The organism is Paenibacillus sp. FSL H8-0175, from assembly GCF_045040615.1.
Classification (GTDB): domain Bacteria; phylum Bacillota; class Bacilli; order Paenibacillales; family Paenibacillaceae; genus Paenibacillus_AQ; species Paenibacillus_AQ odorifer.
The window spans coordinates 4,381,640-4,439,310 of the sequence record NZ_CP150299.1 but is presented as its reverse complement, the minus strand read 5'-3'; the positions used below and the strand labels follow the sequence as shown (position 1 = coordinate 4,439,310).

The window sequence follows — 57,671 nt, the reverse complement described above, 5'->3', positions numbered from 1 at the left end:
ATGGTTGATCTGAAGGCTAGTAATTTTAAGCTCGTAGATCGCTCGATTCGTATCATCATGAACACGACTGGTGTAGATACATCAACCGCCGCAGAAACACTTGAAAAAGCATCTATGAACTGTAAGCTGGCAATTATGATGATTAAATCGGGGTTAGATGCAAAAGAAGCAGAACAAGTACTTAACGCAAACGGAGGACGCTTGAAACAGGCAATCGCATCATTGGTTTAGGTGTGAAAAGTGGAATAACAGGATGGATGCTATTAATAATTGAGGGGGCTGTTTTCGATGAAAAAAAGATCACGTGGATTAACTCTGTTTTTGTCAGGAATCATGATGGTATCACTCTTATCGGCTTGCGGTGGAAACGGAAATAACGCTACAACTTCTACAGATTCCGGTAATACAGGAACTAGTAACGGTGGTTCTGAGCCTAAAAAGGATACGATTACAGCACTTTTACCTCCGATATCAGCGAACTATCAAACACGTTTTGCTGATATGGAAAAAGAATTTAATACACTACATCCTAACTTGACTTTGAAAATCGAACCAGCGAGCTGGGAAGATATGACGCAAAAACTTGATACTCAAGTAAATGCAGGTTCTCCTCCAGATATTGCTTTTATCGGTGCTTCAGGAATTTCGAAATATGCAGCACTTAATGTACTAATCGACCTTAACGGTGCCCTTTCTGATGAAGCCAAGGCCGATTATGACGAAGTTCCATTGAAATATTTCCAACTAGGTGACGCTCAATACGGCCTACCAGCATATATGGAAATCCACACTATCGGTGGTAACAAACAATTCCTTGAAGAAGCCGGAATTGATTGGAAAAGCATTCAACAAAACGGTTGGACTTATGAAGAGTTCCGTAATGCAATTTCTAAAGGCGTAGTGAAAAATGATAAAGGTGAAACTACTCGTTATGGTTTCGTGTTTGCAACATCTGGTGTAGCATCTAAAGACTATCTAGCTATTCTTGCTAAAACTGCAGGTTTACCAGATTACTTCGATAAAGATCTTAAATATACGTATACAAGCAAAAACTTCTTGGGGCTACTTACATCTATTCGCGAAATGATCAACGATGGTTCTATGCCTAAAGAGCTAAGCTCTATCGATGCTGGCAAACGGTGGAACATGTTCCTAACGGGCCAAACGATGATCACAGGTAAAGGTTTATCTGCATTTGAAAACTCTGCTCGTCTAAACAATGAGAAGATTAAAGCGAACGATGGTTCAGCTGTTGCAGATTCTATTGAAGTTGATTATATTTCACTTCCAGTCCCAACATTCAACGGTGCCGATTATGTCCCTACTTCAATCGTTGATGGTTATATCGCACTTCGTGGTAAAAAAGCTCCATCTGAAGAGCACATCAAAAATATTGCCCTAGCAACGAATTTCTTGTCTTCTGGTTCAATTGCTGCTAACTACAGTAATGAGCTGTTCTTATCACCAATTACTGAATCTGCACGTAATGCAGAAGTACTTGAAAAATTCCCTCGTAACGAAGATAACGTTGCTGCAGGTAAAGCTATGATGGCAAAAGCGCTTCCGGCTCGTACAGATATTCCTACTGATCTGGCTGCTGAAGCATTAAAAATTGAAACAGAAGTTATTATTCCTAAACTACAAGCCTTACTTGCAAATGAGATTGCTCCACAAGAAATGTATGATGCAGTTAAAGCGGCTGCAATTAAATCTTTCGGTAAAGATGGTATTGTAGTTGACTAGTCTGTCGTAGGCTGACATGTGAAAGCTGTGCGTAGCTAGAACGTACAGCTTTCCTTCTAAATTAGCTAGAGCTTGTACTGTTTTTAGAAGAGAGGTGCGACCCAATGAATCAAACGTTGACTAAAAGAAAAAAATTGAAGCTCGAAAGTGACTCAGGTTGGGGATACGCGTTTATCGCAGTAGCACTTATTGCGTTTTCTTTATTTACCGCATATCCAGTCATCAATGCTTTTATTATCAGCTTACAAAAATATGGTCCATTAGGATCCACTTTTGTCGGCATGGATAACTTCGTTAACTCGTTTTCAGATGAACTTTTCTGGAAAGCGCTGAAAAACACGTTAGTATATACGCTATTAACTGTTCCGTTTAATATTCTTCTGTCATTTTTAATTTCAATTTTGATTATTCCTTTCAAGAAAAAAACACAAACGATCTTTAAAGCACTATATTACTTGCCAGCCGTAGCATCTGGTGTAGCGCTTTCTGTTGTGTGGCTGTGGATCTTCGATCCTTTAAAATCAGGTATTGCCAATAAGCTCGTGAGTTTTTTAGGTATTGAAAATCAAAACTGGCTTGGTTCCAGTGCAACTGCAATGTTCTCACTTGTGTTAATGTCATGGTTATCAAGTCATGGTACAGCAATTATTATTTATATAGCCGCATTACTCGCTATTGATAACAGCTATTATGAAGCAGCTGAAATTGATGGCGCGTCTTTCCTGCAAAAGCTTTGGTTTATCGTTGTCCCTTTCCTTAAGCCAACAACGCTATTCCTACTTGTTACGGGTGTTATCGGTTCCTTCCAAGTATTCCAAAACGCTTATCTTATGACAGGCGGTGGACCAGACCATGCAACAACAATGGTAGGTTTGTTAATCTTTAACAATGCGTTCACATATTTTGAGTTTGGTGAGGCAGCGGCACAATCATTAGTTCTAGCAGCGATTATTGGATTTATCTCATTCCTTCAATTCAAGTTTATAGGTAAAGATGTAGAATACTAGGAAAAGGAGCAGAATACTATGGGTTTGTACAACAATAGCTTAAGAAGCAAAGGGTATCTGTTTATACGTAATGGTGCAAACATTACGTTCCTTATCCTATTCGCCGCAGCTACCATATTCCCGATATACTTTATGGTCATTTCCTCGTTCGGTGATCCGGTAGAAGCTGGTGCAATGAGCTATTCTATCCTACCAAAGAAGATTTCATTTGAATCTTATAAATTCTTTTTTAACTTTAGCCCACATACATGGGACTGGTTATTGAACTCTTTTATAGTGGCAGCGTGTATCACGGTATCTAACGTATTTTTTGCTACTCTTGCTGGATATGCTTTTGCAAAAATGAAATTTAAAGGGAAAAACATTTTGTTCGCTATTTTGCTGGGATCTATGATGATTCCTGTTCAAGTTACTCAGGTTCCACTATATATTTTGATCGTAAATATTTTTGAATTACAAAATACGTACACTGCGTTGATTATGCCGAGCATAGTAACGGTATACAATATCTTCTTGGTTAAGCAGTTCATGTCCTCCATTCCAGGCGAAATTATTGAATCTGCTAAAATCGAAGGTTGTTCCCAGCCTAAAATCTTCTGGTATATCATTATGCCTCTATCTAAAACAATTATGGCAGTACTAGCAATCCTAACATTCATGGCGGCATGGAATGACTTTTTCTGGCCGTTCCTAGTAACGAATACGATGGATATGCAAACCATTCAGGTCGGCTTGAAAAACTTTCGCTTTGCGAATACAACTTACTTTGCACCGATGATGGCGGGGGCAACCATTTCAGCAGTTCCAATGTTTATTTTGTTCTTCAGTTTACAAAAATACTTCCTTGAAGGGGTAACAGTTGGAGCGGTGAAAGGTTAATGGACAAACAATCAAAAGTGGATGCAACATACTTTGTTGGCTTGATGTCAGGTACATCAGTAGATGGTATTGATGCAGCAGTAGTTAAGCTTTTCCCATCAGCCGAAAAAGAGCATGGAGTAGAGATTGAATTACTGGCTTTTGAAAACACTCCTTTTGAGGTGCAAGTTAGAAACTCCATATTTGAGCTTTTTGATCCCGCTAGCGCTACGATTGATAAGGTTGGCGCAATGAATATGTGGCTTGGCGAATTATACGCCCAAGCCACATTATCCGTTATAGGGAAATGCGGCCTTTCGCCTTCGCAAATATTCGCAGTAGGATCGCATGGTCAAACAATCTATCATGCTCCGGAAGAGAATGTTATGGGCGGCTATAATCTGCATTGTACCGTTCAGATTGGGGATGGTGCAGTTATCGCCAATCGCACAGGAATTCCTTGCGTATCAGACTTTCGAGTTGCTGACATGGCAATGGGTGGACAAGGAGCTCCGTTAGTACCATTTACCGAATACTTATTGTTTAACAATCCAAAGAAAACACTTCTGATGCAAAATATTGGCGGAATAGGCAATGTGACTGTTTTGCCTGTAAATGCCTCACCAGATGAGGTATTTGCTTTTGATACGGGTCCTGGAAATATGATTATCGATGGCCTTGTATCGCAATTATTTATACCAATGACAATGGATGTTAATGGCGAAATTGGTGCGGGCGGTCAAGTGATTGATGAGCTATTGAAATGGATGCAGCAGGATAAATATTATACGATGCCGTTACCAAAATCGACAGGCAGAGAACGGTTTGGTCAACAATACGTGGCACAAATCATTGAATTGATGAAGGTTAAGCACTGGAAAGCAGAAGATGTTGTTGCAACAGCTACGTACTTAACTGCCTGGAGCATCGTCGATAGCTATGAACGGTATATTGCACCGCAGCACCAGGCTGAGCAATTGTTAATTGGCGGCGGTGGAAGCTATAACAAGACGCTTTTGCGTGATTTGCAGCACTTATTTGCACCGCATAACGTGCAGGTGCTGACGCAGGAGGATATCGGTGGTAATAGTGATGCTAAGGAAGCAATTGCTTTTGCTCTGCTAGCGTATTACACGATGGAGCGCTTACCAAACAATATCCCGCTAGTAACTGGAGCATCACAGCCAGTAGTAATGGGCAAAATTTCCTGGCCCTATATTGGACGTTCACAGGAGGCTTAAATGTTGCAAATCAGACCCTTTTCAATTGAAGATCACTCTGCAGTTGTAGAGCTTTGGAATCGTGAGGCTACAAAATATGATTATAAGCCATTTACAGAGCGAGAGTTTCAAGATACATTCATCGACCATCCTTATTTTGACGCTGACTGTATATGGGTAGGCTGTGACGAAAAAGGGATTGTTGGTTTTGCAGCTGGCTGCTGCGGCTCTGATCTCCCTCTTGGAGATGTGGCCGGTTATATTACGAGTGTTATTATAGATACCCATGTGGCTTCTCTGGAGCTTTACGATGCTTTTCTATTGCGTTTAGAAAAAAGATTCCAAGAACTTGGGAAAAGACAAGCGGATGTATTGTTTTTCAACCCTGTTAAGCTGAAGTGGAGTATACCAAGTGCACCTCAGCATGAGCATAATAATGCCCCGGGCATCAGTAAGAATCAGCCATTATATGAAGCTTTAATGGCTAGAGGCTACGAAGATCGAGCGACGCAATGCTGCATGTATTTAAAACTCGGAAGCTTTATAGTTCCCGAAGATATTTTAGATAAGGAAACCAATGCAAATAGCAAGGACTATTACATTACGTCCTATGTCCCTGATTTACATACAGGGCTTGAAGCAACGCTTGCTGCCCTGCAAAATCCGCAGTGGAAGAAGGATATTGTTACTTATGTGAAGGTTGGCGCACCACTTGTAGTAGCTGTGTACGGCAACGAGGTTGTGGGCTTTTCAGGTCCAATTATTTCGCAGCCTGATGGAAGAGCATTTTTTTGCGGTATCGGAGTGCACCCAGAGCATGAGGGTCATGGTCTTGGCAGTGTATTATTTTTCCGAATGGTTGAAGCTTTTCAAAAAGTGGGCTGTCAATATATCTCTCTATTCACTGGAAATAATAATCCGGCTCTTCGAATCTATCAAAAAGCGGGCTTTACTATTGAAAAACAATTTTCTATATTGCGGAGGGAACTTTAAAGATGAGCGAAAAATTCACAGTATTAGCAATTGGAGCGCATGTTGGTGATGTGGAGCTAGCTTCTGGTGGTGTGCTCGCTAGTCATAGTTTAAAGGGAGATCGCATTGTGACATTAGCGTTAACTGCGGGTGAACGAGGGGTCCCGGCAGGACAGGATATGAAGGAATATCGTCAGCAAAAAGTGAAAGAGGCACAGGTTTTTGCGGATATGCTAGGTGGTGAAGCCATTGTATTCGATGATTATTGTGACGGAGAGTTGCCTGACAATCAAGAAATTCGTATGGAGGTTTGTGATGTAATTCGTCGCGTGAAGCCTAACATTATTATTACACACTGGAAAAACAGTATGCATAAGGACCATGCGCTAACGCATCATATCGTAAATGATGCCCGTTTCTTCGCAAGTCTATCATCCTTTGAACGAGCGCTCCCCGCGCACTTTGCAGCAAGATTATATTACTCCGAAAACTGGGAGGATGCGGTTGATTATGTCCCTTACGTATATGTGGATTTCGATCAAGCGGCATTTGATCTATGGATAGATGCTTTAAGCAAGCATTGGTTTGTGACGAATAGCAAATCTTTCAAATACATGGATTACTATAAAGCACTAGCAGTTGTTCGCGGCTGTGAAGCAAGAAAGACATATGCAGAAGCATTTATGGTGCCAGCTGAAACGGTGAAGGTTAGGCAGTCTAGTCTTTGGTAACTATTCAACTAGCTAAGAGGGAGTGTTTCTATGTATTGCAGGAAACATTCCCTTGTTCTATCCATTTATGCGAAAAAGCAGCTAGGAGGCAGCTTCATATGGTGTTAAATGGGATTGATTCTATAACGAATTATCGTTATTTGTTCGAAGGTAAGCGCGTAGGATTGATTACAGCGCCGACAGGTCTTACGAAGGATTTTGCATCAACGATTACTATTTTACATGAAAATTTTAATCTTGCTGCGATGTTTTCACCTGAGCATGGCGTTCGCGGAGATTTGGATGCAGGGGCAGTAGTAGACACTTACATGGATCCTTTTACGAATGTTCCAGTCTATAGCTTGTACCGTAAAGACTCCAAGCGTTTAACAAAAGAAATGCTGAATGAAGTAGACATCATTGTATACGATATTCAAGATGTTGGTGTACGCTATTACACATTTATTTATACGATGCTGTATGCACTTGAAGATTGTGCAAATGCAGGTGTGGAATTTGTTGTTCTTGATCGTGTTAATCCGCTTAACGGGGTAACGGTAGAAGGGAATGTCTTGAAGCCCGGCTTCAAATCATTTGTTGGAAATTACGAGCTAGCCGTGCGATACGGCTTAACAGCAGGTGAGGTAGCAACGATGGCAAATGATCAAATGAATTGGAATGCATCGCTGCATGTCGTTCGTTTGGAAGGCTGGGAACGGAGCATGTCCTTCCCGGATACAGGATTAACTTGGGTTCATCCTTCACTTGGAATACCACGATATGAAACGGCGTTATTATATACAGGAACATGTTTATTTGAAGGCACAAACTGCTCCGAAGGACGTGGAACAACGTTCCCTTTTGAAATGATTGGTGCTCCGTTCATTCAAGCGCAGCAATTGGCAGATGAGATGAATGCAAAAGGTATCCCGGGTGTGCTTTTTCGTCCAGTTCATTTCAAGCCAACGTCATCTAAACATTGTGGCGAGCTATGCGGCGGGGTACAAATTTACATTACAGATCTCCAAGTGCTGAGGCCTTTAGAAGTTGGGGTAACCTTATTATTTACGATAAGAGATTTGTACGAGCAATTTTCATTCCTGCCTCCTGTGAACGAGGGCTCTCGTCCATTTATCGATTTGCTGGGGGGAGACAACATGTATCGTACGGACAATATTCAAGCCAAGCAGCTGCTTGAACAGTTTGCAGCGGAAAGCAAGCAATTTGCAGAAATAACACAGCAGTATCATTTATATCGCTAGAGGAAGGTGAATAATTGATGAGAACAATAGAACATATGAGCCTGCGCGAAAAGATTGGACAAATGTTCGTAACAGGCTTCCCTTCAACCGAGATCACTCCTGAGCTGAAGGAAGTTATTGAGCATTATAAAGTCGGCAATATTATTTTATTCTCACATAATATCGACAATAAATATCAATTAGGCGAGCTAGTTACTGAGCTGCAGCAATGGTACACGACACATACTGGTATCCCGGGCTTTATTACGATCGACCAAGAAGGCGGTCGAGTCACTCGTATGCCTAAAGACGCGACCAATGTTGCTGGAGCCATGGCAATTGCTTCTTCAGGACGACCTGAAAATGCGTATGCAGCAGGCAGAATGACTGCCAGAGAATTGAAAGCATTAGGTATTAATTTTAATCTAGCTCCAGTTATGGACGTTAACAATAATGCATTGAATCCAGTCATAAATGTTCGTTCCTATGGTGATTCTGTTGCAACAGTATCCCAGTATGGAATTCAAATGATGAAGGGATTGCTCGATGGAGGCGTCATGTCCTCACTTAAGCATTTTCCAGGTCATGGTGATACAAATGTCGATTCACATATTGGCTTGCCTACCATTGAAAAAACACTTGAGGAATTAGAGCAGCTTGAGCTGCTGCCGTTTAAGGCCGCAATTGAGCAAGGCGCTCAAGCGATTATGAGTGCACATATTTTATTTCCGAAAATTGAAAAATCCGGTGTGCCCGGAACTATGTCTCATACCATTATTACAGAGATATTAAAAGGAAAATTAGGATATAAAGGGTTAGTTGTATCAGATTGTTTAGAAATGGACGCGATCAAACGATACTATGGTACGGCAAAAGGAGCGTTAGGAGCTGTTAAAGCAGGTATTGATTTGGTATTCATTAGTCATACTCCTGAGACAGTGAAGGAAGCGATTCATTTGATCGAAGAAGCTGTAGCCACCGGTGATTTGGATGAAGCGCTGATTGATGCAGCTGTTACAAAAATTTTAGCTTATAAAGCACAATATGCGACGATTGAGGAGCTAGATTATGAACTAGTTGGCTGCGATGTACATCGCCGAGCAAATGAGCTAATGCGTACGGAAACGATCTGCCTCATGAAAGGTGAGCTCCAGCCCATTCATACCGGTGACGAGCAAGTGTTATTTATGGGTTCCTATTCATACCGCACCGATCTTGCGTCCAGCAGCTTGAATCAAGCTCTTAGCTTTCCGCAATATATGGGGGAGCATTTTAATACAGCTTATGAGATTATCGACATTGACCCGAGCGAGGAGCAAATCAACGCTGCGCTGCCAAAGGTACAAGGCTACAAGCATATTGTTATCGGCTTGTTCAATGCGCGTGAAAACAAAGGTCAGCTTGCGCTTGTTCAGAAGCTGCTGGCAGCAGGCTGCAAAGTAACGGCCATTACATTAGGTCGCCCGTATGATTTACCGTTAATCGAAGGCGAGTTCTGCGGAATTGCGGCATTTGAGTATACACTTGATGCATTCAAATCACTCCTTCCAATCCTAAATGGTGAGGTTGTACCCACCGCCAAGATTACGATACAGATGTAGAAATAAGTACAACAAGGGGACATAGGTATGGCATTTATCGTTGGAATTGATGGGGGTGGCACGAAAACAGCTGTCACCATTACGCATGACCAGGAAGACTCTTTATTCACCTTTACTGTAGGGCCTATTAATTATAACGGTGGTGATGCTGATGCTATTGCCGCCTCCTTTGAGGAAATTTTTATTCAAACGAAGCTCTACTGCGGTAATTTACAAGAAGTTGCTCATATATGTATAGGTGCGGCAGGAATAAGTAATCCGCTGGTCATCAATTTTTTGGAGCAGCATGTGAGAAATAACGGTTATATCGGGCCATTAACGATTACAGGCGATCAAGAAACCGCATTATACGGGGCACAAAATGCGATGCAAGGCATCATTCTCATTGCCGGTACAGGATCGATTTGCTTCGGGGTGAATGAAAAAGGAGAGCAGCATCGCACAGGAGGCTTTGGTCATTTGATTGATGACGAGGGAAGCGGTTATAGCATTGGGCGCGATCTATTATCCGCATTAGTTCAAGTGGAGGACGGAAGAATAACCGATACGGTCATCCCAGCGATGGTATATGAGCAGCTTGCTTTAAGCACTGTGAAAGAGATTATTGGCTTTGTTTATGATAAAAATACTACGAAAAAAGATATTGCGCAGCTCGCACCGATTATGACGACCGCATGCGAGAAGGGCGATGCACATGCAATAGCGTTAGCGGAGAAATGTGCAGCCAATCTATATGAACTTGTTGTGCCTGTTATTGAACGGCTTAAGCTATATGAAAGTCCGATTGCGATTGCAGGAAGTGTGCTGCAAAAGTCTCGCTTTGTGAAAGAAGCCTTGGAGCGAAAGCTCGCACAGAGCTACCCGCAAACAAAGCTGATTTTGCCGATTAAGGATGCAGCCTACGGTGCTGTCCTGTTAGGAAGATCAAAAATGAACAACGACTAGTTTTTATCGCTATGGAAAAATAAGGGTGTGTCATAAGTCCGAGCAGTTGGACTTGCGACACACCCTTATTTTAAAATGGTAGGAATCAAAAATGGCTTAAAATTTATCGGTCAAATAAAACACGGCTTGTTGTTTCGGAAATAGAGCTTGAAGGATGTTAGCGTGCTCCGTACTGTCCTTTGCTGCGCCTGCTTCATTATAGCCGAACATGATATAAGTCATTAGCTCGCGTTCATCTACTTCTATTGAAGTATAGGGATTGGTATGATTACTAGCATCGGAAACAGAAAGCTGCTTTTGCTTATAATCCAAGTAGATACAGTCCTCATTGCTGCGAAGTGCAATATGCAGCTCCTGGCCTGCAATTAGGTTGCTACGGTTTAGGCGATCTTCTAATTCAGGCTGAAGCTTATGGAAAGTTGAACTGAGATTGATCATTTTCCACATCGCCATATTGATTTGAATTGAATTTGCTTGATGCTGTTGGTAATAGGAATATAGCTTATGGTCCTCTGGGAGCATCGCTAATATTTGCTTTGCATTTTGGCGCAGCTGACATAAGGCATGAAACAAAGCTTCAACACCGTTTTCGGCTTCGTTCAAATACAATAATTCATTAATAAATACTTGTTCAGTATCTTTCTTTTCAATGATGCCATAAGCGACGATTTTTCCATTTCTGCGAAGGAGCAAGCAGTCAACTTTCTTCCATTCCGGCCAGGTCAATAAATCATTCCAATACGTTTTACTTCGGATCACGGTGTAGGTACGATTCTTATTAAATTGTTCATAGATGAAACGGATATCATCGAGATAACAGGCTTCAAAAGGAATGATTTCATCACTGCTTTGCTGCTGCTCCAAACTTGCTGGTTTTTCAATTGCGAAAGCAGTCTCGGGAATAAGTCTCCAGCCAGCTTTTTCATAAAACGCATGCTTACTAGCCAAAAGCAAGCTTATATCATAATCGGTTTCTTTCATATAGTTGGTCTGCGCATGAAGAATTTTGTGTGCAAGCCCCAGCCCGCGGTAATTTAGATCTGTACCGACACTCCCCATTGCACCCGTTTTCAAGATCGCTTGACCGACTCTAATATGAAACGGAAAAATTTGTACATTAGATGCAATCTTATCGTCAACCATCGCAAACCATGTTGTATCTGGATCATATGTGGTGTCTAGGTCTAATCTTTCTTGGAAATAAGCTCGGCCTACGGAAAAGCATTCATCTAAAATATCGTAAATCTTTTCAAGCTGCTCTCTAGTTGGACGGTTCATTACGATGATGTTTGGTGTCGTCGTCATCTTCATTTCCTCCTGCGCCGTAATGTTGGGATAAATTTAATAAATGAAAAAAACGATTTTTTGGAATTTAATTTCTTATTTATAGTTTAATATTGAAAGAAAAATTCGTCAATAAAAGGAACGTGTGGAATCATAGAAGTGATACAAAATTTAGATTGCTCAATATAGTCAAATGAGTATTAGGAAAATAGCGACTTCGGCTGAGCAATTACAAGCACAAAGTGCACAAATGAAGGGGCAGCTTAAAAAGAAGAATGATAAACCGTTCAAGAACTTTTTGCGAAAAATCGGAATTATTTTCATACCAATGATTCCTGCATGGACGGACTTATTTATACTCTGACGCAGTGATCCGCACCATTGCAGATACGAGGCGAGTCCTTTACCTACACAGAATTTCAAACAGATGTACTTGCCATAATTCAGTTTTCAGATGAGTAGCTTTGCGCAGCAAAAAAACTGGATAAATTGTTAATTTCACCCCTACAGTCACTAAAATCGATTATAATAAAATTTATGTTCAAGTCGATCACCTATCCTAAGTTAATAGGATCATCATACGCAAAAAGGCATAGCGCTGAATCGCCTATGCTATAAGGGTTATAGAGTTTTTAAATACACACTTATGTATAAGAGGAGGCGAATGATATGACGATAATGCCTGTTATAGTAATGATCTTTGTATTTGTACCTGCCATTGTACTCATGCTAAGCATGCCTTATTTAACAAGAGAGACGATTAGTTTTGGGGTCACCGTCAGCCCTGTACAATTCCATAGTGAGCCTCTGCGCCAGATGCGGAAGTCATATGCTAGGATTAGTGCTACCGTGCATACCATCCTATTCATTGTTTGTATCCTCTGTCTAATATACGGTGATGAACATTCCAAGCAACAAAGTTGGATCATTGTCACTTATTCACTCGCCATGGTCGTAATCTCCCTAGTCATAAACATTAGCTATCATTTCAAAATGAAAAGTTTACTACCTATGCTGCCTATTGCTCTGGAACCATCGATCATGACAGTGGACACTGGATTTCGGAAAAGAAACATTGGCTTATCTAATAATTGGTTCCTCATTCATGTTTTAATTACTGTTGTTAGTATTGTAACTGTGCTGCGCAACTACGATCTGATTCCTGATCAGATTCCGATCCATTACAACAGCAGTTGGAACGTAGACCGCTATGCAGCTAAATCTTTTAGTTCTGTGTTTATGCCTACGATCATGCAAGTGTTCATAACACTTTTGTTCATATTTGAGAATTGGAGTATTCGCAGAGTAAAGCAGCAGGTTCAACCCAATGATCCTAACCGTTCCATCAGACAAGACGCAGCTTACCGCCGTACTTGGTCATATTTTATGCTTACAGCAAGCTTCTTAATAGTTATCCTGTTTTCCGTCGTGCAACTAAACATGATATCTCTGCTTAACATGAGTTTCGCTATCCCTATTATCCTAATCATAATAGCCCTTGTCATCCTATACGCCTTGGCCTTAACGTTCTGGGCTGGTCAGGGCGAAAGCCGCTTGGAGCGATCTGCCGATAGCTCCAATGTCAGACCTGTCCATGACGATGATAAATGGCGATTAGGTATGATTTATTTCAATCGCAAAGATCCAAACCTAATCGTCAAGAAAAGGCTCGGAGTCGGCTGGGGATTAAATTTCGGTCACCCAGTAAGCTGGCTGTTTTGGCTCGGAATTATTGTACTGTTAGTTGTGGTGCGGTAACAAGGCTTGGAGGTTAATACTCACCGGAGTATAGGCGAAGTTAGAGTTTCGAAACAGAATATGTACCGAAAAAAACGCCTAAAGGGCGTTTTTTATTATCTTTAAGGATCTCAGTAATATTTTTTTTGAATTAAACCGTATATTAAAGAGTATTTCTCGTATTAATAGCTCTTTGTTACAATCAGATTGTTATCTAAAGGAGGGTATAAAATGAACTATCGTAAATTAGGAACGAGCGGCTTACATCTAAGTGAGATTGCTTATGGTAATTGGATTACACATGGTGCTCAAGTGGACAATGATACTGCCCATGCTTGTGTTCGCGCTGCATTGGAAGTAGGGATCACAACATTTGATACTGCAGATGTATATTCCGATACGAAAGCTGAGATGGTGCTGGGCCAAGCATTAAAAGGAGTGCACAGAGCTGATATCGAATTGTGTACCAAGGTGTGCCATCCCACAGGGACGGGACGTAACGCAAGAGGTCTGTCTCGCAAGCATATTATGGAGGCGTGCCATGCTTCACTGAACAGATTACAGACCGATTATATTGATATCTATTATGCGCATCGCTTTGACGCATCAGTATCCCTTGAAGAGACCTTTTTGGCTTTTTCGGATCTGGTGCGTCAAGGTAAGGTTCTCTATGTCGGGATAAGTGAGTGGACGGCGGATCAGATAGCAGAAGGTGCTATTTTGGCGAGGGAATTGAAGGTGCCATTGGTGGCTAGTCAACCTCAATATTCGATGTTATGGCGCGTGATGGAGACGGAGGTAGTTCAAGCTTGTGAGCGGGAAGGGATTGGACAGGTGGTCTGGTCGCCGCTTGCTCAAGGGATTCTGTCAGGCAAATATATGCCAGGTCAACCATTGCCAGAGGGTTCTCGTGCTTCAACAGCTGCGGGCTCACCATTTATGAATAAATTGGCGGGTCAGTGGCTTCGGACTGTGGTGCTTGAGGCGGTCTCGAATCTCTCTTCCATCGCCAGTGAAGTTGGGTTGACGCTTCCGCAGTTGGCTATAGCATGGGTGTTGCAAAATCCACAAGTCTCATCTGCAATTATTGGGGCATCCAAACCTGAGCAGGTTATAGAAAATGCCAAAGCTGCGGGAGTTCGTCTGGATAGGGAAGTGATGTTGGAAATCGATAGGGTGCTAGAAGGACTCGTTGAACGTGATCCTAGAAAAACGGGCTGAATATTATATTATTCACCATTAATAGCTTCTGAACTCATTTGTCCTATGATCTCTAGTAACGCGGATAAGGAGGCACGATCGCAATCGGTTCTCCAAGCGGCATAAAGGGGAATCGATGGTGTGCTTTCTTCAAAGGGACGAAATGCGACACCTTCACGCTGAAAAATAGCAACTGATGAGGGCACAATGGAAACTCCAAGATTAGCAGCTACCAAGTTTACAATGGTGTACATCTGAATGGCTTCCTGTACAACATTCGGATACATGTCGTGTTGGGCGCAGAAGCTCATAATGAGGTCATGAAAAGGAGCTCCTAAATGACGTGGGAACGATATAAATGGCTCTAAAGCTAAAGAGCGAATGGATAACACCGGTAAATGAGCTAGGTGATGCTGCTCTGGCAAAACGGCAATAAGCGATTCATTGACTAAGGGACGATGCTCGATATGTTTGCCCGACTCTGTATAACGTACAAATCCAATGTGAATCGTTCCTTCATGTAAAGCCTGCCACTGCTGAGCAGACGTCATCTCATGTAATGTGAGTTGGACTTGAGGATAACGTTCCCGAAACATTTTTAACATATCAACCAGTACTCCACCAGCTGCAGAATCTATAAATCCAATGTTCAAATGTCCGATAATTCCTTGATCGACTAATTGTGTTGTTTTAATAGAGCGTTCCAGTTGAGATAAAATGGATTTAGCCTCCTCTAGAAATACCGCCCCCGCTGACGTGAGACGAACTTGTCTTTTATTCCGTTCTAATAGTTTCACACCAATCTCATTCTCCAGAGCTTGAATTTGCTGGCTTAAGGGAGGCTGCGTCATATTTAGCTTCTCAGCTGCACGGTTAAAATGCAGTTCCTCTGCTACTGCGATAAAGTATTGTAATTTTTTTATGTCCATATTTTTCATTCTCCCTTGAAATGCTTCTCCAAGCAAGTATAAGGATCTTTGAACGAAAATGAAAGGAATGACATGTCGTCTCCTCACTTAAACTCTACCTCCCATCTTACTTTTAGACAAAAAAACATTTTTGCAGTCAAAGACATGATGTCTAAAAACGCATACATTTAAATAGAAAGTTTGAGGATCATGGGAGGTAATGAGGATGAAAAATAGAAAGATAATGTTTATGAGCCCACACCATGTGGAAACGGTTGAAGAGGAGCTTGTACTTAAGGCTTTAGGTGACCATGAGGTACTCGTAAAATTGATTTATTCGCTGATTAGTCCGGGAACGGAGATGGCAATGTTATCTGGCAAAGAGGATTGGGCAAAACTCCCGCTGTGTCCAGGTTATGCAAGCGTCAGTCGTATCGTAGAATGTGGTAAAGGTGTTCAGGAATTTCAAGCGGGCGATGTGGTTTTTCATTACGGAACTCATTGCGAATATCAAGTGGTTGAAGCTAGGGATGTTTTCATTCGAGTGCCGGATGCGCTAGACTTGAAATGGGTACCGTTTACCCGGATGGCTACGGTAGCTTTTACATCGATACGTGTGTCGGATATCGAACTTGGAGACAAAGTGAGTGTGACAGGTCTTGGATTGGTAGGCAATCTTGCAGCTCAATTGGCGCGTTTGCAGGGGGCTACGGTAATTGGTATGGATTTGTCCAAAGAACGGCTGCGGACCGCGCGTCAATGCGGTGTGGATTACACACTGGACAGTGGCGAAGGATTGATGAAAGAGCAGATTATGACGTTAACTAAGGGCAAGGGTGTTTCCAGTCATATTGAGGCAACCGGTGTTTCCAAAGTTGGAGTTGATAGTCTTCAATACATCGGCTCACAGGGAGAAATCATCTTTTTGGGCAGCCCGCGTGGAGAATACAATACAGATATTACGGATGTGCTTAATTACTGTCATCTGTATAACCGGGGATGCATTACATTTAAAGGTGCTCACGAATGGCGTTATCCAACAGAGCCTAATTCGTTTGTGAAACATTCCTTGGTGCGTAATTCTGGCATTGTCTTCGAGCTTATGCAACAACAGAAGCTGCACATCGAACCTTTGATTAGCCATGTCATCAAGCCGGAGCAAGCTAGCGAAGCCTATGAGGGATTAAGAACCAACAAAGATCAGTATAATGGCGTACTGTTTGATTGGTCATAAAGGGGGAGAACGACGATGATAAGAGGATTAACAACAGCGGGTTTGGGAGAAATTGCTTCTAATGAAGAATATATCAGACTTGCGAGCCAATTCGGGTTTCAGGCCATAGACGTCAATCCATTAGAGTTGGTACAGCAGTATGGCAAGGATGGGGCCATCCAATTACTGGAAAGTCATGGCATCATGCTAGGATCATTTGGTTTAGAGGTAGATTGGCGCACGACAGAGGAAAGCTTTAGGGAAAGTCTGAAATCGCTTACGCTGATGGCTGAGGCCGCTGCTGCATTAAATTGCACCACATGCTGTACCTATATTTTGCCTTCGACAGATCTTCCGGTCGCACCGTTCATGATTGCAGCCACTAGACGTTTAAGACTATGTGCAGAAATATTAGGCGCCTATGGTATTTCACTAGCCTTAGAGTTCGTTGGTCCTCATCACTTACGTACACAATGGGCAAATCCGCTAATCTGGACGATGCAAGATACGTTGGACTGGATGGATTCAATTCAAGTGAGAAATATCGGTTTGTTACTGGATTCCTATCATTGGCATACGAATGGATTAACGAGGGAGGACCTGCTGAAATTACAACCGCATCAAATTGCGTATGTCCATATTAATGATGCTAAACCTCTGCCGATAGAGGAATTGCTAGATTCCGATCGATTGTATCCAGGGGAAGGATCCATTGATCTTACCGGATTCTTGGGAAGCTTGAAAAAGATCGGGTACAAGGGCGTTATCGCTCAAGAAGTGCTAGCGCCAGCTTCATCACAAAGTTCATCTGAACTATTTTCTCGTTCCAAAACAGGCTTCGATAAAGTATTCTCATCACTGGAAATCTAACCCATCGAATCCAACATTGGAAGGAGCGTTAAGGATGAGTCTGTTCAAGGGTAGAATCGCTGCACACACCATCACTTGGGGGCAAGCGCATTTCAAAGCGTTGGAGGAAGTCTCCAGACTGGGTTTCACGGGGATTGAGCCGTGGGCGTCTTTTGCACTTCAATATGAAGAAAGTCCAGAACAATTACAAGAGCTCTTGGCTGGGTACGGGCTGGAGATGACTGCGTTGTATGGAGGTACGGCTGGGGGACAGCAGCAAAAATTCGGCAATGCCGCGAACACTTCGGGTATCATTGACTACAATGTGCGACTTGCTAAAATCATAGCGAAGTGTGGAGCAGACATCCTTGTCCTAGGGCCAGGTGGCACCCGGGATCAACCCTCATCGCTGGAAGAATTGAAGGTTGCCGCAGCCACGATGAATGAAGTGGCGGAAAGAACCTATGCCTTAGGGGTAAAGACATGTGTTCATCCGCATTTGTGGACGGAATTGCAAGACGAGAAAGAAATTGAGATTGTGATGAGCCTGACAGATCCGCGGGTGGTATATCTTGCCCCGGATTCAGCACATTTGCTCGGAGCGGGGATGGACCCGGCATCCATCATCCGAATGTATCAGGACAGGGTAGCTTATGTTCATTTGAAGGACCTGACAGACAGGTCTGCCGCTACACTTGATACACAGCTTCCTCATTTTTGTGAGTTAGGCAAAGGATCTGTTGATCTACACGCAACTATTGAAGCGCTGAATGAAATTGATTATTCCGGTTGGATGACACTCGAAGTGGACGAATCGCTAAATAGCCCGTACAATACCATGGAAATCTGCCGAGATTTTGTAGAAGATCACTTAAAGATTCCGGTTAGGATATAAAATAAGATCAATAAAATGTCAGAAGAAGGAGAAGATTCGAGGTGAATGAGTCGTGGATGAACAGCATTTCCCCTTATGTTCGAGTAGCCAAAGTCATGGAATCCTCCTTACTAGCAGGTGAATGGTTGGATCAAGATCACGTGTATACCTATATAGATCAGGGAGAGGCGGAGTTTTTCTTGAATGGGGTGAAGTTCCTGGTTCGAGAAGGGGATGTGCTGCTCATGCATCCATGCTTGCCCCATATAATTAGGTCCACCTCGGCTTTACCCTTAGTGCAGTATATCTTTCATTTTGATTTATATGATAACGAGGATAAAAGCTCATCGGATCAAGCGGATGGACTTAGGCCCGGGATCCAGGATATCATGCCAAGTGAAATGCAGCTTGCTGATATTTATCCGCTATCTCATCTGCAGCTCCCAGATAGAATCGAATTGAAGAAAAGATTCATGCAACTGCAAAAAGAGCTGCTAGATCCAACGTACGGTGGGGTATTAATCAACAAGTCTATCTGTTTGGAATTGTTGTTTTTGTTCTTTAGGAATCAGAATCTGTCCAAAGGAACGGAAGGGAAGAGAACCAAAGGATGGCCTTTAATTGAAGGCGCCATTCATCACATGCACCAGTGTTATCAAGATCCGCAGTTAAGTAATGAATCTATCAGTAGTCATGTTGGTGTGACTGCCAATCATTTGTCGTATGTGTTCAAGACTCAGCTTGGGGTGACCATTCATAATTACTTGAAGCATGTTCGTATCGAGCAGGCTAAATTGAGAATCATTCAGGGAAAGCAAAATTTAACGGAGATTGCCGAAGATGTGGGGTTTTCTAGTATTCATCTGTTCAGTCGGACGTTCAAAACAAATGTGGGAGTAATGCCTAGTAAGTTCGCCGCGATGCGATCAGCTTTAATCAATAAATCGCAATAAAAGAATCGACCATCTGCTCTATGGGATGGTTGATTCTTTTCCTCTGAACATAGGAATACATACGTCTATAGGCCTCTTAATATAGTATAATCATACTGTATTGCTCAAAGTTGGAGATAGGGATATAGCACTATTAAATACTATTGACGAATGAGGAGTCTATGAGAACTTCGGAGAATAAAATTAAGTTAAGTCATATGTTGTACATAGTAGTATTTATCTGCCTGCTGATTGCAATACGCTGGAGCTGGTACAATCATTTTAATCTGTCTAATCCTCCTGTAGTGGAGCAAGGTGTGCTCGATTTGCGGGGAGTAGACCTTGAATCACTAAGCTCCTTTCCATTGGATGGAGAATGGGAGTTTTATCCTGAACAATGGGTGAACGCTGCCAATATGGATAGTGTTTTAAAAGGCCAGATGCTTCAGGTGCCGGGTAACTGGAATTCTGTATTCAATTCTGCTGAGCAAAAGAAGGCGTATGGATACGGAACTTATCATTTGCGGATTCTGCTAGATCGCCCCTTGTCTGAACCACTTAGCTTTTGGTTCCAATCCATCTATACTTCTTCTGAAGTGGAGATTAATGGAACAGTCCTCTCACGGTTTGGAGTGTTATCTGACGAGAAGGAAGAGCATGTTTATGTGACGAAAGCATTCTTAATCAGTTATACACCTACAGATCAGAAGCATCTGGATCTGTTTGTTCGGACGTCAAACTATGAGTCTCCACTAAAAGGGGGCATAATTCGGTCCGTGGAGTTTGGCATTCAACATGGGGTAGACACTATATACTGGAATTCCATTGGCTTGCAGCTAGTCGTAGGGGTCATGCTTCTTCTACATGGGTTGTATTTATTGATTATCTATCTGATGGATGTACGAAAAACAGAGCTGATTATTTTTTTCCTAATGATGGTCGCTGCGGCTGTATCCATTGGGGTTGAACATAATGGACTGTTGTTCAGGTTTCTTCATGTTGATTTTGCCTGGATGCTGAGGTTAAAGGTTCTTTCGTATATAGGGTTTTGTTTATTCCTTTTATTGATGGGAAGAGAACTATTGGGGAATCGACGGAAAGGCAAGGCGTTTTATAGTTACATCCTGTCAGTTCTCATTTTTACTTTATTTATTATTGTAGGTCCTGAAGAGGCAGTGTTATATATCATCGGAAAAGGGTATTACATGATCCTGTATTACGTTCCAGTGTGTTGGACGGTATATTATTTTTGGAAGATGGTATCCTTACGAGCTGAAGGTGCTCTATTTTTATTGTTTTCAGTGTTAGCAGTACTAAATAATATGTTGTGGGGGGCTGTCTACTATGCCGGTAGCTCACAATTTATGTTTTATCCCGTAGATTTAATTGCTGCCCTTGCCGCATTTTCTGCCTATTGGTTTAGGAGATATTTTCATCAATCCCATCAAAATGTGTTACTGAACGCTCAATTGGCGGAATCCAATAAATTAAAGGACCGTTTTCTAGCCAATACGTCACATGAGCTGCGCACTCCACTGCATGGGATTATGAATATTGCCCAAAGTGTGTTAACAAGAAAAAAACATGTGCTGGATGAAGAGAGCCAGCGTGACATGGAATTGCTAATTATGGTCAGTCGCCGGATGTCGCTTATGCTGAATGACTTGCTTGATGTTGTGCGATTGCAGGATAAGCGGATTGTGATGAATATAAAGGCGCTGCAAGTGAGGTCATTGGCTGAAGGTGTACTGGATATGTTACGTTTCTTAACCGGTGGGACGAAGGTGGAGCTTCGAATGTCTATAGATGAGAATCTGCCGCGTGTTTATGCTGATGAGGAGCGATTGGTGCAGATTCTGATTAATTTGGTTCATAACGCACTAAAGTACACCGAACAGGGAAGTGTTGAACTGGCCGCAGAACAAGTGGGTGGGGATGTATGGATACATGTTACGGATACAGGAGTAGGTATGGATGAAGCTTTGAAAAAGCGTGTTTTTATGCGCTATGAACAAGGGGCTTACGGTCAAGGCGGCATTGGGTTGGGGCTTAGTATCTGTAAGGAGCTGGTCGAACTGCATGGCAGTGAATTATTGCTGCAATCGCAGCCGGGTCAGGGAAGTAAGTTCAGCTTCAAATTACCTGTAGCTAAAGGGAGCCTGAAGTCATCTATTCCAGATGTTCATACAGAAAAAGATTCGGATCCATTGTCACCATTCAGTACGTGGATAACTGCGGAGAAATCAGCTATGGTGGCTGCCACCTATAACACAAAGGAAGTAGAGGCACTCTCGAAGCTCGATACAGACTCTGACATCATACATGTGCTGGCGGTTGATGATGATTCGGTCAATTTAAAAGTTCTGCAAAATATTTTATCAGATGGAGCCTATCGGATTGATACAACGACTTCAGCCCGTGAGGCGCTGGATATGTTGCATCATGAGCAGTTCGATTTGGTTATCGCTGATGTGATGATGCCGGGCATGTCTGGATATGAATTGACAAGATTGATACGCGAGCGGTTCACGATGTATGAACTTCCTATTATTCTATTGACCGCTCGCAGTGAGCAGGAGGATGTCTATGCAGGTTTCTTGGCTGGCGCTAATGACTATGTAACCAAGCCAGTAGATGCCATGGAATTGAAGTATCGTGCTTCGTCGCTCACTTCTATGAAGCAAGCAGTCAATGATCGTTTGAGAATGGAGGCTGCTTATTTACAAGCGCAGATCCATCCACATTTTCTCTTTAATACATTAAATTCGATTATGTCCTTGAGTGATTTTGACACTGTCAAAATGAAAGATCTTTCAGATGCATTCACTACTTATTTGCGGATCAGCTTTGACTTCTTAAATGCAGGCAAACTTGTTTCGCTGTCGCAAGAGCTGGAGCTGGTCGAGAATTATGTATATATCCAGCAGCAGCGTTTTGAGGAGAGGCTGCAGGTTGAATGGGAGGTAGACGCGAATCTACAGCTTCTAATTCCTCCGCTGACCATTCAGCCACTGGTCGAGAACGCCGTCCGGCATGGGATCTTAAGTCGGGCAAAAGGTGGAACCTTGCGTATTCACATCGAGACACATGCGGAGGCTGTTCATTTTATCATTGCTGATACGGGGATTGGAATGGATGAAGCTCAAGTCAGTAAGTTATTGCAACCAAAAAGTCTTAAGGATCAAGGAATTGGACTCCTTAATACAGATCGGAGATTAACACAATTATATGGACAAGGCTTGAAGATTCAAAGTATTCCTGGGGTGGGAACTACGGTATCTTTCATTATTCCTGATTAGGAGGGTTATAAAACCATCCTTTTCTGTCCAGCTGTAATTGAGTGGATGTGATTTGGATGATCAATTCTTCCACGGCGGATAAGGTTGCAACTATACAGACAATGGTTGTCCAAATGGTGGGGTTACTATGGGAAAGCCATATAGGAGTTACAAATAAGAGAAGCCCGGTGAGTTTATTGCCGTAGGTATGGATACTTGCGTAAGTTTTGAATCTGCGGAGGGCAATCCCTGTCGATGTTATGCGGATGGCCGCGATCAAGAAGATCCATAGGATGAATTCGAGGGTAAGACCCAGATACGGATACAAAGTAAATAAGCAGATCCCGATTAGTATCGTGTCGGCAGCGGAATCCAGCTTTGCTCCGAGATGACTTGTTGTGCCTGATTTTCGGGCAATTGGACCATCTATCAGATCGGTGACTCCGCAAAGGATATAAATTGCAAGAAAGGCCGAACTTAGCGGCTCGAAGAATAACAGCATTATTGCCAAAATAATTCTGCCAAGTGTAATACAGTTAGGTATAACTTTCAACTTCAATCCCACCTTTGTTCATGACCTCATTTAATTCTATTGTACCAGAGGAAGAGTATATGCTATTTGGAAAAGGATTATAAGATAGTATTGAAGAAGTAGTGAAGTAGAAGTATAGATTAGGATTCTAGCGGTAAATAAGGAGGGATTTTATGAAGCAGAATACAAACTTAAAGGTACATACATTAGCTGATATCGAACATCTGAAAATTCACGGCAGAACAACAGGGTCACTTTCTCCACTAACATTATTTTGGACAGGCAGTGCGGTCGAATTAAATGTTAAAAGTTCTGAGCTATGGCTTGAAGTAGAAGCAGATTATGATGTTTATGAACCCTGGATTAGCATCCTGATCAATTCCGTTCCTGTTAGCAGACAAATGTTAGTAGCAGGCAGGTATTGGATTTGTGTATTTAGAGGCATGAATGATCGTGTTGTCAACAATATTCGTATTGTAAAAGATGTGCAGGCAATGAGTGGAGACCCTGGCTGCTCTTTGCAGATACATGCGGTGAAGATGGATGGAAAATTCCTGCCGGTTGCGGACAAACCCCACAAGATAGAGTTCATAGGTGACAGCATCACATCCGGAGAAGGAAGTATAGGTGCCAAGGCTGAAGAAGATTGGATTCCAATGTGGTTTAGCGCCATCAACAACTATACCAGAATGACAGCAGATGCTTTAAATGCAGAATATAGAGTTATTTCTCAAAGTGGCTGGGGCGTCCTTACTAGCTGGGATAATAATCCGCACGGTAATATCCCTGATTGTTATGAGCAGGTTTGTGGTCTTCTAACTGGAGCAAAAAACGAAGCTTTAGGAGCTTTTCAAGAACATTCTTTTGAAACCTGGCAGCCAGATGTTGTGGTAGTTAATCTAGGAACAAATGATGGGGGCGCTTTTCAATCGCCAGAATGGAAAGATGAGATAACAGGGGAGAGCCATAAACAACGTTTAAATGAAGACGGGACCTATAATGAGGATGATATACAAGCTTTTGTCGATGCCGCCGAGAAATTTCTGCTGAAGCTTAGAAAAAATAATCAACATGCACATCTCGTATGGGCATATGGGATGCTTGGTATCCCGATGATGCCAGCGATCTACCGGGCGGTCGATGTTTATAGCAAGAAAACAGGGGACAAGCAGGTTTCTGTATTGCAGCTTCCAAATATGACGGATGAGACCATAGGGGCAAGAAGTCATCCGGGAGCATTAGCTCATGAACAAGCGGCAAAAGAGTTGACGGGGTATTTGAAAGGGATTCTAGCGAGCGAAAATTAATGAGGAATTCATAAAAAAACAAGCCGGAGCGAAAGGATCACGCTCTGGCTTGTTTTTATTTACTTTAGTCTATTTGGTGGATACAGACTTGAACCATTCGTTAACTTCTTTGGTGATTTGATCACCACCATTTGCTTTCCAGTTGGAAACAAAGGAGTCAAAGGCATCTACAGGAAGCTTACCGTAAATGATTTTGTTGAAGGTTTCCATTTCGGATTGACGAAGCAGATTCCATTTGGATACCATCGTTGGTGTCGCAGCGCCAGTGAAATAGTTCTGTCTACGAATGTCTATTTGTGACATAACAACTTTTGCAGCGGCCCAGTTTTCCGGTTTACGGAACTCAGCCATTTGTTTTTCATAAGGAGTTACAGGTGTCTCACCATCAGCAAGTTTAACCAATGTTTTCATGAACAGATCAGGAATACGAGCCGGTCCAGTTAAGAAAGGAAACTCATTGGAGAAGTCTTTAATCTTCTCTTTATCACTAGTAGGTTTTCCATCAATCATGTCCCAATCGTAGCCTTTAGCAAAGCCGTATTCAAATTCACTACCAGCTGCTGGATTAGCTAGGTTATCAAGCAAGTAGTTGTAGTATAAGAAAATTGCTTCAGGGTGCTTAGCATCTTTGTTAATCATGATACTAGCGTTTACCCCAGAGTTCTGCCATTTGGTACCGATGAGTCCGTCTGGACCTGCTGGAACCGGATAAGCTTTGATCTTCGCTCCAGGTACATTTTTCATAAGATCGGGAGCCGGCCAGTCTGGAACCCAGTTTGCCCCTGGTAGAATACCTGCGGCGCCTTTTGTCCAGCTTTCAGCAGATTTACCTTCATCCCAAAGTGCAGAGTCTGTGTGAATATAACCTTTGTCCATCCACTCACTAAGCTTAGCAAGGGCTTGTTTAGCACCAGGGTTAATGGAACCGTATTCCAGATTGCCTTCGGCATCTTTATTCCATTGTTCCTCAATCGTACCGTAAGCACCGAATAACCAGTCGAGTTGACCCATCCAGGTGTTTGTATTATTTTTCAAAGAAATCGCAAGTGGGAAAACATCTTTAGGTGCTAGACCATCAGGGTTTTCGTTCTTAAATTTGTCCATGATATTCTCAAGATCGGCGATTGTTTTTGGAGCCTGAAGGTTCAGCTTTTCCATCCAATCTTCACGTAACCAGAGAAGAGTATCGTCATTATCAGTATATTCAAGGATCGGCATATTGTATTTCTTACCGTCTTTTGTGAATGGATACCAAAGTTCTGGGTGTGCTGCAGCATGATCTTTTAGAATTTTATTAGCATATTTGTCGAACAACTCATCGATAGCAATGAACTGACCGGAATCAATCAGTTGATTGGTCAATACTGCATTGGTTGGTACAGAAACGAAGTCAGGCAGCTTTTCGCCAGAAGCAATGGCAAGCTGAAGCTTTTGTCTGTATTGATCGTCATTGGCAGGATACCAAGTATCTTTATGCTTCATGCCCAGTGTTTCCAGCATCCAGCGATCGTGAACATTATTTTCTTTGGTATCACCTTGAACATATTTCTTCGGCATCAATACCGAACTGAACTCGATGGGTGGATCGTATTTACCTTTTTCAAAAGCAGCATCTGCTTCAGATAAACTAGTCTCAGACGATGTGGTATTGTTTTGTTTGGCGTTTTCATTATTTCCGCCGCCACTGCCACAGGCTGTGAGTGTGATAAGTGCTGTGACCGTTAACAACGACCACATTTTTTTGAACTTGATCATTCTTTAATTCCCCCTACTGTGTATGATCTTTACAAGTGTAACTTTAACAACTAGTCGGGGATGGCATCTATATGAGATTTTTAGTTTCGATAGGACTCTATCATGCTATTTATTATTGTCTCGAAATTCCTGCGGCGTTACTCCGAACTGTCGTTTGAACACTTTTATAAAATAAGCAGGGTCCATATAGCCAATCTCCATGCTGATTTCATAGACTTTTTTAGAGGTAGTCTTCAGCTTATGGCAGGCGCGATCCATGCGCAGGCGCGAGATATAATCGCTTATTCCTTCACCCGTTTCAATCTTATAAATTTTTGATAAATGAGTCGGATGGAGGTTTACATGGTCAGCCAGAACCCGTAATGAAACATCTAAATGCAGGTTTTTGTCTGTGAAATCTTGAATCTTTTTCACATATTCAGACCTGATGTCTTTAATTTCGTTAGACGTTCCCTCTTTCAATTTGCTCAGAATGCTCAGGGACCATTTTCTAAGTTTACCGATGGTCGAGAACGCTTCACCGCTTTGCAACCAACCGAGATCGTCTCCCGCTAAGTTAGCTAGAGAATGCCCATTTCGGTGTGCGAGATTCGTGAAGGATGCAGTGATTAAAAAACCGGCCTCCATGCAATGCTCCCACGATTCAGACCATTTCTCATCCAGCTCCGCGCAGACAGCGAGTAGTTTCTCTTGCGCAGCATCCCAATGCCCACTTTCAAGCAGGTGTATTAGTGTCGGCGGGGTGTAAAGGGCATCCAAAGGTCCTTGGGTAGTGGAAGGTTCAAATTCGCTGACCCGCATTACGAATTCGCGCTCGTCTCCCACGATCTGCCGGAAATAAGCTGTAGCCTGACGGAAACGGCTCGACACCTTCTCGGGAAACTGGAACCACTCGGTGATTACTATGGACAGGGAACCTTTCAGAAATTGCTTAACCTTATACTGAAGCTGTAAAGAAAGCTTTTCTAGGATGGTTTCTTTGCCGATGTCGGATCCTTTCTCTTTAAGCTGAAGCAGAAACACAAGATATCCATGTTCCTCTTTAACGCCCCAGACCTGCATGAATTCACCCATAATCTCTTCAGCCATATTGATGATGGCATATTCAATTAAGGTTTGATCATTATTGTTATAATGGCTAAATTCTTCTTCCATGCGTACAAGCATCAAAGCGCAATCGCCAGAATGGAAGGGCAAATCATAAGTTACGAGCTTCCGTTCCCATTCGCCAGCTTGAAATTGATGACCTTGCAAGGCATCAAGCAGCAGTTGACCACGTAAAAGCGGCAGATTTTCCCGTAGGGTAAACTGGGTTCGCTTAAGCGAACTGATAAGTTCCCATTCTGTGTTCAATTGCTCGATGGCAGTTTTGACTGCACCGATAATTTCATCATCGGTAGGTGGCTTAAGCAAGTAATCGACGGCATTATGCTGAAGTGCTTTTTTGGCGTAATCGAACTCCGAATGGCCTGATAAAATAATACATTTGATCTTTTTATCACGTTTTCTTATCCGCTCTATTAATTCAATTCCCGTCATTTCGGGCATTTGGATATCCGAGATCACAATATCAATAGGGTTGGTATCGATAATTTGTAGCGCTTCACGTGCTGAATACGCTTTATGCACCTGTTCAATGCCTAGCGTATGCCAGGGTTTAGTCATGGCAAGATTATCTACCCAGTGTGCTTCATCGTCTACTATAATCATTTGCATGTTGTTATTCTCCTTGATGATTCTTAAATTTAGAATATTCATCCTCCGTAGGGATTTCCCAGATAATCTCTGTTCGGAAACCTCCAAGAGGGGATGGTTTAAAGGTTAGACAGGATTGATTACCGAACAGGTGCATGATCCGCTGATTCGTATTCCAGAGCCCGCAGCCCATTTCTTCCTGCAATGGCTCCTGCATTTTACGATTCAAAGCTTCCAGCTGCTCCGGATTCAAGCCAGGTCCGTCGTCATCAATGTAGATCTTGCAGAAGCCGTTCGAAATCTCACCACTAATGCTGATCTCACCCGATGAATACGATTTTGCCACTCCGTGAATGACTGAATTCTCCACAATAGGTTGTAGCATTAGACGTGGCACAGACTGGCTTAACATGTTCTCAGGGATTTCGATATGATAATCAATTCTGGCATTGCGCAGCTTTTGAATATCCAAATAGTTGACGAGCAGCTTGATTTCTTCATCCAGTGACGCGGTTTCCCGTTCCATTCGGGTAGTATAACGGTAGTAAGCACTTAAATTATAAGCCATGGAGACGACAGCGTCCTCATCCTTCATTTGGGCCATATTGATAATATAACCAAGGCAGTTATAGAGAAAATGTGGATTGATTTGCGCCTGCAGTTGCTTAAGTGTAGCTTCGCGGGCACGGATTTTCTCATTGAACACATTCTCTATCAGGTCTTGAATTTGATGGGACATATCATTAAAGCGATGGAATAGAAACGAAAACTCGTTCCGGCCTTCATTATGAAGACGTACAGAATAATCTCCACGCTGCACGCGCCGTAAGCCTTTAATTAGCTTTTTGATAGGATATTGAACATTTCTGTATAGTAATATGGAAGCGGAAATTCCCATAACAAACAGCAAAATCATCGAGATATAGAACAAATCCTGACTGAGCGAAATGGGTTTTAGAATTTGATATAGAGGGACAACATCTATTAAATTCCAATCCAAATAGGAGGACTTCACAGAGCTGACCAAGTAGTTCTTGCCATTGAGTTTGACTACATCCTGGGTAGTATTCTCAGGTGAGTGTTTATCCAGGTAACGAATGAGTTCTTCAGATAGCTGCTTGTCCGCACTGCGATTCAGAATTGGCGAGTTCCCTTTATGATAGAGAAAAGGATCACCTTGTCCACCTTCCTTGTACGTATCCAGCATGTTCTGAATATTCTCATAACTGAAGCTGGCCTCAATCACCAAGTTGCTTCCCGTCAACATCCCCGGCTGAGCTAAGGAATCTGTATAGAACCAGTAGAAGGATTTTAACTCGTCTTTAGATTCCAAGCTGTGATCGCCATACGTCCATTTTCCACTCATATTTCTTTTTAAGTAATCCTCATCATACCCAAATGCTCGATTGTAGTTGGAGATGACATCTTTATTTTGCTGTGAATGTACGGCATATCTGGCAGGCCAAATATCTGCAACCCCGGATTGAAGCACCATCTTTTCCTGAATGACATACCGGGTCTGCATCTGATCATATCGATCAGCCCAAATGTTTAATCCGTTGAAGGCTCTGACATTGGGATCTCTAGAAAGGATAAGGGTGAAGTCCATCATCTGATTAATACGCGAATCAATTTGACTGGACAGAAAAGTGAGCTGCTTCGTATTGGACACCTGCAGCTCTTTGCTTACAACATCGTATGTGACGTTATTTGAAAAGGTATACATGATAATGATGGGGATGAATAAGAGTATGATCAGGCAGTTTATTTTGGCAAACAAACTAAACCGGGATTGTGTTAATTCTCTCAAGGATGTAAAGCGCTTCCAAATATTCATAAATGTACCCTCCAGATGATGTCCTAATAAAACCATATCAAGCCTAACAATGTTATATAGTCAAACCTGAGAAACGCCTGATACTATTTATAGCAGAGATCCCCATCACACACAAAATATTTTTTTTGGGAACAGGAGAGAGCTATGGAGGCTAATTCAATACAGCAGGTAGGCCTGGAAAATAAACCAAGTATAAAAAGAAAAAGAAAAAAAGGCTATAAACAACCATGGGTGCTCCACTTCATGGTATTACCAGCGGCAATTATGGTTTTTATTTTTTCTTATATCCCCATGTCAGGAATACTCATGGCATTTCAGGATTATAAGCCTGCATTAGGATTTTTTGATTCCGAATGGGTCGGACTTAAACATTTTAGGTACATGTGGGAGAACGATTATTTCCTGCAAATTACCTGGAACACACTGTTTTTTGCTTGCTCCAAAATTGTTTTGAACCTGATTATTCCTTTTATATTCGCCTTGTTGCTTAATGAGGTAAGGAATATGGGCCTTAAAAGATCGATTCAAACACTCGTCTATCTACCGCATTTCTTGTCATGGGTTACCCTTTCCGGAATTCTGATCGATATCCTAGCTCAAACAGGGATTGTGAATCAGTTTATTTCGTCCGTTTTCGGCATAAAACCGATCTTTTTTCTAGGGGACGGCAACTGGTTCCGATTTACCATCATAGCCAGTGATGTTTGGAAAGAATTTGGTTTCAACACGATCATTTTCCTAGCTGCGCTATCCGGCATTAATCCATCACTTTATGAAGCTGCTGAAGTGGATGGGGCAGGTCGCTGGAAGCAAACGATGTATATTACCATACCAGCACTTATTCCAATTGCTATTGTAATTGCGACCTTGGCACTGGGCAATGTATTGAACGCCAACTTTGACCAGGTATTTAACCTATATAGTCCTTTGATCTATCAACAAGGGGATATCATTGATACCTTTGTGTATAGAGAAGGTCTTCTCAGCGGACAATTCAGCTTTGCGACCGCAGTTAATCTTTTTAAATCAGCAATTAGTTTAATTCTAATCGTTATTTCATACCGACTTGCCTATAGATTTGCAGGGTACAGAATTTTCTAGAAAGGATGACAACAAATGTACCATAAAACCCTTCCATATCGAATATTTAGCATATTCAATAATGTGCTCCTAACTATCCTTTCGGTGCTCTGCTTGCTGCCATTGTATCACTTACTCATGGTATCTCTTAGTGCGTCCGCCCCAGCCAATGCTGGGTTGGTCACCTTTTGGCCAATTGGCTTCACTTTGGAGGCCTATGCAAAAACTTTTAACAATACTAATTTTCTTACATCCCTGTGGGTGTCGGTAGAGCGGACAATACTAGGAACAGCACTTGCACTGGTAGTAAATACGGTTGCAGCCTATGCTCTTTCTAAGGAAACTAGAGTTTTCCGGGCGCGTAATATCTATCTTTGGTATTTTGTCGTAACCATGCTGTTCAGTGGGGGTCTGATTCCGGGATATATCCTGATTCTAAAGCTCGGGCTGATGAATTCTTTGATGGCACTTATCTTACCTGGATTGGTAGCCGTGTTTAACATCATTTTGCTGCTGAACTTCTTCCGTGGTGTACCTAAGGACCTTGAGGAAGCAGCCTTTATTGATGGAGCAGGACATTTTAAGACCTTTTTGAAAATATATTTACCAGTCTCCTTACCAGTCATTGCAACAGTTTCCCTATTCATGATGGTGGGCCATTGGAACTCTTACTTTGACGGTATAATCTATATCAGAGATTCGGATAAGCTGCCACTGGCGACGTTTATGCAGACCATTATCGTTCAGGCAGATATGTCCAAGCTTGATCCGTCAGCTGTAGCTAACTTGTCTCAACGGACCATACGGGCTTCACAGATTTTCATAAGTGCGCTACCGATATTGTTAGTTTATCCATTCCTGCAACGTTATTTTGTGACAGGGATCGTAGTCGGCGCTGTAAAAGAATAGTCAAAAAAGAGGGAGTTACTGGACTAGTCCATGTAGCTCCCTTTTTTTTGTAGGTATGGCATGCAAATAAGCAACCCGAGATGAATTGCGCCTTCTAAAATACGGTGCTATACTTTTGGCATGAAATATGCTCGGAGGTGGTACAGTGCTAATGTTGAAATGCCCATTAGCTAGAAGTTCCTCACGCAAAGCCTAATATAGGGCGATACTTTGCGTGAGGTGCGATGGATGGATATATCGCCCAACTTAATTTTATCGTTTCTATAAATGGGCTTTGCACCTTATGAACTTTTAATATAAATAAGGGGCTGAAAAGCGATGTGTACACCATTTATTAGAAACCATCAATATAACTTAATTAAGAAACAAACGAAATTTGTTCTGCATACCCTGCGAACCGTTGCGGATCGTAGAGTCTTGGAGACTGTAAGATATAGTGCTGCTACGAACATTATTGAGGCATTTCCTTCTCTTACGGAGAATCACAAGCAGATGCTGGAACAAATATCGACCTTCGAAACTGCAGAAGATTTCCAGAGATATCTTAGTGAATTAGAACCATACCTAGAGTCATATCCGACGATTACGCTGAAGCAGATTCAGAAGCTATTCCCTAAGAATAAGAAACTGAAAGTACCTGATCTACAACTCATCGACTATCGCAACATAACGTATTTGAGTTGGATAGATATTGCCAGTAATAAATTATTCATTATCTATCCGTACGAAGGACAGTTCATTGGTATTGAGGGTAGAATCACACCAACGCACAAAAAAGGGTACTGCATGTTCTGCAATCGGCATCAAGAGCTTGCATTCTTTTATGTTAAGACCAAGAATGTGAACGTTTCGCCGGATAATATTTCTGCTGTGGGTCAATACGTATGTCTGGATAATCTGGAATGTAATCGGAGCATAACCGATACAGCTAAGCTTGAGAGGTTCATTCTCTCTGTCCGCAAATAATGTTTAGAAAAGGCTCCCTTAGTGGGAGTCTTTTTCGTTGAAAATATTGTCAGGATATAGACAATTCGTTTCATTGAAGCAATGGGGCACGACATTAGTGGATATAATGAGATTCAAGGGCCGAATGAATAATATAAGCGTTTACAAACAGAAAATTCGAGTGGTTATAAAAATAGTCAGAAAATTTCCATATGACGTGCTTTGTTACTTAAGCTATAATGAGGTCTAAAAAAGAAAACGGGGCGTTATAATGAATCAAATGAAGGGTAACAAAAATCTTCTCTCGGAGAAGGAGGAACGCTTCTCTTCCGCGGGCTTTATTTTTGCCGCCATCGGCAGCTCGGTTGGGCTAGGGAATATGTGGAAGTTTCCTTATATTACAGGAGAAAATGGGGGGGCAGCTTTTTTCCTGCTTTTCATCGTCTGTTTAGTGCTGATAGGGTTACCGGTGCTGTTGGCAGAACTGGCTATCGGACGCAGCGGGCGTGGTAGCGCGGCGACCTCTTTTATGCGGGCTGGAGGCGGGAAAAGTTGGTTTGCAGCTGGAATGTTGCAGGTACTTGCGCCGTTTCTAATTCTCTCTTTTTATATTATTGTTGCTGGCTGGACGCTGAACTATTCGATGATTGCTTTTAATGGACAACTATTCAGCACTACTGATTATGCAGGCGAATTCAATTCGTTTGTCTCCGGATATATGCCAATCGTTTGGCAGGGGATAGCCATTCTGATTACGGCGGGTGTAGTCATCCTTGGCGTATCAGGCGGGATTGAGAAATTTAACAAAGTATTAATTCCTGGTATGGTCGTACTCCTTGTAGTGTTAATGATTCGCGCAGTAACCTTACCGGGTGCATCCGCAGGGGTATCTTTTTTCCTAAAACCGGACTTTTCAGTGTTGACAGCGGAATCTGCGCTAGTTGCATTGGGACATGCCTTCTTTTCATTATCGCTCGGGATGGGGATTCTCCTGACTTACGGATCTTATGTTGATAAAAAACAATCGCTGGGTACCGCTGCAATCGCAATCGGTGCAGGAGATTTGTTATACGCGTTTATCGCAGGCTTGATTATTTTTCCGACGACGTTCTCATTTGGTATTGCTCCTGATCAGGGGCCTTCGCTGATTTTTATCGCTTTGCCAGCCGCTTTCTCGGCTATGCCTTTTGGTGCGCTTTTCGGCGGTTTGTTCTTTATCTTGCTGGCGATTGCTGCTCTAACCTCAGCTGTATCGCTGCTTGAAGTGCCTGTATCCTTCACAATGGAGCGCTGGAATTGGAGCCGGAAACGTTCGGTTTGGATTTTGACGCTGATCTGTTTCCTTCTTAGTATTCCTTTAGCGATGTCACTGGGGATGTTCCCGGAGCTAACGATTGGTGGCAAATCTCTATTTGATGGGCTGGATTTTATCACCTCTAACATTATGCTGCCGCTTGGAGGTCTGCTGATTACCATCTTCGCCGGTTATTTCTGGAAAGGTGCAGCGGAAGCCGCTGGACTACAGGCGCGCTGGTTCCGTGTTTGGCTGTTTATGCTCCGTTATGTGGCGCCGATCCTAGTGTTCCTAGTGCTGCTCCATACCTCGGGGATTATTTCCTTCTAATTCTGAAATTTATTTATCCAAAAATAGCTCTACAACCCCTGAGGGTTGTAGGGTTTTTTTGTGTTGAGAAGAGGGGATTAAATTGATTTTTAATTCCTACTTGACTAGGTGGAATAATTGGAATATAGTATAAAAAAGCTTGAACGGTATGGAAGGGAATGTAACTAACCAATCCATTCTTAACTAATAATTGTATACAATTATACAAATATATTATTGGGATTCGGACCCCACAGATTATCGATGAGGAGCAGTATAGAAATGGCGATACGATCACGAAGGTTATCAAAGGATAATACCTACTACGAATTAAAACAAAAAATTATTGATAGCGAGTTTGAACCGAATCAACCTGTAAATGAAGAAAATTTGGCGGCCTTGCTCGGGGTCAGCCGCACACCTCTAAGAGAGGCGATACAGAGACTGGAGAACGAGGATTTTCTGGTTCGACAGCCAAATGGAAGACTGCGGGTAGCTTCAGTAACCCTTAAAGAGGTTGAAGAAATATTTCTTATTCGCAGCATGCTTGAAGGCTATATTGCAAGAAGTGCAGCTAAGCATGCCACAGAGAAAGATATTGTGAATTTAACGACGATGATTACAAAAATGAAACACTCGTTCCAGCTTGGTGATAATCAGAATTTTGTTACATATGGATTTGAGTTCCATGATTATTTGTCAGAAATCAGCGAACTAAAAACCTTCGAGAAGGTTCTGAATCAATTAAGAGATCATTCGCTTCGTTATTGTCGATTCGTCTCTATGCATGGGGATTGGAACACACAAGCGGATGAAGAACATGATCTTATTTTACAAATGATCGCTGCTAAAAATGAAGATGGTGCTGAAAAAGCCATGCAAGATCATATTTTAAGCAGTCTATCGACTGCGCTTGATCGCATCAAAGGGATTGAAGAAAAGCTGGAAGCATAACGAAAGGGGAGACATCACCTATGAAACCACTAAATGAGGTTGAGCAATCTTTAGCTAATCAATTAATAGAGGTTCGCAGAAACCTGCATCGTGAGCCTGAATTAGCGTATGAAGAGTTTAAAACCACAACAAAATTACGGGAATGGCTGACCCAAGCCAATATTCACATCCTTGACTTGCCTTTACAAACCGGACTCATCGCAGAGATCGGGCAGGGTCACGGACCCATAGTGGCCATTCGTTGTGATATTGATGCACTTCCCATAGAGGAACAAACTGAATTGTCCTTTGCCTCAGAGATCCCAGGAAAGATGCATGCCTGTGGTCACGATTTTCACACGGCTACTATTTTAGGTGCTGCATTATTATTAAAGGCTCGTGAAAATGAACTACCTGGAAAGGTTAGAGTATTGTTTCAACCCGCGGAAGAAACAGGGCATGGGGCGGAAAGCGTCTTAGCCTCGGGAGGACTCCAGGATGTGGCGGCTATATTTGGTCTCCATAATTCACCTGACTTGCCTACGGGAGCTTTTGGAACAAGAACAGGAGCTTTAACAGCCGGTGTTGACCGGTTTGAAATTACAATAAAAGGTGTCGGCGCTCATGCTGCTTATCCTGAAAAAGGTGTGGATACGATTGTAACTGCAGCTCAGTTCATTACCGCACTACAAACCATCGTAAGTCGCCAAAACAGCACCACGGAACCAGTAGTGTTAAGTGTTACCCGAATTAATGGAGGCTTCACATGGAATGTATTGCCGGAAAAAGTCGAATTAGAAGGTACAGTAAGAACTTACAATGAAGAGATTCGCCGCAATATTCCAATACAAATGACTCGTCTTATCGAAGGGATTGCTGCGGGAGCTGGGGCAGAGGCCCAGTTACACTGGTATCCAGGTCCACCCGCAACGATAAATCATGGGGAATGGGCGGACTTTACCAAAGAGATCGCCTCAGATTTTGGCTATGAAGTACATGATATTCCTCCACAGATGGGTGGAGAAGATTTCTCTTTTTATTTACAACAGATACCGGGTGCTTTTGTGAATATAGGATCGGGTCCAGCCTATCCCTTACATCACCCTCGTTTCGATGTTGATGAAGCTGCGATATTGCCAGCTGCTAAGTACTTCGCTTTATTGGCAGAACAAGCGCTGGTGAAGCTGCAAGAGGAAGCTTAATCCTAAAGATGATTGAGGGGAATGGAAATGATTGAATTAAAGAATGTTTACAAATCGTTCACTCGGAAAGGGACCACTATTGATGCTCTTAAAGGAATCGATTTAAAGGTCGAAAAAGGCGATATATTCGGGGTTATCGGCTATAGCGGTGCTGGGAAAAGTACATTAATTCGTTTAGTCAATTATTTGGAAAGACCCACCAAAGGACAAGTTATGGTCGCTGGACGTGATTTGGGAACATACAACGATAAAGAGTTGCGTACCGCTAAGAAAAATATCGGAATGATTTTTCAACATTTTAATCTATTAGAATCAAAAAAAGTATTTGATAATGTGGCGATCCCTCTAGTTCTCCTAAAAAAGAATAAAAATGAAATCCGCCAGCGGGTAATGGAGCTGCTAGAGTTTGTTGGATTAAGTGACAAAGCGGGGAGTTACCCAAGTGAGCTATCAGGTGGTCAGAAGCAACGTGTCGGGATTGCCAGAGCGCTTGCCTCGAATCCGTCTATCCTTTTATGTGACGAAGCGACCTCTGCCTTAGATCCACAGACCACACATTCTATCTTACAGCTATTAAAAAAAATCAATGCTGAATACAACATTACCGTGATGATCATTACACATGAAATGTCCGTGATTCAAGAAATTTGTAACAAGGTAGCGGTCATGGAAGAAGGCCGGATTATTGAGCAAGGAAGTGTTCTAGATGTATTCGGAAGTCCAAAACATCTGACCACGCAAAATTTCGTGAAGACGGTTATTCAAAATAGCATGACCTCTAGCGTGCGGAAATCTATCAAAACAGAACCCGGAAGTCAGCTGTACAAGCTTAATTTTGTGGGAGCAAGTGCCTCTGAGCCTATCCTGTTTGAAATGATTCGCTCCTGCGATATAAAGGTCAATATTTTATTTGCGAATACGACGGAGATTCAAGAAACAACACTGGGAACAGTGATCATTCAATTCGATGGTGAGGCAGCAGAGATTAACAATGCATTATCTTTCTTAACAAGAAATGGAGTCGGTGTAGAGGAGGTAGAATCTAATGTTTTCGACCACAGTAACAGGTGATCAATTTCTGCAGGCGATTATAGAAACAATTCAAATGGTAGGGTTCTCCTTGTTTGTTGGTTCCCTGATTGGGATCCCATTTGGGATATTGCTTGTCATCACTCGTCCGGGTGGGGTTTTGGAGAACAAAGCGCTTTACGCCGTACTAAATCCAATTATCAACATCATTCGCTCATTGCCTTTTATTATTTTACTGGTTGCGATTGTGCCTTTCACACGATTGATTGTTCATACTTCAATTGGGACAAGCGCAGCGATCGTACCCTTGATTATCTATATCGCACCTTATATAGGACGGTTGGTAGAGAACTCACTGCTTGAAGTGAATCCGGGAATCCTTGAAGCCGCTGAGGCGATGGGAGCCACTCCTTTTCAAGTCATTTGGTACTTTTTATTGCCAGAGGCGGTTGGATCCTTAATCCTGTCTCTTACTACAGCGACGATTGGTTTGATAGGTGCAACTGCAATGGCTGGAACGGTAGGGGGAGGCGGCGTGGGAGACTTGGCGATCGTATATGGATACCAACGCTTTGACACTGTTGTCGTAGTAGCCACCGTGATTATCCTGATTATTTTAGTGCAAGGTATTCAATCTTTAGGCAACACGCTAGCAAGAAAAATTCGCCGTTACTAGTTACTACATATTCTGGGAGGGACTCGACAGATGAGTGAATGGAGTAAGCAAGATCGTTTTAAAGCATTATTATCTGGAGAACGGGCGGATCGTCCAATCGGAAGTGGTTGGCGCCATTTTATCGACAAAGAACAAACTGCAGATGATTTAGCAGAAACTACGATTTCTTTTACGAAAAAATATGATTGGGATTGGGTCAAGATTAATCCAAGAGCGACTTATCTGGCGGAAGCTTGGGGGAATCAATACGATTTTACGGATTATCAGACCGTATTTCCGAGACAGCAAACGACGGCTATTCCAACAGCGGCTAGTCTGTGGGATATCGACGTCAAAAAGGCAGTCCAGTCAGCCCCTTTGGCAGAGCATTTAGATGCGGTTAGAAAAATTCGTCAAGGGTTACCAGACACCCCGCTAATCCAAACTGTATTTTCACCATTAACAGTATTGCTATTTATTGTAGGGCGTTCTGCTTACGTTACTAAAACGGTGTTTGGTATTGAGCACCCGGTAACTTTGGAATCCTTGTTTAAAGAACATCGAGCGGCAGCACATCATGCGCTACATGCGATTTCCTTAACCTTAGCCGATTATGTACAAGAGTTACAGCAAGCGGGTTCTGACGGTTTGTTCTACGCAGTGACGGGCACAGCTCACCCAGGATTATTTGATGAAGCTATGTTTGACGAACTGTCCAGACCTTATGATTCTATTGTTTTAGAAGCAGCGAGCTATGGAAAAAACATTCTTCATACTTGTGGAGCCTACGCCCAGCCTGAGAAGTTTAACGATTATCGGATTGACGGGATCAGTTGGGATACGATAGCCGAGGGGAATCCAGGGTTAGAGGCAAATCTCAAAGCTACTAAAGTGGGTGGAGTCGATCATGGGTTGTTTGCGGTAAACGATATTGCCCAAATCAAGCAGCAAGCTGAAGATGCATTAAAGTTAATGAAAGACCAGCCGTTTATTCTATCTCCAAATTGCGCAATCCCACTCAATGTGACGGATGAGGCGTTGGCACAATTTAAAAAATCTATATTGGAATAGGGGAAGTAAGCATGAAAAAGTTAATGTTAGTGATGATGATAGGTGTTCTTGCAGTGTTGACGGCTTGTGGCAATAAAGAGGCGGGGGATTCTGGAGATAAGAAAAAGCTTACCGTTGGATTTGGTGTCGGAACCTATGAGGAACAATTCCGCCAATCGATTCTACCGATTCTAGAGAAACAAGGGTATTCCGTTGACATTAAAACCTTCTCGCAAAACATGCAGGTCAATCCAGCAATGAAGGAAGGCTCCATTGACGCAAGCATATTCCAAAGTACAGCTTATATGGAGGCCATTAACGAAGAAATCAATGCAGATATGGTCGGAATTGCTTATGTTCCAGGTGCTCCACAAGGCCTTTATTCTGTAAATCATACCACGCTAGACGATGTTAAAGACGGTACAACCGTAGCTGTTCCGAACGATCCGGTAAACCAAGAGCGTGCACTGCGTATTCTGGAAGAATTGGGTTGGGTCAAAATTAAAGAAGGGGCAGGCGTAGCGGATTTTAATATTAATAGTATGGAACCGGATAAATATAATATTGATATTAAAATATTGGACCCCGCTCAAATCCTTGTCTCCCTTCAAGATGTTGATTATGGCGTTGTAAATGGTAATTATATTGCTAATTCGGACAGAAAGATTACGGATGCTTTAAAAATAGAAAACACACCTATGGAACACAGAATTATCGTATCGGTTAATAAAAAGGATGAAAATTCTCAGTGGGCTAAAGATTTGAAAGCTGCTTATGAATCCAAAGAGTTTGAAGAATATATTCTTGGATTAGAAAAATATGATGGTTTCATTCTACCTGAAGCTTGGGACAACAATTAATTAAGGAAGTGAACGGAGTGACCAAAGAAAAGATTCATTTTATTGGTGGCGGACAGATGGCGGAAGCGATCATCCGCGCATGTATAGCGAATAACACCTTGTCTGTAAATCAAATTAGTGTATCGGATATTAATGAAGCGCGTCTGCAGTTTTTAAATACGAAATACGGTGTAGATACGAAGAGTTCGCAAGAGCATAACCTGTCTACAGCAGATGTGATTGTAGTGGCAGTTCGCCCACAGGATGATTTAACTACCCTTGGTCAAAACGTACAACAATTCGCTACAGCTTCTGCCGCAATCGTATCGATTGTGGCGGGTGTGACGAATGATCAGTTAGCTGGGTATTTTGGAGTTGAACGGTCCATTATCCGGGTTATCCCCAATACTTTAACCGATACAGGATATGGCTATAGTGGTGTAGCGTTAAATGCTTATGCTACTCGTGATCAAGTGGAGCATTTCCTACTCGGCTTTGGAAAAGTACAATATCTGGATGAGGCGTTAATGGATGTTTTCACTGGATTTGGTGTGGCGGGTCCTAACTATATCTATTATTTCATTGAATCTCTCGTGGATGCAGGTGTACTTGCCGGACTGCCGCGTGAGCAAGCCTGGAAGGTTGCACTGGAGAATATGATGGGCTCGGTAGCAATGCTGCAACAGACAGGGCTGCATCCACGACAGCTGCTGGATATTAATAATTCACCTGGCGGTGTCGGCATGCATGGCTTGTACGAATTAAACAACAGTGATTTCGCAGCGGGTCTGCAAAGAAGTGTTCTGGCAGCCGTAAAACGTACTACTGAGCTGGGAGTGAAGTAATCATGGCAACGATGAAATGGGATCATTTAGTTCACTATGTCAATGATTTGGCCAAACCGGTTGAGATCTTTGGAGCTCATGGATTGGTTGCTTTTAAGGGAGGCTCTCATAAAGATTGGGGAACCTATAATGCCTTAAGTTACTTTGGGCTAACCTATCTCGAGTTTCTGGGCATTGAGAATCTTGAGCTGGCAAAGGCAACTGAACATAATCTAGTGGTGAAAGATGCAGTTGTACTTTTACCAGAACATGAAGTTCTAAGTAGAGTAGTCATCCGGACGGATGATATTGAAGAAGTAGCGGCTTCCCTGAAAGCAGCAGGCTTATCATTATCTCCAATTATCGATGGTAAACGTCTAGATAACGAGGGCAGATTAATAGAGTGGCGGATGATGACCATTGCTGGTGACTTTGGGGGACTGGTCTATCCGTTCATCATTCAATGGAGCGGAACGGATACAGAGCGAGTGGAAAGATTAACATCATCTGGAGTCATTAAGCCTCATCCTGCGGGAGAAGTCGAAATCGTGCGTGCTGTATTCCATGTCTCCGATCCTGAAGCTGCAGCCAACCATTGGGGAACGATATTCGGACTGCCAGTTACGAAGTCAGAGGATGATACCTTCAGCCTTAAGATTGGCGATAGATCATTTGCTTTCGTGCAAGGAGACGAGAACCAATTCAAGCAGGTGGTTTTTGAAACGGATTCGTTAGACCTGAAAGGGAAGAAGATTTCGATTGGTGATGGGGAGTATGTTTTCGTTTAAGGGACTAGTATCTTTATAATTTTAGAAATAAAGACTTACTTGAAGGGATCGATACCTCGAGTAAGTCTTTTTGCTATTCACCGAAGGTACTAATGATTCTGGCATTTTTTTGTTTTAATAAATTTGTAAGATTTATTGAATTCCATTATATGGTACGATATTCATGGTATAAATGGAATGGATAAATTTAAATATTACATATGGAGGTAAAATTACGGATGAAAACTCACTATTACTTAGATTGGTTTTATGATAAGGGTTTTTCTGAGAAGCTAGTCAATGTGTTGCATGAGGATATAACAGACAGAAAATCGCTGGTTATGATTAGCGCTGAATCGTCTGATTTTAGTGATGAACAAGTTAATATTGATAGTGTTTTTGAAAGGACATGGTTTAATCAGGCTAACATTTATTTTGATGAATATCATTTCATTGATGACCGCACGCAGAAGGAAGATGCCCAGCGATTAATTCAAAACGCCTCTGTCGTTTTTTTATGTGGTGGAACCGCTCGGGACCAAAAGCACCTTTTGACGGAATATGAATTATCGGATTTGATTAAAAAAAGCAATGCTGTTGTAATGGGAACAAGTGCTGGTGGGATGAACATGTCTGATGAATATGTGGATGAATGCACTGTTTGTGAAGGTATGGCTCTTAATCACTTTTCTTTTGAAGCTCATTTTGATCATGATAACACCGCGCTAATTGAGGGGCGTTTTCCTTTATCGAATAAAATGGATATTTATGTGGCGGCAGACAAAGATGGTGCTGTACGTGTGAAGGGCAGCAAAATCGACATTATAGGCAATGTATATTTAATTTCCCACTCAAAGATTCAGAAATTGGCTGAGACGCTCTAATTATGGTTGAGTGGTTGTGACACTGACGGTTAACTGAATGGTATTTGTTTTGAGTCCCTATTTGACAGCACCTTACGAGCAAATCGAGTTGATTACTCCTGCGAAAAAGGAAGATTACGCATAACGCGCATACGATGTTCAAGCCAGCAACATTCGATCTTGAATTTATATCATTCGAGATCCATGTAAAGTTATCGGAATCTGCGATGGTAAGGATATGAAGTTTTAAGTGAAGAAGCGCGTTTGATACAGTGAGAGGAGAAATCAAGTCTCTTTTCTTATGTACTGGGTCTAGAAAGGAGTGAATAAGCAATGGAGTGGAAAGGCGATGCAAATGCCAATAAACAAAGAGAGTCTCAGTTCACTGAGGAACTATCGGAGTCACAATTATCGGCTTTAGAATATGTTACGAATTACGCGCGAACTCGAAAAAGTGAAGCAGTTCAGACCATCCATGAAATTCTTCAAATGTCTAATGTGGATCGGGAAGAGTTTGAAGATGCTGTGGTCAAAATAAAGTCACATGCGAAGATTGCTCTACATTTCCATCCAGATCGACTAGATCCGGTAAAGAAAAGTGTTGCAGAGGCGCTATTGGAGCAAGGCGTGTACAAGAGCCAATTTGAGACCTTGTTATCCAGTGGTAGTGTATCAGCCTATTCTGGCGGTCCACGTGATTTGTGGGAGGAAAGACTATTTGGAGGGGCATACCAACAAGAGGGTGCTTCGAATAGCGAACGCCCTAAATATGGCGCTCTTGATTTGATGCGTCATTCGGATGGGCCAGCTCCGCGCTTTGGCTCCTGCTATTTCCTCCTATCCCCTGAGGTTTCTTATCGCAGTACATACACCTATATGGATTCGCATCAAAACCATGTACAGAAAGGGACATATGCAGAATTTGATGATATGATGGCGGCATTATTAGAGGAGATTTTCTTAAGAGATTCCGCTCTAGGGGAAAAAGATCTTCAATCACAAAAATTAGTCGACCATCTTAGGGTCAACCTCACAATGCCGTTTACAGACCCTTCAAAGGGTGAAGCTAAACGTAATCTTAACCACTATATTGAGGCGCAAGTTCATGGAAACATTCGTCTAAAGGAAGATGTGGAAATTTTAGTTGCCGATCCTTCATTCAAGGGTACTCCAACAGGGCGAGTCCTGGAGCAAATATGTTTACAGTATGCCATCCAACTCTATTGGCACATGGGATTCGCGATGTGGGTAGACGAAGTGCCTTCAGATTTTAGAGGGCCTTCGATGCCCTCCTTGGCTAAGCGTATTGCTCATCACGGTTATATTGATGCGAGCATGATTGGATCTGCTGCTATGCACTTAAAGCATGATCCTTCAGCATGGCGGGACCGAGGAACCGAAAAAGAAGTACTTCAAGAATTAAAACTCTTATGGCATGTTTTGGTACGGTACGGAAAGCCGCTCCGAAACTTTAAGTTGTAAGAAGCCTTGGTACGCTTGAAGTTATGGGCATTTAAGTAAACAAACAAACAAATTAATAAGCGAATTTCCCTCCGTATGGGATATTTGACTTGTCATTGATGGAATTTTCGTGTGAATCAATTTTTCAAAGAAGCTTTTGCGGCTCAGTGTTGATTAGAAGTTTTTTGCGCTGAATCATGGAAATATCGCGCTACATCTTCTACCATGTTACAGTACAATGGGACTGTGGTTTATAAGACCTAGATTATAAAAATAAAACATTATGTTTAGTAAGATTCTGCACCCGGCCATTATGCAAGTGATTGCGGATGGCTCAGTCGAAAAGCTGAAGATGCTTTGCTCTATGTACCTGTATTCCTTCGAGAATTCGCTAAGGTATCTGAAAAAGTCGAAACGGGAATTCATTCAAAATAGCCTGAAATAGAACAAGTCGGAGCATGGATTTGTCATGTGCTCTGGCTTGTTTTTATTTTGTTAATTTTTCTGACTGTCTTGCGTAGAATGATGCACTTTGGGGAGAGGTATGTCTATCTCGGCCTCTGCTTGGACAGTTTGGCTCAATATCCGGGCCACATGTTCATGAAATTGCCGCAACGCTTTGTCGGATGGCTGATTACTTTCCTTGATTACATATTCATATTTCTTCATGAACTACGCCTCCGAAATTTTACAGTTGTCATATTCGATGATTTGTCATCAAAAATGCCCAACATTCTACTTGAAAGGCAGCAAAAATTTAACAGGTTTGGAGTAGAAACTATTATGGAAAGTAAAACAATTAAACACGTAGCCGTTTATTTAAGAAAATCACGGGATGATGGTGAGTTTGAAGACGTTCTCTCGAAGCATAGGGATACCCTTCTGACCTTGGTCGATAATCGAAATTGGACTTATAGGCTATTTGAAAAAGTGGCCTCAGGTGAAAAGATCGAGTCCCGTAAGGAAATGCAGAAGTTTCTTCGACATGTTGAAGACCAGCTCTATGATGGGGTAGTAGTCATGGATATTGACCGTTTAGGGCGTGGAGAAAACAAGGATTGGGCACTCATTAAAGATACATTCTTAAACTCAGAAACGGTCATTATCACACCAAACAAGATATACGATCTAGAAATAGACAATGACGATGTATCCTTTGATTTCATGTCTATTTTTGCCCGAATAGAGTACAAAACGATTAAGCGAAGAATGAAGCAAGGTAAAGAGGCCGGGGCGAAGAAAGGCATGTGGACAAACGGAAAGCCACCGTTTCCTTACTACTACGATAAGAACATAAGGTCGGTATTGGTGGATGAAACCAAGCGTCCGATTTATCGAGCGATTGTTGAAAAGTATTTGAATGGAACAAACCTTGGTCATATCGCCATTTGATTGACGGATAACAAGATACCTACGCCATACAACATTAAGCCCGATGGAAAGAACAAGGGATGGTCAAATATTACGGTTCAAAGATTGCTGGCAAGCGAAGTCTATTTGGGTTACATTACTTATGGAAAAAACGTTCCAAGCGTGGTTCACGAATGAGATTCCGAGTAGGTGAGAATAAGAAGCAAGGGCAGCACTGGAGTGCATTGTGCTATCACCAGTATAAAGATGGCAGTAAATGTGAGCAGCGCGGCAAGGTAATGGATGTTGATTTTTTCAATGCTCTCTATGATCGGATTATTCATGTAGACCCGAATATTTTACGGGAGATTGAATTGCATGGAAGTAGGTATAATGATACACAGGTCATTATCGAGGTCAAAGCGCAGGAATTGAAGAAGCAGAAGCGAGCGTTGGACAAGCTGCATGAATCTTATGAAGAAGACATGATAACGAAGCAGGTATTTTTGGAGCGTAAAGCTGTAAGAGCAAGGCAGATACAGAAGTTGGAGGAAGAGTTGAAGGATTTGCGGAAGGTTGTAGTAGATGAAGGCAATTATCCGACTGTGGAGCAGATATATGAGCGGATAGGTGAGTTTAGGGAGTTGTGGAGCGCTTCAGTGACGAGTGAAGAGAAGAATCGGGCTTTGAAGAAACTGGTGGAGAGGATTGTTTATAATCGGGAAGGGAACAGGGTGGAGTTGACGGTTTGTTATAGATAAGATTGAGTACTTTTGGAGGTCATTTCCACTGTCTCTACACATGTGGAGTGCTGTGTGTCGCTTATTAAAAAGTAATATCTCTTAGCCACATTTACCTATATTAAAAGCCCAATCCTTTGTGAGAGGCCGCTGAAGAACTAGCAATTTTTCGGTGAGGCCAAGAATCAAGCGAATAAAAAAGCAAAAGCGGCACCTGATCCAGATTTTCCGGAAGGTGCCGCTTTTTTCAAGGCGTTTTTTCCTTGTTCTTAGTCTGCCAGCTTCATTATTCGTTTCAAGTTCACCGCGAATATCGCCATTACCCCTTGTATTTGCATCCCTATCAGACCCGAGGACGACGCTACGTCGTACCCGTGCCGATGCCTGAGTTCGCAGTTCTTCGCTTCGATTTTGTAACGTTCTGTATCTTCTCCTTGAAATACTCCGTTTCTTGAAAAGCCATTTGCTCGTCGGTTGGTCGAATTCGAACCTGTTGTCGTTTGCAATTGAAAAATTAATTTGTAATATTTTGCAGGACTTTGTACTGGGTCTATAGAAGTAATTCTAGTGTCATGGGTGTTTTATCATTCTAAATAAATAATTGAATAAACAGAAGGACGGCCGGGACGCTTGCATTCGCTTGGTGAACAGCTATCTCATCGAATAGAGTGAAGATGGGGCTACAGGTTACTCCTACATCCATCCTAGGATTATTGAACAGATTAACCAAAGACCTGCATAAGTCTCTTGGGAGGGCTGATGGTTTTTCCAAAATTAGTAGGTTACAAAATATAAAACAAAGAAATACAGTTCAAAGAATAAATAAATAAAACTAAGTGAGGGAAATATGGCGAAAATCCAAAAATATATTAATCAAAATAATTTCAATGAAAAGACAAATTTTAATGGACCAACACAAATTGCTGCAGGAGATATCATTAACAACATACTAAACACTAATCATCAAGAGGCAAAATATACGCCTGAACCAACATGGCGAAGCCCATTTACTATGGCTGTTTTAACGTGGATTAGTTTTGCCATTGCAATTGGAGGGTTGCTTCCTATTGGCATTAAAATAGTAAAAAGTGGTCTGAATGTTTTTAATGGAACTCTGAAGGCATCAGTAGGTTTTGAAAGCCAGATTTATTTAATAATATTTGTAATACTGATTATCTTATTTGTGGTTTTTCTTAGTCTTAGGAGAATTGCCAAAAGTCAAACGAGGTACCCTCTATTTTTTAATTTTGCAATCAGTGGTTATGGCAAAAGATTGACATTAGAGAAAATACATATTGATAAATGTCCTCAATGTGGGGGAAAGATGAAATATTATAATAAACCAGTGGAATGGAGAGAGGTACAGTACAGTGATGGCAGAAGAAAGCGTGAAACTACAAATAGGGTTCCTGCATTAGAGTGTAAGCGAAATTCAGAGCATTGTTATAGAGTTGACCCTGCCGAAGATATGTTATTATAGTTTTTCGTTAAGTGAATCAATTTCAAAATGCATTGACTTGAAAAATTACAGACGACTCCAAAGTCATCGTATTGCATTTTTATTTTTATGCTGTTTGCATGTCTTGTTATTTGCTAACACGATCTACGATGAGCTTCATGCTGTTGTAAACTAAGGTGACGAGGGTAAAGTGTAGTTGAGATACGCATTTACGTGTTCTACTGAGGGTCTCCGCTTTTGTTCAAGGTAGACTTGGGCCTGAAGGGGAGGAGGAATCGTATATCTTGTTTCCACACATGTGGAGGTCGTAATAGGAATGCAACGAATAGATACCTAGAAATCCTTTGTTTTCAACACTTTGCGTCGTTTACGACTTTTACGAAGTATGACAATAATTTCAAAAATAAGGTCCTTGAGGAAATAATTAATGTTTCGGTCGTGCTGAACCTTGGTTTGACGTCGAGTGTGTAGACATGTAGTAAAGTGTATGGAGCGTCTTTAATTAGACGCTTTTTTTAATGGACTTCAATGGGAGAGGAATTTCCAATGATTTGTCGAATAGTCTGTCGAATAGTCTAATGAACGTGGTTTAAATCAATTTTGAATAGGGGTATGTATGGCTAATGAATCGAAGTAAATATTTCAATTATATAGAAGAAAAGCTGGAAGTTTTGGCAAGACGAATTGAAAAACGAGGAAAGATCAATTTATTGGATTTGAATATATATTCAGAGACGTTTTTTGCCGAATTAATGAATTTATTGTTTGGACTTACGTTGGTTAATATGAATATACTTAAACAGAATGTTGAAGGTATTGATTTGGTGGATGTAAACCACAAAGTTGTTGCTCAAGTATCTTCAACCTGTACAAAACAAAAAATTGAAGGCTCGTTAAATAAGGATATATTCCGTAGGTATTCAGGTTATCGTTTCATTTTTGTTTCAATTGCTAAGGATGCAACCAAACTTCGGGATATGAGTTTTATTAATCCACATAATGCTGCTTTTTCTCCCACGGATGACATTGTGGATATAAACACATTATTAAATGTTATACTGAGTATGGAAATCGACAAACAGCGTGAGGTATTTGAGTTGGTAAAAAAGGAACTTGGAAATGATGTTGATCTACTTAAAGTAGATACGAATCTTGCGACCATCATAAACATACTTGCAAATGAGAATCTTGCTAACTGTATTGAATCGCCAGAGATTAATTCCTTTGAGATTGATAAGAAAATAACCTTCAATGATTTATCGGATGTCAAAGACACAATTGATGATTACAAGATATTTTACCAAAAGTTAGATGAAAAATATGCTGAGTTTGATAGGGAAGGCTCGAATAAAAGTTTTTCCGTTTTTCAAATTATCAAAAAGCAGTATACAATGCATCAACATGAAAAAGCTAACTCTAAAGAACTTTTCTACAGTATAATTGATAACATAACCAAGATAATTATCGAGAGCAAAAATTATATTGAAATTCCGTATGAAGAATTGGAGCTCTGCGTCTGTATTTTAGTCGTTGATGCTTTTATACGATGCAAAATTTTTAAGAATCCGGAGGGATATAGCCATGTTATTGCCGGATAATATACATCCACAGCTTAGCATTTACTATAATGGATCTTTAGTTTTGAAAGAACTTAAACAACATGCCAAACAACAAGTATTTGATCTGTATCAAAGGATTAAAAGCCAATATAACATGTCTTTTCCCACTTTCATGCTTTGTTTAGATTGGCTTTATCTAATTGATTCTGCAAAGATAGATGATGATGGATGGGTGGAATTATGTTTATAAAAACACTGAAAATAACGTGTCGCACAGGGACAATAAGAGAACTGACTTTTCAATCCGGTTTGAACCTAATCATTGACGAAACACCATCCAATGATGATAAATCTACTGGGAATAATGTGGGGAAAACAACAGTATTAAAGCTAATTGACTTTTGTTTAGGTTCTAACGCTTCAATAATATATTCTGATACAGAGAATAAAAAGGAAGTCTATGAGTTGGTTAAAGATTTTCTTGTAACCGAAGAAGTATTGATTACTCTTATTCTTGTTGAGGATTTATCAGATGAGGCATCAGATGAAGTAATAATTGAACGCAATTTTTTGCCAAGAAAAAAGAACATTAGGAAAATTAATGGGAAGTCAATACTTGATAAGGATTTTGAAGACCAGTTACAGGGGTTTCTTTTTCCCGACCATAAGGCTGAGAAACCCACATTCAGACAAATCATCTCTCACAATATTAGATACAAGGATGAGAATATAGGTAATACACTTAAGACTTTGGACAAGTATACCTCTGATGTGGAATATGAGACTTTATATTTGTTCTTATTAGGTTGTGACTTTGATGAAGGAGCAAAGAAGCAAGCATTAGTGGCAAAAATAAAACAAGAAGAAGCCTTCAAGGAAAGACTGGAAAAAAAGCAAACAAAAACAGCTTATGAAATTGCTTTAGAAATGATTGAAGCAGAAATAGCTCAATTAAATGAGAAAAAATCAAATTTCAATTTAAACGAAAATTTTGAAAATCAGTTAGATCAACTTAACTTCGTAAAATTTCAAATAAATAAAAGTAGTTCAAACATAAGTAAAATGAAAATTAGAAAGAACCTCATAGAAGAGGCCAAAAAAGAGATTGAAAATAGCAAAGCTAATATTGACTTGAAGCAATTGGAAGTACTGTATGCTGAGGCTAATGCAAATATTTCTAACTTACAAAAGACCTTTGAAGAGTTAGTAGCGTACCACAACAATATGATTGTAGAAAAAATTAAGTTTATAGCTGCTGATTTACCTTCTTTAACTGTAAAAATTGAGACTGAAGAAAAGAACTTAAATACATTGTTATCTCAGGAGAAAGAGTTGGTAATGACTATATCTAAAGGTGACTCCTTTGAAGAGTTAGAAAAGATTATAACAGAGTTGAATGATAAGTATAGAATTAAGGGTGAATATGAGAGTATTATCTCGCAATTAGATGAAGTAGAGAAAAATATTAGTGGAATTGATGATCAAATTAAAGTAATTGATGATGTTTTATTTTCAGGAAGTTTTGAAGAAAAGTTAAAAGGCCAAATTCATAAGTTTAATAAACATTTTTCTGAAATTTCTTTTGAATTGTATGGTGAGAAGTATGCATTGAAGTATGATAAAGTTATTCATAAAAAGAGCCAGCAGCAAATATATAAATTCAGCGCATTCAATGCTAATTTAAGCTCAGGCAAAAAACAAGGTGAAATTTTATGTTTTGACCTAGCAGCTATATTATTTGCTGATGAGGAAAAAATACCGTGTTTGCACTTCCTTCTAAATGACAAAAAAGAATTAATGCATGATAATCAACTGATCAAGGTTGCAGATTATGTAAGTAAAGAAAATATTCAATTAGTGGTTTCTATTTTGAAGGATAAGTTGCCCGTAAGCCTACTTGATAAAGCCCATATTGTTGTTGAATTATCTCAAGAAAATAAATTATTTAAAATAGAAGAATAATTAATCTGAAATTCAATTTGATAGAACCAAGAGAGCGCTGAAATATTGGCCGCTCTTTTTTTATATAGATATCCTGCAAGGGCCGATTGCCTGAATTATAGCGAAAGCGGCTTTTTTTCGTTGAAGGGAGGAAAACGAATGAAAAAGGTAGTCGCCCTTGCTCCATTGTAAAAAGGAGAAGTCAATGTATCTGTGCAAAAGGCACATAAACCGGTGAACTGATCCCTTGGTCAGAAGCAGCTCTTGAAAACAATCCCACAACCTGGTCATATCTATTAAATATAGCTATTTATTGACCCACACGTACCTCTCATTGATGGAATGTCCACATGAATCAATGTTTTTTAACTCCTCCAATAATTTTTTGTGGGAGTTTTTTTGCATGTGGAGTTTTTCAATTTAGTATATTTACAAAATATGGAATATATGCTATCTTATCTATGAAAGCGCATCCAAGAGATGGTATATTGAACTTTTATTTACCATATTTAACATAGGGAGGAAAGGTGGAAATGAAAAATTTGCTCAAGAAGGCAATCACAATGATGCTGGCATTTACTCTGCTACTTGGATTGATGACAGCGCCGCCCGTTCATGCAGACAACGCACTTTTCACAATTGAAAGCGAAAATGCTCAGCTCACCTCCGATCTTCAAGTGACAACCCAAATTTACGGACAGCCCAAACCCGGATACTCCGGAAGCGGATTTGTCTGGATGCAGAATTCCGGTACAATTACCTTCACAGTGACAGTTCCGGAAACCGGCATGTATACGATCTCCACACGTTATATGCAGGAGCTCAGTGCTGACGGCAGGCTTCAATCTTTAGCCGTTAACGGCGTTACGAAGGGGTCGTATATGCTGCCCTATACGACCACATGGTCGAATTTCGATTTTGGCTATCACAAGCTGAATCAAGGCAGCAACACTATTCAACTGAAGGCTGGCTGGGGTTTCGCTTATTTTGATACCTTCACTGTGGATTATGCCGATCTTGATCCCCTGGATGTGCAACCTGTCCTTAGCGATACTCAAGCGACTCCGGAAACTCAGCTTCTGATGAATTATTTAACGGAGGTTTACGGCAATCATATGATCTCCGGCCAGCAGGAGATTTACGGAGGCGGAAATGACGGCAATTCCGAGCTGGAGTTTGATTGGATTCACAATTTAACGGGAAAGTATCCGGCGATCCGCGGATTTGATCTGATGAATTACAATCCGCTTTACGGCTGGGAGGATGGTACGACCGCCCGGATGATCGATTGGGTGAATAACCGGGGCGGGATCGCGACAAACAGCTGGCATATCACTGTGCCCCGAGATTTCACCGCCTATCAGCTCGGGAAATTTGTAGATTGGAAGAAAGCCACCTATAAGCCGACAGAAACCAATTTTAATACAGCCAATGCGGTAGTTCCAGGTACGAAAGAATACCAATATGTTCAACTGGCCATTGGGGATTTGGCGGAGCAACTGCAGATTCTGCAAAATAACAATGTGCCGGTAATCTTCAGACCCTTCCATGAGGCGGAGGGCAACGGTGGATTGAATGGAGAAGGTGCATGGTTCTGGTGGGCTTCGGCAGGCTCGGAGGTGTACAAGCAGTTGTGGGACCTGCTCTATACTGAACTTACAGAAACGTACGGTCTGCACAATTTGATCTGGACCTACAACAGCTATGTGTACAGCACTTCTCCCGCATGGTATCCCGGCGATGATCAGGTGGATATTGTAGGCTATGATAAATACAACACGATCTATAACCGCTATGACGGTTTGTCTGGTGTGCCCAATGAGGACGCGATTACCTCGATTTTCTATCAGCTTGTTGATTTAACCGGCGGTACGAAAATGGTAGCCATGACGGAGAACGACACCGTTCCAAGCGTTCAGAATCTGACAGAGGAAAAATCGGGCTGGCTCTATTTCTTACCGTGGTATGGCGAGCATCTCATGAGTTCCGCCTTTAATTATCCGGCCACCTTAACAACGCTGTACCAAAGCAATTATGTAATCACGCTCGATGAGCTGCCTGATTTGAAGGTTAACAATCCAATTCCAAGTGCGTCTATCACACCTGCAAACGTCGAATTTGATAAAAATGCCTCCAATCAGAATGACAAAGCCATCACCGTGAATTCAAACGGCAATACGTTAACCGCTCTCCGGACAGGCGCCAATGCATTGACAGCGACTCAGGATTATACCTTGAGTGGAAATACGCTGCTGCTCAAAAAAGCATTTCTGGCGACACTGCCGGTTGGCGAGCATTCGATCATCTTTGATTTTAATAAAGGACAAGATCCCGTATTAAAAGTGAAAATTGTCGATTCCACGCCAAGCGCATCCATTGCGCCCGTGAGCGCTGCATTTGATAAAGCAGCGAATCTAGCCCAGGATATTTCCGTAGCCCTTACTTTAAATGGACACCAGCTTGCAAGTATCACAAATGGAAATTCCACACTTTTAGCGAGTCAGGATTATACGGCATCAAGCGCTGCTGTTGTTCTGAAAAAATCCTATCTTTCCACGCTGCCGCTGGGACAGAATACCCTAACCTTTCATTTTAATGGAGGAAATAATGCTGTTCTTACAGTGAACGTAGCGGATAGTAGTGTTCCAGTACCCACTGGAGATTTGACGGTCCAAGCTTTTAATGGCAACACAAGTGCCTCCACCAACGGGATTTCACCCAAAATCAAAGTAGTCAATACCGGTGATTCAGCGATTCAACTAAGTGATGTGAAGGTCCGGTATTACTATACGATTGATGGCGAGAAAGATCAGAGTTTCTGGATCGACTGGGCCAGCATCGGAAATGCGAATGTAACCGGCAATTTCGTTAAGCTGGCGACTCCTGTTGCCAGTGCCGATTATGTTTTGGAAATTGGTTTCCCGAGTTCGGCTGGAACACTTAATCCAGGTCAGAGCGCAGAAATTCAAACCCGTTTCTCCAAAACCGACTGGTCCAATTACAACCAGGCTAATGATTATTCGTTCAAGGCATCCAGCAGTCAGTTCATCAACAATGAACAGGTCACCGGGTATATGAATGGTCAGCTTGTGTGGGGGATTGAGCCGTAAGCTTTTAATGAAAAAAGGTATCTTTGTGTAATACAAAGATACCTTTTTTCATTTTGGGAAGAAGCAGGGAGTGCAATGGAAGAACCATTTCTGAAGTAGCCAGATTGCTCGATGATCAGTTTCTGGAGAAGGAAAAGTTTGAATTGAGCGAGATTATCATCGACTGTGTTGGCTATTTTCAGAACAGGAGCAAAGAAATTTTTGTTAAAATTAGGGATTTAGGTGCTTCTGTGGAATTTTGTAGTCAGTCGCGATTCTCCTGAGTCGTTCCTATGGTGTGCAATGTCGCATTAATCCGGCTGCAATGTCGCAAAAGTACATGGAAATAGAGTATGAAGATAGATTATACTCGCTTTATTGATCTGATAATGAAAATCATTATCATACATAAGGGGGAGTCAGCATGAAAAGAACAAAGAAGAGGCAAGCAACCGGTAGAAAGGTAGATGCTGCCCAAAAAGCAGGACTATTAATGATATGGATGATGGCACTGGTACTTGTGCTAACGGCTTGCGGTACTGGAGGTGGAGCAAATGCGGGCACTGCCGCACTGCCATCTGCTTCAGCCGAGCCGTCACCTACATCTGAGAAACAGGCTCAGACTACAGCCTTCCCGGTTACCATCTCGCATATGAAGGGTGAATATACACTGACTGAGAAGCCGAAGGTCATCGCCGCGCTTGATGTGAAATTCGTCGATCAATTGTTAGCGATAGGCGAGCATCCGGCAGGCAGCGTTGTGGCTGGAGCGAAAGATGCAAAGTTTCCAGAATATTTAAGTGAACAATTGGGTGATGTGAAGGTCCTGGGCACACGCGATGAGCCCAATCTTGAAGCTATTGTAGCGATGAATCCGGATCTTATATTGATGACCGACTTTCAGGAGCAGGTGTATGACAGCGTCAGTAAAATAGCGCCCACAATAGTACTCGACTTCTATGAAGATTGGCGGGATACATCGGCTACCATCGGTATGATAACGGGCAAGCAGGCGGAGGCGAAGGTAGTGCGTCAAGCCTACGAGGACAAAATCGTCGGACTGCGGGAGCAGCTGTCGGCGAAGCTGGGTGACGAAACGGTAGCTCTGATTCGCCCAAGACCGGAAGGTATTCGCGTACACGGTCCCGAACATCGGACCGGAAGCATTCTTTATGAGGATTTGGGATTGAATATCCCTGCATTCGTTCAGGAGATCAAAGATGATACCTCCGTTGAAATTTCGATGGAGACCATCGCTGATATCGGAGCAGATCACTATTTCCTGTTATCGGATGAATTGTTTGCCAAAGAGGCAGAGGCAATGGCGAACAGTCCGGTCTGGAAATCTCATGATGCCGTTAAAAATAACCGCGTATACAATGTGAATTCAACGCTATGGATCGCTTATTATGGGCCAATTGCCCTCAACATTATTGTAGATCAAACCGCGGAAGCGCTGTTGGGATCGCATTAAAATGGACAACTATCTGTCGTCTGCCACCTGGAAGCAAATGGCGGAGGAATACCGTCTGTGGGTAGGTGAACCGCCTGAAGGCAACGTTCGGACAATTGCCCTTAGCCAGTTGCACGAAGAAGCTGCATGCCGCGAGTATGTAAGCTGGCTTAAGGGTTATATCGGTGCGCCTGATCTGCAGGTTGCCGCTTCCATGCTGGCCAAGCGGATCGGTTATCTGTGGATCGCGCCGCTGCTGACCGCTATGACCCTTCATAACCGGGAAGTCTCCATCCCGCTGGAGAACAGCTTCCTCTATCATCCGGCCTCCCCAGCTTTTAAAGGGGATACGCGTTTTCCTTTCCTTGCGCTGAACGGGCTTCGAGCGACGGCGGCACCGGAAGACAGGGAAGCGTGGCGAGAAGAGATCGTAGAGGAAATTTTCGCGGTACGTCTTGCGCCGCTGCTGCATACGCTTGCTGCAATTGGTCCCGTCTCCATGGCAGTACTTTGGGAGAATATTATGGTACGTATTGCTCCGCTGTATTCTCCTGGAACAGGTGAATTAGGGCAAGAAAGGCAACGAATGCAAGCAGATTTTGCCTTCCTGACCCGGATAGCTCCCGGACAATTGTTCGGCGCAAGACGCAATCCATTTACCCGGTTCACAGAGAACAATGACCTAGCTCCGGTTGCAAAAAAGAAACGTATCACCTGCTGTTTTTATTACAGGATGTCGGCGGAATATTGCGGGAAATGTCCGAAAATTGACAATGAGAATGAATCTCAATTAAAATGACAACAGCAACGCACTCACTTATGTTGCGGACGCGCTTTCACTAAAGTATGTAATCCTATTCGAGTGCGCCCGTTTAACAGAGGATGCTATTGTCAGGAGATGAGAGAAATGCCGCTGAAAGAACAGGCAAGTTTATGGAGTGATACAACGATCAAGATGCTTGATGTGCGCAGCGGTACTTTGCCACCCGGCGGCGTTATGAGCGAAACCGGATTAACAGCCAATGTATTGCTGCTGGCAGGCGGCGGGGAAGGTAGGCTTGTGATGAATGGCCAAATTTGCCATGTCCAGGCCTATTTCGCTTGTCACGCAGTCAAGGGATCAGCATTTACTTTGACTGCTGGATCAGAAACCATTCATTATACCGTTATTATGTACAAGGCTTTTCCAATGTTGGGGGCTGCCCATGTTCTGTTTCCGCAGCGCAATCACCCGTTACGCACTTCATTTGTTCACCGTCCTGTGCTCCTGGCTGAACTGCATCAGACTGCGGAACAAATCGAAGCCAAATGGAGCCGGGGCGAAGGGCTGGAGCGTTTCCATGCGAATGCGCTACTGCAAGGAATGCTTTACGAGCTTATTATGGAGTATGAATGTGGTCAGAAAGGCACAGAGGCGGATATGGTGGATGTTGTCGCTGCCTATATAGCGGGGCATTATCGTCAGGAGCTGGAGCTTAAGGAGCTGGCAGCGCTTGCCGGATGCAGTACAAGACAGTTACAGCGGCGATTCAAACAGGAGAAGTTACTAGGACCGATGGAATATGTAATCCAGCTGCGGATGGAGAGTGCCGAGCGGATGTTGCGTCATACGGATGCTCCCATCGGCGAAATTGCCGAAAAAACGGGCTATCGCGACATGTATTACTTTAGCAGGGCATTTAAGAAATATCACGGAGTTCCCCCGCAGATCTACAGGCGCACTGCTGCTTCAGGGATCAGTGCTCTCTCAGCATATTCTGGGCTGCCGGATCGCCTGGCCTCATCGTACCAGTCGCTGCAAGGCCCGGTAATTTGTCATATGCGAGGCGAATATTGCGTCACCGCTTCTCCGAGGCGTATCGCCGTACTCGACGTTCAATATGCAGACCATTTGCTTGCGCTTGGGATATCTCCGGCAGGGAGTGTAGGAACGGGTAGTGCAGCGTTAAAATTCCCCCAATATATCAGGGAAAGGCTTAAGACAACGGAAATGCTCGGAACTTATGAGTACCCGGACCTGCAAGCTGTTGAACGGCTGCGACCGGATTTAATTGTCTGTACTGAGGTGCATGCCCAGCATTATGAACGGTTAAACCGGATTGCGCCAACCCTAATGTTTCAACGGAATGAGAGCTGGCAGACGATTTTGGGCCTGTTCGGTGAATTGACGGACAAGCGGACAGAGGTGGGACGTATTATTGCGGATTACCTGCGCCGAACAG

Annotated in this window: 51 protein-coding genes and 1 pseudogene (2 of these 52 running past the window's edge); 44 read left to right on the top strand and 8 right to left on the bottom strand. The window is 42.1% G+C overall.

What is annotated here, in order from left to right; genetic code table 11:
- The 10 genes from murQ to MHH46_RS19720 form a co-directional block, all read left to right on the top strand.
- Window positions 1-231, top strand: partial view of an N-acetylmuramic acid 6-phosphate etherase gene (murQ, locus tag MHH46_RS19765; protein ID WP_076182833.1) — the 3' portion only. Its footprint begins 675 nt before the window's first position; 231 of the gene's 906 nt are visible here — the last part of the coding sequence; the start codon falls outside the window, past its left edge; it ends in the stop codon at window positions 229-231.
- A 57-nt stretch (window positions 232-288) separates the two neighbouring features.
- Window positions 289-1,743 (top strand): ABC transporter substrate-binding protein, encoded by a 1,455-nt coding sequence (locus tag MHH46_RS19760; RefSeq protein WP_076190768.1) that lies wholly within the window; start codon window positions 289-291, stop codon window positions 1,741-1,743.
- Between the two features lie 104 nt (window positions 1,744-1,847).
- On the top strand, window positions 1,848-2,750 hold the full coding sequence (locus MHH46_RS19755; protein ID WP_060622964.1) for a carbohydrate ABC transporter permease: 903 nt from the start codon (window positions 1,848-1,850) through the stop codon (window positions 2,748-2,750).
- A gap of 18 nt (window positions 2,751-2,768) precedes the next feature.
- A complete protein-coding gene (locus MHH46_RS19750; RefSeq protein WP_076127188.1) occupies window positions 2,769-3,629 on the top strand; it encodes a carbohydrate ABC transporter permease in 861 nt (286 codons plus the stop codon).
- On the top strand, window positions 3,629-4,849 hold the full coding sequence (locus MHH46_RS19745; protein WP_076190771.1) for an anhydro-N-acetylmuramic acid kinase: 1,221 nt from the start codon (window positions 3,629-3,631) through the stop codon (window positions 4,847-4,849). Before MHH46_RS19750 ends, MHH46_RS19745 begins: the two co-directional genes overlap by 1 nt.
- A complete protein-coding gene (locus MHH46_RS19740) occupies window positions 4,850-5,821 on the top strand; it encodes a GNAT family N-acetyltransferase (RefSeq protein ID WP_076190773.1) in 972 nt (323 codons plus the stop codon). It abuts the gene before it with no gap.
- A gap of 2 nt (window positions 5,822-5,823) precedes the next feature.
- The gene (locus MHH46_RS19735; protein WP_076106428.1) at window positions 5,824-6,531 is read left to right on the top strand and encodes a PIG-L deacetylase family protein; all 708 of its coding nucleotides are present in this window, start codon (window positions 5,824-5,826) and stop codon (window positions 6,529-6,531) included.
- A 98-nt stretch (window positions 6,532-6,629) separates the two neighbouring features.
- Complete coding sequence (locus MHH46_RS19730; protein WP_076190776.1) at window positions 6,630-7,772, top strand: exo-beta-N-acetylmuramidase NamZ domain-containing protein; 1,143 nt, start codon at window positions 6,630-6,632, stop codon at window positions 7,770-7,772.
- Between the two features lie 17 nt (window positions 7,773-7,789).
- Window positions 7,790-9,352: a glycoside hydrolase family 3 protein gene (locus MHH46_RS19725; RefSeq protein WP_076190778.1), complete on the top strand. Its 1,563-nt coding sequence runs from the start codon at window positions 7,790-7,792 to the stop codon at window positions 9,350-9,352.
- A gap of 27 nt (window positions 9,353-9,379) precedes the next feature.
- Complete coding sequence (locus tag MHH46_RS19720) at window positions 9,380-10,297, top strand: N-acetylglucosamine kinase (protein WP_076190780.1); 918 nt, start codon at window positions 9,380-9,382, stop codon at window positions 10,295-10,297.
- Between the two features lie 96 nt (window positions 10,298-10,393).
- Here MHH46_RS19720 and MHH46_RS19715 read toward each other — a convergent pair whose 3' ends face one another.
- Window positions 10,394-11,602, bottom strand: a complete 1,209-nt coding sequence (locus MHH46_RS19715) for a GNAT family N-acetyltransferase (protein WP_076190783.1) — start codon at window positions 11,600-11,602, stop codon at window positions 10,394-10,396.
- 172 nt (window positions 11,603-11,774) lie between these two features.
- Here MHH46_RS19715 and MHH46_RS19710 point away from each other — a divergent pair, with 172 nt between their 5' ends.
- The 3 genes from MHH46_RS19710 (at window position 11,775) to MHH46_RS19700 (ending at window position 14,539) form a co-directional block, all read left to right on the top strand.
- Window positions 11,775-11,945 (top strand): hypothetical protein, encoded by a 171-nt coding sequence (locus tag MHH46_RS19710; protein WP_340398206.1) that lies wholly within the window; start codon window positions 11,775-11,777, stop codon window positions 11,943-11,945.
- A gap of 305 nt (window positions 11,946-12,250) precedes the next feature.
- Window positions 12,251-13,339 carry a DUF1648 domain-containing protein gene (locus tag MHH46_RS19705; protein WP_076190785.1) on the top strand — a complete coding sequence of 363 codons (1,089 nt, stop codon included), beginning with the start codon at window positions 12,251-12,253 and terminating at the stop codon, window positions 13,337-13,339.
- Window positions 13,340-13,549: 210 nt separating this feature from the next.
- On the top strand, window positions 13,550-14,539 hold the full coding sequence (locus MHH46_RS19700; RefSeq protein WP_076190787.1) for an aldo/keto reductase family protein: 990 nt from the start codon (window positions 13,550-13,552) through the stop codon (window positions 14,537-14,539).
- 8 nt (window positions 14,540-14,547) lie between these two features.
- Here the strand turns inward: MHH46_RS19700 and MHH46_RS19695 are convergent, their stop codons facing one another.
- Window positions 14,548-15,447, bottom strand: coding sequence for a LysR family transcriptional regulator (locus MHH46_RS19695; RefSeq protein ID WP_076127169.1), 900 nt, complete (start codon window positions 15,445-15,447; stop codon window positions 14,548-14,550).
- A gap of 205 nt (window positions 15,448-15,652) precedes the next feature.
- Here MHH46_RS19695 and MHH46_RS19690 point away from each other — a divergent pair, with 205 nt between their 5' ends.
- The 5 genes from MHH46_RS19690 (at window position 15,653) to MHH46_RS19670 (ending at window position 22,593) form a co-directional block, all read left to right on the top strand.
- On the top strand, window positions 15,653-16,660 hold the full coding sequence (locus MHH46_RS19690; protein WP_076190789.1) for a zinc-binding alcohol dehydrogenase: 1,008 nt from the start codon (window positions 15,653-15,655) through the stop codon (window positions 16,658-16,660).
- Window positions 16,661-16,675: 15 nt separating this feature from the next.
- A complete protein-coding gene (locus MHH46_RS19685; RefSeq protein ID WP_076190791.1) occupies window positions 16,676-17,509 on the top strand; it encodes a sugar phosphate isomerase/epimerase in 834 nt (277 codons plus the stop codon).
- A gap of 34 nt (window positions 17,510-17,543) precedes the next feature.
- Window positions 17,544-18,383 carry a sugar phosphate isomerase/epimerase gene (locus MHH46_RS19680; protein ID WP_076182787.1) on the top strand — a complete coding sequence of 280 codons (840 nt, stop codon included), beginning with the start codon at window positions 17,544-17,546 and terminating at the stop codon, window positions 18,381-18,383.
- Window positions 18,384-18,424: 41 nt separating this feature from the next.
- Window positions 18,425-19,315: an AraC family transcriptional regulator gene (locus MHH46_RS19675; protein WP_076190793.1), complete on the top strand. Its 891-nt coding sequence runs from the start codon at window positions 18,425-18,427 to the stop codon at window positions 19,313-19,315.
- A gap of 161 nt (window positions 19,316-19,476) precedes the next feature.
- Complete coding sequence (locus tag MHH46_RS19670) at window positions 19,477-22,593, top strand: ATP-binding protein (RefSeq protein ID WP_076190795.1); 3,117 nt, start codon at window positions 19,477-19,479, stop codon at window positions 22,591-22,593.
- Here the strand turns inward: MHH46_RS19670 and MHH46_RS19665 are convergent.
- On the bottom strand, window positions 22,580-23,125 hold the full coding sequence (locus MHH46_RS19665; protein ID WP_076190798.1) for a CDP-alcohol phosphatidyltransferase family protein: 546 nt from the start codon (window positions 23,123-23,125) through the stop codon (window positions 22,580-22,582). The two genes, MHH46_RS19670 and MHH46_RS19665, sit on opposite strands and share 14 nt — an antisense overlap.
- A 152-nt stretch (window positions 23,126-23,277) precedes the next feature.
- Here MHH46_RS19665 and MHH46_RS19660 point away from each other — a divergent pair, with 152 nt between their 5' ends.
- Complete coding sequence (locus MHH46_RS19660) at window positions 23,278-24,411, top strand: SGNH/GDSL hydrolase family protein (RefSeq protein WP_076190801.1); 1,134 nt, start codon at window positions 23,278-23,280, stop codon at window positions 24,409-24,411.
- Window positions 24,412-24,480: 69 nt separating this feature from the next.
- On the opposite strand, the gene MHH46_RS19655 is transcribed toward MHH46_RS19660, so the two are convergent.
- The 3 genes from MHH46_RS19655 to MHH46_RS19645 all read right to left on the bottom strand — a co-directional run bounded on the left by MHH46_RS19655 (window position 24,481) and on the right by MHH46_RS19645 (window position 29,698).
- A complete protein-coding gene (locus MHH46_RS19655; protein WP_076190804.1) occupies window positions 24,481-26,166 on the bottom strand; it encodes an ABC transporter substrate-binding protein in 1,686 nt (561 codons plus the stop codon).
- A gap of 105 nt (window positions 26,167-26,271) precedes the next feature.
- The gene (locus MHH46_RS19650) at window positions 26,272-27,882 is read right to left on the bottom strand and encodes a response regulator (RefSeq protein WP_076190807.1); all 1,611 of its coding nucleotides are present in this window, start codon (window positions 27,880-27,882) and stop codon (window positions 26,272-26,274) included.
- Between the two features lie 4 nt (window positions 27,883-27,886).
- Window positions 27,887-29,698 (bottom strand): sensor histidine kinase, encoded by a 1,812-nt coding sequence (locus MHH46_RS19645; RefSeq protein WP_036688684.1) that lies wholly within the window; start codon window positions 29,696-29,698, stop codon window positions 27,887-27,889.
- A 144-nt stretch (window positions 29,699-29,842) separates the two neighbouring features.
- On the opposite strand from MHH46_RS19645, the gene MHH46_RS19640 reads away from it, so the two are divergent.
- The 14 genes from MHH46_RS19640 to MHH46_RS19575 all read left to right on the top strand — a co-directional run bounded on the left by MHH46_RS19640 (window position 29,843) and on the right by MHH46_RS19575 (window position 43,879).
- The gene (locus MHH46_RS19640; protein ID WP_036688682.1) at window positions 29,843-30,799 is read left to right on the top strand and encodes a sugar ABC transporter permease; all 957 of its coding nucleotides are present in this window, start codon (window positions 29,843-29,845) and stop codon (window positions 30,797-30,799) included.
- Window positions 30,800-30,814: 15 nt separating this feature from the next.
- Entirely contained in the window at window positions 30,815-31,687 is an 873-nt protein-coding gene (locus MHH46_RS19635; protein ID WP_036688680.1) for a carbohydrate ABC transporter permease, read from the top strand.
- Window positions 31,688-32,005: 318 nt separating this feature from the next.
- Window positions 32,006-32,653, top strand: coding sequence for a FusB/FusC family EF-G-binding protein (locus tag MHH46_RS19630; protein ID WP_076179940.1), 648 nt, complete (start codon window positions 32,006-32,008; stop codon window positions 32,651-32,653).
- 250 nt (window positions 32,654-32,903) lie between these two features.
- On the top strand, window positions 32,904-34,256 hold the full coding sequence (locus MHH46_RS19625) for a sodium-dependent transporter (protein ID WP_076127152.1): 1,353 nt from the start codon (window positions 32,904-32,906) through the stop codon (window positions 34,254-34,256).
- 261 nt (window positions 34,257-34,517) lie between these two features.
- Window positions 34,518-35,189 carry a GntR family transcriptional regulator gene (locus MHH46_RS19620; protein ID WP_052097124.1) on the top strand — a complete coding sequence of 224 codons (672 nt, stop codon included), beginning with the start codon at window positions 34,518-34,520 and terminating at the stop codon, window positions 35,187-35,189.
- Window positions 35,190-35,209: 20 nt separating this feature from the next.
- Window positions 35,210-36,370 (top strand): amidohydrolase, encoded by a 1,161-nt coding sequence (locus tag MHH46_RS19615; RefSeq protein ID WP_076190810.1) that lies wholly within the window; start codon window positions 35,210-35,212, stop codon window positions 36,368-36,370.
- 27 nt (window positions 36,371-36,397) lie between these two features.
- The gene (locus MHH46_RS19610) at window positions 36,398-37,441 is read left to right on the top strand and encodes a methionine ABC transporter ATP-binding protein (protein ID WP_036688670.1); all 1,044 of its coding nucleotides are present in this window, start codon (window positions 36,398-36,400) and stop codon (window positions 37,439-37,441) included.
- Window positions 37,416-38,075: a methionine ABC transporter permease gene (locus tag MHH46_RS19605; protein ID WP_036688669.1), complete on the top strand. Its 660-nt coding sequence runs from the start codon at window positions 37,416-37,418 to the stop codon at window positions 38,073-38,075. The genes MHH46_RS19610 and MHH46_RS19605 overlap by 26 nt, the downstream gene beginning before the upstream one ends.
- 30 nt (window positions 38,076-38,105) lie before the next feature.
- The gene (locus tag MHH46_RS19600) at window positions 38,106-39,125 is read left to right on the top strand and encodes a uroporphyrinogen decarboxylase family protein (protein ID WP_076127146.1); all 1,020 of its coding nucleotides are present in this window, start codon (window positions 38,106-38,108) and stop codon (window positions 39,123-39,125) included.
- Window positions 39,126-39,136: 11 nt separating this feature from the next.
- Entirely contained in the window at window positions 39,137-39,964 is an 828-nt protein-coding gene (locus tag MHH46_RS19595) for a MetQ/NlpA family ABC transporter substrate-binding protein (RefSeq protein WP_076141012.1), read from the top strand.
- Window positions 39,949-40,788, top strand: coding sequence for a pyrroline-5-carboxylate reductase (gene proC, locus MHH46_RS19590; protein WP_405132507.1), 840 nt, complete (start codon window positions 39,949-39,951; stop codon window positions 40,786-40,788). Before MHH46_RS19595 ends, proC begins: the two co-directional genes overlap by 16 nt.
- Before the next feature lie 2 nt (window positions 40,789-40,790).
- Window positions 40,791-41,555 carry a VOC family protein gene (locus MHH46_RS19585; RefSeq protein WP_076190815.1) on the top strand — a complete coding sequence of 255 codons (765 nt, stop codon included), beginning with the start codon at window positions 40,791-40,793 and terminating at the stop codon, window positions 41,553-41,555.
- Window positions 41,556-41,773: 218 nt separating this feature from the next.
- A complete protein-coding gene (locus tag MHH46_RS19580; protein ID WP_076190817.1) occupies window positions 41,774-42,418 on the top strand; it encodes a Type 1 glutamine amidotransferase-like domain-containing protein in 645 nt (214 codons plus the stop codon).
- Between the two features lie 312 nt (window positions 42,419-42,730).
- On the top strand, window positions 42,731-43,879 hold the full coding sequence (locus MHH46_RS19575; protein WP_076190819.1) for a DUF3626 domain-containing protein: 1,149 nt from the start codon (window positions 42,731-42,733) through the stop codon (window positions 43,877-43,879).
- Between the two features lie 474 nt (window positions 43,880-44,353).
- Here the strand turns inward: MHH46_RS19575 and MHH46_RS19570 are convergent, their stop codons facing one another.
- Window positions 44,354-44,527, bottom strand: a complete 174-nt coding sequence (locus MHH46_RS19570) for a hypothetical protein (RefSeq protein ID WP_179086270.1) — start codon at window positions 44,525-44,527, stop codon at window positions 44,354-44,356.
- A 42-nt stretch (window positions 44,528-44,569) separates the two neighbouring features.
- Here MHH46_RS19570 and MHH46_RS19565 point away from each other — a divergent pair, with 42 nt between their 5' ends.
- The 3 genes from MHH46_RS19565 to MHH46_RS19555 are packed head-to-tail and all read left to right on the top strand — an operon-like array spanning window position 44,570 to window position 45,969.
- Window positions 44,570-45,250 carry a recombinase family protein gene (locus tag MHH46_RS19565; protein ID WP_405132506.1) on the top strand — a complete coding sequence of 227 codons (681 nt, stop codon included), beginning with the start codon at window positions 44,570-44,572 and terminating at the stop codon, window positions 45,248-45,250.
- Window positions 45,251-45,406 (top strand): recombinase family protein, encoded by a 156-nt coding sequence (locus MHH46_RS19560; RefSeq protein ID WP_081387787.1) that lies wholly within the window; start codon window positions 45,251-45,253, stop codon window positions 45,404-45,406. It begins immediately after the preceding gene.
- Entirely contained in the window at window positions 45,403-45,969 is a 567-nt protein-coding gene (locus MHH46_RS19555; protein WP_076190823.1) for a hypothetical protein, read from the top strand. The genes MHH46_RS19560 and MHH46_RS19555 overlap by 4 nt, the downstream gene beginning before the upstream one ends.
- 248 nt (window positions 45,970-46,217) lie before the next feature.
- Here the strand turns inward: MHH46_RS19555 and MHH46_RS19550 are convergent.
- Window positions 46,218-46,417, bottom strand: a pseudogene (locus MHH46_RS19550) (IS5/IS1182 family transposase); the annotation flags it as partial.
- Window positions 46,418-46,795: 378 nt separating this feature from the next.
- Between MHH46_RS19550 and MHH46_RS19545 the strand changes: the two are divergent.
- From MHH46_RS19545 to MHH46_RS19510, 8 genes are all read left to right on the top strand, one after another.
- Window positions 46,796-47,428 carry a hypothetical protein gene (locus tag MHH46_RS19545; protein ID WP_076190825.1) on the top strand — a complete coding sequence of 211 codons (633 nt, stop codon included), beginning with the start codon at window positions 46,796-46,798 and terminating at the stop codon, window positions 47,426-47,428.
- A gap of 602 nt (window positions 47,429-48,030) precedes the next feature.
- Window positions 48,031-49,005, top strand: coding sequence for an ABC-three component system protein (locus tag MHH46_RS19540; RefSeq protein WP_076190827.1), 975 nt, complete (start codon window positions 48,031-48,033; stop codon window positions 49,003-49,005).
- Window positions 48,989-49,216: an ABC-three component system middle component 6 gene (locus tag MHH46_RS19535; RefSeq protein WP_068530940.1), complete on the top strand. Its 228-nt coding sequence runs from the start codon at window positions 48,989-48,991 to the stop codon at window positions 49,214-49,216. Before MHH46_RS19540 ends, MHH46_RS19535 begins: the two co-directional genes overlap by 17 nt.
- Entirely contained in the window at window positions 49,207-50,928 is a 1,722-nt protein-coding gene (locus MHH46_RS19530) for a DUF2326 domain-containing protein (protein WP_076190830.1), read from the top strand. The genes MHH46_RS19535 and MHH46_RS19530 overlap by 10 nt, the downstream gene beginning before the upstream one ends.
- A 512-nt stretch (window positions 50,929-51,440) precedes the next feature.
- Complete coding sequence (locus tag MHH46_RS19525) at window positions 51,441-54,017, top strand: glycosyl hydrolase (RefSeq protein WP_076190832.1); 2,577 nt, start codon at window positions 51,441-51,443, stop codon at window positions 54,015-54,017.
- A 403-nt stretch (window positions 54,018-54,420) separates the two neighbouring features.
- Window positions 54,421-55,470, top strand: coding sequence for an ABC transporter substrate-binding protein (locus MHH46_RS19520; RefSeq protein ID WP_076190834.1), 1,050 nt, complete (start codon window positions 54,421-54,423; stop codon window positions 55,468-55,470).
- A 1-nt stretch (window position 55,471) separates the two neighbouring features.
- Window positions 55,472-56,248 (top strand): IucA/IucC family C-terminal-domain containing protein, encoded by a 777-nt coding sequence (locus MHH46_RS19515; RefSeq protein WP_076190836.1) that lies wholly within the window; start codon window positions 55,472-55,474, stop codon window positions 56,246-56,248.
- 108 nt (window positions 56,249-56,356) lie between these two features.
- Window positions 56,357-57,671: the 5' portion of a helix-turn-helix domain-containing protein gene (locus tag MHH46_RS19510; RefSeq protein WP_076190838.1), read on the top strand. 407 nt of this gene lie beyond the right edge of the window; 1,315 of the gene's 1,722 nt are visible here — the first part of the coding sequence; the start codon lies at window positions 56,357-56,359; the stop codon falls past the right edge of the window.

Coding starts and splice junctions, on each gene's coding strand:
- MHH46_RS19760 (WP_076190768.1), top strand. CDS start 289: ATGAAAAAAAGATCACGTGGATTAACTCTGTTTTTGTCAGGAATCATG.
- MHH46_RS19755 (WP_060622964.1), top strand. CDS start 1,848: ATGAATCAAACGTTGACTAAAAGAAAAAAATTGAAGCTCGAAAGTGAC.
- MHH46_RS19750 (WP_076127188.1), top strand. CDS start 2,769: ATGGGTTTGTACAACAATAGCTTAAGAAGCAAAGGGTATCTGTTTATA.
- MHH46_RS19745 (WP_076190771.1), top strand. CDS start 3,629: ATGGACAAACAATCAAAAGTGGATGCAACATACTTTGTTGGCTTGATG.
- MHH46_RS19740 (WP_076190773.1), top strand. CDS start 4,850: ATGTTGCAAATCAGACCCTTTTCAATTGAAGATCACTCTGCAGTTGTA.
- MHH46_RS19735 (WP_076106428.1), top strand. CDS start 5,824: ATGAGCGAAAAATTCACAGTATTAGCAATTGGAGCGCATGTTGGTGAT.
- MHH46_RS19730 (WP_076190776.1), top strand. CDS start 6,630: ATGGTGTTAAATGGGATTGATTCTATAACGAATTATCGTTATTTGTTC.
- MHH46_RS19725 (WP_076190778.1), top strand. CDS start 7,790: ATGAGAACAATAGAACATATGAGCCTGCGCGAAAAGATTGGACAAATG.
- MHH46_RS19720 (WP_076190780.1), top strand. CDS start 9,380: ATGGCATTTATCGTTGGAATTGATGGGGGTGGCACGAAAACAGCTGTC.
- MHH46_RS19715 (WP_076190783.1), bottom strand. CDS start 11,602: ATGACGACGACACCAAACATCATCGTAATGAACCGTCCAACTAGAGAG.
- MHH46_RS19710 (WP_340398206.1), top strand. CDS start 11,775: ATGAGTATTAGGAAAATAGCGACTTCGGCTGAGCAATTACAAGCACAA.
- MHH46_RS19705 (WP_076190785.1), top strand. CDS start 12,251: ATGACGATAATGCCTGTTATAGTAATGATCTTTGTATTTGTACCTGCC.
- MHH46_RS19700 (WP_076190787.1), top strand. CDS start 13,550: ATGAACTATCGTAAATTAGGAACGAGCGGCTTACATCTAAGTGAGATT.
- MHH46_RS19695 (WP_076127169.1), bottom strand. CDS start 15,447: ATGGACATAAAAAAATTACAATACTTTATCGCAGTAGCAGAGGAACTG.
- MHH46_RS19690 (WP_076190789.1), top strand. CDS start 15,653: ATGAAAAATAGAAAGATAATGTTTATGAGCCCACACCATGTGGAAACG.
- MHH46_RS19685 (WP_076190791.1), top strand. CDS start 16,676: ATGATAAGAGGATTAACAACAGCGGGTTTGGGAGAAATTGCTTCTAAT.
- MHH46_RS19680 (WP_076182787.1), top strand. CDS start 17,544: ATGAGTCTGTTCAAGGGTAGAATCGCTGCACACACCATCACTTGGGGG.
- MHH46_RS19670 (WP_076190795.1), top strand. CDS start 19,477: ATGAGAACTTCGGAGAATAAAATTAAGTTAAGTCATATGTTGTACATA.
- MHH46_RS19660 (WP_076190801.1), top strand. CDS start 23,278: ATGAAGCAGAATACAAACTTAAAGGTACATACATTAGCTGATATCGAA.
- MHH46_RS19655 (WP_076190804.1), bottom strand. CDS start 26,166: ATGATCAAGTTCAAAAAAATGTGGTCGTTGTTAACGGTCACAGCACTT.
- MHH46_RS19650 (WP_076190807.1), bottom strand. CDS start 27,882: ATGCAAATGATTATAGTAGACGATGAAGCACACTGGGTAGATAATCTT.
- MHH46_RS19645 (WP_036688684.1), bottom strand. CDS start 29,698: ATGAATATTTGGAAGCGCTTTACATCCTTGAGAGAATTAACACAATCC.
- MHH46_RS19640 (WP_036688682.1), top strand. CDS start 29,843: ATGGAGGCTAATTCAATACAGCAGGTAGGCCTGGAAAATAAACCAAGT.
- MHH46_RS19635 (WP_036688680.1), top strand. CDS start 30,815: ATGTACCATAAAACCCTTCCATATCGAATATTTAGCATATTCAATAAT.
- MHH46_RS19630 (WP_076179940.1), top strand. CDS start 32,006: ATGTGTACACCATTTATTAGAAACCATCAATATAACTTAATTAAGAAA.
- MHH46_RS19625 (WP_076127152.1), top strand. CDS start 32,904: ATGAATCAAATGAAGGGTAACAAAAATCTTCTCTCGGAGAAGGAGGAA.
- MHH46_RS19620 (WP_052097124.1), top strand. CDS start 34,518: ATGGCGATACGATCACGAAGGTTATCAAAGGATAATACCTACTACGAA.
- MHH46_RS19615 (WP_076190810.1), top strand. CDS start 35,210: ATGAAACCACTAAATGAGGTTGAGCAATCTTTAGCTAATCAATTAATA.
- MHH46_RS19610 (WP_036688670.1), top strand. CDS start 36,398: ATGATTGAATTAAAGAATGTTTACAAATCGTTCACTCGGAAAGGGACC.
- MHH46_RS19605 (WP_036688669.1), top strand. CDS start 37,416: ATGTTTTCGACCACAGTAACAGGTGATCAATTTCTGCAGGCGATTATA.
- MHH46_RS19600 (WP_076127146.1), top strand. CDS start 38,106: ATGAGTGAATGGAGTAAGCAAGATCGTTTTAAAGCATTATTATCTGGA.
- MHH46_RS19595 (WP_076141012.1), top strand. CDS start 39,137: ATGAAAAAGTTAATGTTAGTGATGATGATAGGTGTTCTTGCAGTGTTG.
- MHH46_RS19585 (WP_076190815.1), top strand. CDS start 40,791: ATGGCAACGATGAAATGGGATCATTTAGTTCACTATGTCAATGATTTG.
- MHH46_RS19580 (WP_076190817.1), top strand. CDS start 41,774: ATGAAAACTCACTATTACTTAGATTGGTTTTATGATAAGGGTTTTTCT.
- MHH46_RS19575 (WP_076190819.1), top strand. CDS start 42,731: ATGGAGTGGAAAGGCGATGCAAATGCCAATAAACAAAGAGAGTCTCAG.
- MHH46_RS19570 (WP_179086270.1), bottom strand. CDS start 44,527: ATGAAGAAATATGAATATGTAATCAAGGAAAGTAATCAGCCATCCGAC.
- MHH46_RS19555 (WP_076190823.1), top strand. CDS start 45,403: ATGAGATTCCGAGTAGGTGAGAATAAGAAGCAAGGGCAGCACTGGAGT.
- MHH46_RS19545 (WP_076190825.1), top strand. CDS start 46,796: ATGGCGAAAATCCAAAAATATATTAATCAAAATAATTTCAATGAAAAG.
- MHH46_RS19540 (WP_076190827.1), top strand. CDS start 48,031: ATGAATCGAAGTAAATATTTCAATTATATAGAAGAAAAGCTGGAAGTT.
- MHH46_RS19535 (WP_068530940.1), top strand. CDS start 48,989: ATGTTATTGCCGGATAATATACATCCACAGCTTAGCATTTACTATAAT.
- MHH46_RS19530 (WP_076190830.1), top strand. CDS start 49,207: ATGTTTATAAAAACACTGAAAATAACGTGTCGCACAGGGACAATAAGA.
- MHH46_RS19525 (WP_076190832.1), top strand. CDS start 51,441: ATGAAAAATTTGCTCAAGAAGGCAATCACAATGATGCTGGCATTTACT.
- MHH46_RS19520 (WP_076190834.1), top strand. CDS start 54,421: ATGAAAAGAACAAAGAAGAGGCAAGCAACCGGTAGAAAGGTAGATGCT.
- MHH46_RS19515 (WP_076190836.1), top strand. CDS start 55,472: ATGGACAACTATCTGTCGTCTGCCACCTGGAAGCAAATGGCGGAGGAA.